Below are 41,253 nucleotides of genomic sequence, written 5' to 3' on the forward strand. Positions count from 1 at the left end.
ACGCGGGCCCCCCTTACCGGAGTGCGGTCAGACCGTGGCCTGTGCCGGTGCCGAGTCCTCGTCGGAGTCGTCGGAGTCCGGCAGCCCGGCCTTGCGGCGGCGGACGAACTCCAGGAAGGAGTTCAGCTCCCGCTTCACGACCGGTGCGAGCAGGTAGAGACCGATGATGTTGATGACGGCCAGCGAGAAGAGAACCGCGTCGGCCAGGTCGATCAGCGTCTGCAGGGTGAGCAGGGCGCCGGCGACGGCGAACAGCGTGTAGACCACCTTGAAGGTGAGCTCGCTGACCTTGCTGCGGCCGAAGAGGTAGCACCACGCCTTGAGGCAGTAGTAGCCCCACGTCAGCACGGTCGAGACGGCGAACAGCATCACCGCGATGGTGAGGATGTACGGGAACCAGGGCAGAACGGTCTCGAAGGCGTCCGAGGTGATGGTGACACCGCCGATGGACTCGTCCGTGCGGGCCTTGTGCCAGCTCGCGGGGCTGGCGATCACGATGGTCAGCGCCGTCATGGTGCAGACCACCACGGTGTCGATGAACGGCTCCAGCAGGGCGACCAGGCCCTCGCTCGCGGGGTGCTTGGTCTTCACCGCGGAGTGCGCGATCGGGGCCGAGCCCAGGCCGGCCTCGTTGGAGAAGGCGGCCCGCTTGAAGCCGATGATCAGGGCGCCGAGGATACCGCCGGCGACACCCTCCGGGTTGAACGCGCCCTCGAAGATCGAGCCGATAGCGTCCGGGATCGCCCCGGCGTTCACCACGATGACGATCAGACAGGCGGCGATGTAGATCGCGGCCATGGCGGGGACGAGCCGGCTGGTGACGTTCGCGATGGAGCGGATGCCGCCGAGCAGCACGATGCCGACGACCACGGCGACCACGAGGCCGAAGAACAGGGCGCCCGTCGAGGAGCCGAGAGCACCGTCCTCGCCGCCCGCGACGGAGACCAGCTGCGCGTAGCTCTGGTTGACCTGGAAGAGGTTGCCGCCGAAGAGGCCGAAGAAGAGCACCATGGCCGAGGCGAGGACCGCGAGCACCCTGCCGAGGACCTTGCCGTTCTTGCCGAAGCGGTCGGCGAGCCCCTTGGGCAGGTAGTGCATCGGGCCACCGGAGACGGTGCCGTCCGGGTGCACGTCGCGGTACTTCACGCCGAGGGTGACCTCGACGAACTTCGTGGCCATGCCCAGGAGACCGCAGAGGATCATCCAGAAGGTCGCACCGGGGCCACCGATGGAGACGGCCACGGCGACGCCCGCGATGTTGCCGAGTCCGACGGTGCCGGAGACGGCGGCGGTCAGGGCCTGGAAGTGGTTGACCTCACCGGACGACCCCTTTTCGTCGTATTTGCCTCTGACGACGTCCACCGCAAGCCGGAACTTACGTATCTGTACCAGTCCGAACCAGGCGGAGAAGACGAGGCCGGCCACGACGAGCCAGGTGACGATGAGGGGCATTTCCGTGCCGCCGATAGGAACGGCGTAGAAGACGACTTCTCCCATCTTGGTGGCGATGGGTTCGACGAAGTCGCTGACGGCCTTGTCAACGGAGTTCGTTATGGAGTCGAGTGACAATGTGGTTACCACCTGTGGGGCGGGTCGGCGCATGGGAGATTGCGCCGCGGTGAGCGGACATGAAGCAAACGCCGTCGTCCGATCGGCGAGAGAAGGGAATCGGTCCGCGAGAACGAACCATGATCGCCCTGGTAGTGAAGTTGGGTACCGGTGCTCCACAGCGCCGGCGAGGGGTGGTGCCGGTTGAGGAGTTGCGTTGTTCTAGCATGCACTCGGCTGTTTCATACGTGATGCAAATCACATAACGGCGAGTAGCTAGGTAAATTGCCAGCGGACGTGACGTGACCGTTATGCGGACACCTTCAGGCCGTTATCGGTCCGGCACCGTTTCGTCGCATGGAGCGTTGTCCGCGAAGAACGCTGCGGACCGCCGAACGCCCCGCCGCGCCCTCCGGACGGCCGCCCCCGGGCGAGCCGGAAGGGCGAGTCCGGGACCTGCGGCCCTCCCCCTGCGCCCCTTCCGTGCCGACCCTGGAAGAGACCCGAGACGAGAGGTGGACGCCATGTCCCGCAACGTGACCGTGGGCCTCGACGGCTCGCCCGAGAGCCGTGCCGCCGCCGAATGGGCAGCCCGCGAGGCCCAGCTGCGCGGTCTGCCACTGCGGCTGCTCCACGTCCGCGAACCCGCGCCCGCCCGGGGCGCCCAGCCCAGGCTGCCGGCCGGAGCCGAGCCGCAGCAGAGCTGGACGGACCGGATGGCCGACGAGGCGGCCGGCGGCATCCGGCTGCGCCACCCCGGGGTCGAGGTGGCCGTCGAGCAGGTCGAGGGGCCGCCCGCAGAGCGGCTGACCACCGCCGCGAAGGGCGCCGAACTGCTGGTCCTCGGCTCCCGCGGGCTGAGCGCGCTCGGCGGCTTCCTCGTCGGCTCCGTGGGGCTGGCCGTGGCGGCCGATGTCGAGCGGCCGGTCGTCTTCGTACGGGCACGGGAACAGGCGGCCGACGAGCACGCCATGGACCCGGCCGGTATCCCGTCCGCCGCGACCGCCTTCCGCCCGGTCGTCCTCGGGCTCGACGCCGACAGCCCCAACGACGCCGTACTCGCCTTCGCCTTCGAGGAGGCGGCACGGCGCGGCGCCGCCGTGCGGGCCGTCCACGCCTGGGACCTGCCGCCCTACTACGCCTACGGCGTGGCCCCGGTGCTCGGGCTGCACGAGGAGTTCGCCCGGCAGAAGTCGGCGGAGATCACCGAGGCGCTGCGGCCATGGCGGCTGAAGTACCCGGACGTGGAGGTCGTCGAGGAATCCCGCATCGGCAGCCCCGCGGGCCACCTGATCGACGCCTCGCACAACGGCTCGCTGCTCGTCGTGGGCCGCCGCACCCGGCGCGGCCGTACCGGTGCCCGTATCGGCTCCGTCACCCACGCCGTCCTGCACCACGCCGCCGTGCCGGTGGCCGTCGTCGCGCACGGCTGAGGCGCGTTCGGGGACGCCCGGCCGGGACGCCGCCAGGCAGCGCCCGGCCGGGCCGCCCCATCCCTCACAGGGCCCGGTTGACCGCCGCGAGTACGGCTCGTACGGACGCGGTCAGTACGGAGGTGCTACGGCCGGCGCCCCAGCGGTCCTCGTCGCCGGTCCTGCAGTACGCGTAGGCCATGGCGGGGCTGTGAGGACCGGCCGTGGTGGCATGCTGGACGAAGTCGAGCACGGTCACGGACAGCCCCGCGCCCTCCAGAGCGCGGGTGAGGGCGGACAGCGGACCGTTGCCGGTGCCCTCGTACCAGCCGGGCCGTACGCCGTGGCCGCTCAGCCAGCAGGTGAACCGGTGCTCGCCGGACGCCGTCTCCTCGGTGCTCCAGGACTCCAGCAGCAGCGGCCCCGCCTCGCCGGGCTCCAGATACGCCGCCGAGAACAGCTCCCACAGCTCCTTCGGCGTCGACTCCCGCCCGCTGTCGTCGGTGGCTTCCTGCACGATGCGGGAGAAGCCGGCGCGCAGCTCGGCCGGGAGCTCGACGCCGTGGTGGGTACGCAGCAAATGGCTGATTCCGCCCTTGCCCGACTGGCTGTTGACCCGGATGACCGCCTCGTAACTGCGCCCCAGATCCGCCGGGTCCACCGGCAGATACGGCACCTCCCACGGCGCCTGCGACTCCGGCACCCCCAACTCGGCGGCCCGGCGGGCATGGTGGGCGAAGCCCTTGCTGATGGCGTCCTGATGGGTGCCGGAGAACGCCGTGTGCACCAGTTCGCCGCCGTAGGGGTGGCGCGGGTGCACGGGGAGCTGGTTGCAGTGCTCGACGGTGGCGCGGACCGCGTCCAGCTCGGAGAAGTCGATCATCGGGTCGACGCCCTGCGCGTACAGATTGAGGGCGAGTGTCACCAGGTCGACGTTGCCGGTGCGTTCCCCGTTGCCGAACAGACAGCCCTCCACGCGCTGCGCACCGGCCAGCACGGCGAGCTCGGCGCAGGCGACCCCGGTGCCCCGGTCGTTGTGCGGGTGGACGGAGAGGATGACCGCGTCGCGGCGGGTCAGATTGCGGTGTGCGTACTCGATCTGGTCGGCGTAGACGTTGGGTGTGGCGATCTCGACGGTCGCGGGGAGATTGTGGATGACCGGCCGGTCCTGCGACGCGTCCCACAGCTCGGTCAGCTCGTTGCACAGCCCCAGCACATAGTCGGGCTCCGTCAGTACGAACACCTCGGGGGAGAACTCGAACCGGATGTGCTGCCACGGGCGCGCATCCGCCAGCCGCGCCACCTGCTCGGCCGCCTCCCGCACCAGCGCCCGTACTTCCTCCCTGCCCCGGCCGAGCACGACGTCCCGCCACACCGGCGCGGTCGGCGTATAGAGGTGGACGACGACGCGCGCCAGCCCCTCGATGGAGGCGAAGGTGCGCTCGATCAGATCCGGCCGCGCGGGAGTGAACACGACGACGGTCACATCGTCCGGCACGGCCCCGGAGGTGGCCAGATGGCGGACGAAGTCGAAGTCGGTGCGGCTCGCCGACGGATAGGCGACCTCGATCTCCTTGAAACCGAGCCGCACCAGCATGTCGAACATCAGCCGCTTGCGTTCCGTCCCCATCGGCTCGGCCAGCGCCTGGTTGCCGTCCCGCAGATCGACCGGCACCCACAGCGGGGCCCGTTCGGTGCGGGCGTTCGGCCAGTCGCGCTCCGTTCCGTTCGCGGCGGAGGGGAGCTGGACCCGCTCATGTGCGGGGCGGTAGCGGTGGAACGGCATACCACTGGGACGCTGCGGATTCCAGAAGGGTGCCCCGGCGGGGGCATCGGGAGCCTCGGCGGGGGAGGGAGTGCTGCTCATCGGTCTGTGGCCTTCCTCGGCGCGGTCGGTCATGGGGAGTGAGACCGGCAGCACGACACCCACGGCGGGGTGCCGGTCGGTCAGACCCCGCCGTGGCAGCCGAGAAGAAGCGCACGGACGATCATGCCGGGCATGCAACCACACGCCCGTCCGGCCGACAACACGTTTTTTCCGTACGGGATCCGGCACGTTTTCCGTACGGTCCGGCACCGGTTCCGCACGGCCGTCGAGGCCGCCGCTCCTCCGGTAGGGTCCGGCACCATGAGCGCGGTGCACCCCCACGCCTGGGCGGCGGAAGCGATCCGGCGGATCCGAGCGGACGGTCCGGGCCTCGCGCCCACGCCGCTGAAGGCGCTGACCATGCCGGCGGCGGAAGGCGTCGACATCCGCCTCAAGGACGAGTCCGCCCTCCCGTCCGGCAGCATGAAATACCGCCTGGTTCGCGCCATGTTCTGTCACGCGGTCACCAGCGGGGAGATCACCGCGGACACGCGCGTGTTCGCCGCGACGGGCGGGCCGGTCGCAGTCGCCGCGGCACGTTTCGCGCAGCTGCTGGAGTTGCCCTTCACCGCCGTCGTACCGGCGAAGACCCCGCAGGAACAGCTGGACCGGATCGTGCGCGAGGGCGGGCGGTGGCAGCCGGCGGAACAGCCGCCCGCGGCGGTGCAGGAGGAGACCCGTGCCGTGGCGGCGCGCAGTGGCGGCTACTTCCTGGACCACTTCGCCGACGCGGAACGGGCAGCGGCGGCCTGGGACGGGCCGTCGGTCGCGGACGAGATCTTCGCCCAGCTGCGGTCCGAGCGGCGGCCGGCCCCCGAGTGGATCGTGACCGGTGCCGGAACCGGAGCCACTTCGGCCACGATCGGCCGCCATCTGCGACGGCACGGCCGCCCCACCCGGCTGGCCGTGGTGGACCCGGAGAACTCCGCCTATTTCCCCGCGTGGGCGAGCGGCTGCGCCGACTACGCCACCGGAATGCCGTCACGGATACCCGGCATCGGCCGTCCCCGTGTCGAACCCGGCTTTCTGCCGGGGGTGATCGACCTGGTGATCCCGGTGCCGGACGCGGCGTCCGTCGCGGCGATGCGCTGGCTGCACGACGTCGCCGGTATCGAGGCCGGTCCCGCTGCCGGTACCACCTTGTGGGGCGTGTGCCATCTGGTGGCGCGCATGCGTGCGGCCGGCAGCGGCGGCAGCGTCGTCGCCCTCATCGGGGACAGTGCAGAGGGCTACCGCAACACCCACCTCAGCGCCGAGTGGCTGCGTGCACGGGACCTCGATCCGGCGCCCTACGAGGCCGAACTGGACCGGTTCGTCCGGACCGGGGACTGGCCGACGGCCGGGTAGCGGACCACACGGGGCTCCGGCCTGCCGAGTCCGCGGCGACGACATCGGCGACGACCTCACAGTACGAACGACTGACGGCAGGAGGGCGGATGAGCGGCAGCGGCAACCTCGCGGAGCTGACCGGGGCGCTGCGGCGGGTGATGCAGGGCCGGGACCCGGGGGAGGAGCACCGGACAGCAACCCCGCTGGAGCTGCTGTTCGATCTGACCTTCGTGGTCGCCGTCTCCCAGGCCGCAGCCCAGCTGCACCACGCGCTGGCCGAGGGGCACGTCGGGTCCGGGCTCACCGGCTATGCCGCCGTCTTTTTCGCGGTGTGGTGGGCCTGGATGAACTTCACCTGGTTCGCGTCCGCCTACGACACCGACGACGTGCCCTACCGACTGCTGACGCTGCTTCAGATGGCCGGTGTGCTGGTGCTGGCCGCAGGGGTGCCCGACGCCTTCCAGGAGAACGACTTCTCGGTGGTCGTGCTCGGCTACGTCATCATGCGCGTCGCGCTGATCGCCCAGTGGCTCCGGGCCGCGGCCGAGCACCCCGGAGGCCGCGGCACCGCGCTGCGGTACGCCGCGGGGATCGCCGTGGTGCAGTGCGGATGGATCGCCCGGCTGTGGGCCCCCGGCGTGTGGGCACCGGTCACCTTCGTGCTGCTGGTGGTGGCCGAGCTGGCCGTACCGGCGTGGGCCGAATCCCGTGGGCGCATCACCAGCTGGCACCCCGGCCATGTCGCCGAACGGTACGGGCTGTTCACCATCATCGTGCTCGGCGAGGTCATCCTCGCCAGCTTCACCGCCGTCCAGTCGGCCATGACCGACCACGGCCTGTCCGCCTCCGTGGTGCTGATCGCGCTCGGCGGGCTGGTGCTCGTCTTCGCCCTGTGGTGGACCTACTTCGCTGGCGGCAGCGCCGTGCTGGCCAACCTGCGTACCGCTCTGGTGTGGGGCTACGGGCACTACCTCGTCTTCGCGGCGCTGGCCGCGCTCGGCTCCGGACTGGAGGCGGCCCTCGACGCCGCCGAACACCACGCAGACCTGTCCGAGCAGGCCGCGGGATTCGCCGTGGCGCTGCCCGTGGTGACCGCGCTGCTCGTGCTGGGCGTACTGCAGCGGCTGACCGGCTCCGGAGCCGTGGGGCACAGCCTGCTGGTGGTGGCCGGAGCCCTCGTGGTGCCGGCCCTCGCTGCCGCCACCCCCGCACTGGGCCTGGGCGGCGCCGTACTCGGCATGGGGCTGGCCGTCGCCGCGACCCTGGCCGCCAACATCGTTGCCCTGCGCCGCCGTACGGGCGGGTGAGCCGGCGCCGTCCTGCTCCGGAGAAACCGGACGCCGCCCGCACGGCCGCCCGCCCCGCCCGGCTGCTGCCCTGCCACACGTGCGTCGGGCTCTCAGCCGCGCGGCGCTTCGGTCACCGCCTGGTCGCGTTCCGCCCGCAGATACGTGCACTGGCGCGCCGGGTCCTCGGTGGGGCAGGTCAGCAGATGCTTCAGCAGCTGCTGCGCGGCCCGCAGGCCCTCGAACCGCTCGCTGATCGTGTCGAGAGCGGAGCTGAGCTGAGCACCTCGCGCACCGTCGGCCGGCTTCCGCACCGCTGGGTGGCGGCGGACGACGGAAGCCGGGTGTCCACCCTCGACCTGGCCGCCGCCCGCTGGACCCTGCTCGCGGGGCGGGCTCCGCACCCGACGCCGAGGCCGGTGAGGTGGCATCGTCCCCGTGGCGGCGCCGTGCTGGTGCGTCCCGACGGGTTCGTGGCCTGGTCGCCGAGGCGCCCGTCCCGGCGCCGGAAGCGGCTGTTCGGCACGTGCTGGGGAGCATCCTGGGCCGGAGCAGCTGACGCGGAGGCGGAGGCTCAGCCGCGTTCCCTGCCGGTCGCGGCGTTGATCAGTGTGCGGGTCTGCGGGGCCCCGGCGAGTGTGCCCTTGCTGACGGTCACTTCCCAGATGTCCTCGCCCTTCTCGTCCTTGCGGAGGGCGACCGAGTGCAGGTCCTGGCCGGGATGGCGCGCGGCCGTCCGCCGTACGGCGTCGCCGAGGGTGGCGTGGAAGGTGTCGAGCTTTCCGGTGTCGTCGTCCGGCTTCCGGTCCTCGTGCCGGTCCGTGACCTTCCCGCCGTCCTCGGAGACGGTCACGGACCACTCGGAGCCGCCCTCGGCCGCGACCTTGATCTCCCACTCCGGCTCGCCTTCGTCGTCGTGCACGAGGTGGTAGGCGCTGCCACGCGGTACCGCCTGCTCCGCGGCGCGCACACCCTTCAGCGCGCTGCGTACGGACACCGACAAGCCGGACGGCGCGGCGCTCCGGGGCCCGGAGAAGGTGGGGGAGGCCGTTGACGACGCCTCGCCGGGGCCCGCGTACAGGCGGGAGTCGGAGGTGGTGCAGGCGGTCAGCATGCCGGCGCCCAACAGCAGCGCGGCTGCCCCGAGGAGGGCGGAGGCCGGTGTGCCCGGGGAGCGCGGGGAACGGGATCGGAAGTTCGGCATGCCGCCCTCTGTACCACCGTGCGGCCCACCCGGAACGTGTCGCAACGCGCGAACCGGGCGTGTGACCGGAGGCGGTCAGGTGGCGTCGGCCGGGTGGCTGCGGTCGGGTGATCGCGGCCGTCCGGACGAAGGACGCGCGTCGCGGGGCCCCACCCGGGCGGCGGGGGAGGGGAAGCGGAACTCCCATGACCCCGCACCGTGCCACAACTGGACCGCTCTCCGGCCCTCGTCGGCGGGGCAGCCCGGTGGCCCGGTGACGTGGCCGGGCCGGCTGGGCGGCCGCGCGGTGGCAGCCCTCGGCGGAAGGGAACGGGCGCGGGCGGCCGTGGTGCTGGCAGCCGTACTGGCCATGGACGGCGCGGACAAGGGCACCCTCTCCACGACGGCGGGCGGCCTGAAGCACGCCTTCGAGCTGGGGAACACCGAGATCGGGCTGCTGGTGAGCGTCGTGGCGCTCTCGGCAGCGGTCTTCACCGTTCCGGTCGGCCTGCTGACCGACCGGGTGCGCCGCACCCGGCTGCTCACCTTCAGCGCGGCGCTGTGGGTGCTGGCCACCTTCGCGGCCGGTCTGGCCCAGTCCTATCCGTGGCTGCTGGCGTCCCGCGCCGCGCTGGGCGCGGTGACCGCGACCGCGGGGCCCACGGTCGCCTCGCTGACGGGCGACTTCTTCCCGGCCGGCGACCGCGCCCGGATGTACGGGTTCGTGCTGGTCGGCGAGATGGTCGGCACCGGAGTGGGGTTCGCCGCCTCCAGCGTGGTGGCGGACGCGCTGGGCTGGCGGTTCGCCTACTGGTGGCTGGTCGTCCCGGGCGCCGCCCTGGTATGGGCCGTCGCCCGGCTCCCCGAGCCACGCCGCGCCGGCCAGGTGCCCGGGGGTGACCAGTCCGGGCGGGCTGTGGGGGAGGAGAAGGAGGTGAAGGGGCGGGCCGGATCGGTCGGTCTGGCCGCCGAACAGGCGGGGGCCGAGCCGGACCCCCGAACGGTGCTGCGGCACGATCCCCGCCGGGAGTCCCGCTGGTCGTCGATCCGCTACGTCCTCCGGGTACGGACGAACCTGGTGCTCATCGGCGCTTCCGCGCTCGGCTATTTCTACTTCACCGGGCTCCGTTCGTTCGCCACCCTCTTCGTCACCGACCACTACCACGTCAGCACCTCGGTCGCCGGCCTGCTGATCCTCATGGTGGGAGCCGGCGCCGTCGTCGGCGTCCTGACGGGCGGACGGGTTGCCGACGGCCTCTTGCGCCGCGGCGTCGTCAGCAGTCGCGTCCTCGTCCCCGCCGGATGTCTGCTGGGAGTGCCGCTGCTGGTCGCCCCGGCGTTGTACGCGAGCACCCTGCTGGTCGCCCTGCCGCTGCTGCTGTGCGGTGCGGCCCTGCTCGGCGCGATCAACCCGCCACTGGACGCGGCACGCCTGGACATCGTCCACCCCTACATGTGGGGCACAGCCGAGGGAGTACGGATCTTCCTGCGCACGCTCGGCGAGGCAGCCGCGCCCACGCTCTTCGGGTACGTCTCGGCGCACGCGTTCGGTGGCGGCGGGCCGGGGCTGACGTACACCCTGATGCTCTTTCTGGTCACCCTGCTAGCCGCCGCGCTGCTGGGCCTCGTCGCGCTGCGCACCTACCCCCGCGACGCCGTCACCGTCGTGGCCTCCCACCGGGCGATCACCCGAGAAGAGTCCTCCTCCCCCGCGCCGCGGTGAACGATCGCCGTTCCCGGGCGGCGCCGCTCACCGGGTGTGGATGGTGCGGCCGGTCACCTGAGCGGGCCTGACCCGGATCCACAGCTCGCGCTTCCCGCCGGCCCAGGGTTCGGCTCCCGGCCGGGCGGCGAGGGATTCGACGGTGCCGGGGTCGGTGACGTGGTGCGCCGTCCCGGTGACGAGGACGCTCCAGCCTCGGCTGTGGTGTTCGTCCATGTGGTCGGCTTCGAAGGCGACCTGCGCCCCGTCGGCTGCAGCTGCGGCGCCGCCCGCCTCGGTCCGGTAGACGATGGTGCGGCCGTCGACCAGGAAGTTGACCGGGAGGATCACCGGTCCGTCTTCGGTGGTCAGGCCGACCCTGCCGATGCCGTGGGTGCCGAGCCGCTGCCAGCACTCGTCCTCCGAGAGCCGGGCCAGCACAGGGTGGCCTGCGGCCGGTTCCTGGCCGGGCTCCGGCTCGCGGGGGCCTTCCAGCAGCTCGTCGTACGGCATCTCCAGGACGGCGGCGAGGCGCATCAGCGCTGCGGGGTCGAAGTCGTCGCTCAGCGTCTCCAGCCGGCTCAGATAGGCGACGGACATTCCCGCGCGGCGTGCCACCTCCTCCCGCGGCAGCCCCAGTTGCTCGCGGCGAACGGCGCAGCGGGTCGCGATCGTGTCCTCGCGCGGCTGCCCGGAGCCGGGGTCGCGGCCGTGAGCGCGGGGCCCGTCGTCGTGCATCGTCCCTGCCTCCACATGCCGCCTGGCGCCGGTGCTGCCGCGCTCGGTCCGCGACTGGTGAGCCGCCTGTTCCAGATGAGCAGAGCGCCGGGGCGGGGGCCAGCGCTGCTCCGCCGATCGGGGGCACAGCCCTGGCTCAGACGGCGGCCTCGGCGGCCCCGGCGGTCCCGGCGGCCTCGGCGGCCCCGGCGGTGTCCGCGGGCGCTTCGGCCGGCCGCCTCGGTGGCGGGTCCTCGGCCCGCGGCAGCAGGCCGACGAGCAGCACGGAGACGGCGGTGAACGCCGCCGCGGCCAGGAAGGCGGCGGCATAGCCGTCGGCGAGCCGGACCGGGGTGGGCCCGGCGCCGTGCGCGGGGGCCGCTGTGGCCGCGACGGCGCCGAGTACGGACAGGCCGAGTGCGCCGCCGATCTGCCGTGAGGTGTTGACCAGTCCGGCCACCACTCCGGCCTCGCGCGCTGCCGCGCCGGTCGTCGCCGCGTCGGTCAGCGGCGTCATCAGCAGGCCGATACCGGCGGCCATCAGGACGCCTGGCCCCAGGACCGTGCCGAGGAAGGTGCCGCCTGCCGTCAGTACGAGCCCCTGCCAGCCGAAGCCGGCCGTCGCCACCACGCCGCCGACCGCCACCATCGTGCGGGTGCCGAACCGGGTCATCAGCCTGGGCGCCACCTTGGAACCGACGATGACCCCCGCGGTGTGCGGCAGGAAGGACACCCCCGCCCGGACCGCGGACCAGCCGAGCACGTTCTGCATGTAGAGCGACAGGAAGTACCACATCGCGAAGGCACCGGTCATGGCCACGAACGTCACCACGTTCCCCGCGGCGACGGCGCGCAGCCTGAACAGCCGGAGCGGCACCAGCGGTTCGGCGGTCCGTGCCTCCACCACGACGAAGGCGCCCAGCGCCAGCAGCCCGCCGACCAGCGGCACCAGCACCTCGGCGGTGCCCCACCCATGCGACTCGGTCCTGCCGATGCCGTACGCGAGCGCCGCGACGCCGGCCGTCACCAGCGCCGCACCCGGCAGATCCAGCCCTCGGCGGGCGGTGCGCTCGTGCCGTTCCCGCAGCCCGAGCAGGACGACGGCGAAGACGAGCACCCCCACGGGCACGTTGATCAGCAGTACCCACCGCCAGGACAGCAGGTCCGTCAGCAGCCCGCCGACCAGCCCGCCCGCAGCTCCGCCCGCGGTGCCCACGGCGGCCCAGGTCGCGATCGCCCGGGTCCGCGCCGGCCCCTCCGGGAAGGTGGAGGTGAGCAGCGAGAGCGTGACGGGTGCGAGGACGGCGGCGCCGATCCCCTGTACGGCACGCGCGGCGATCAGCATCTCCGCGTCCTGAGCGAGCCCGCCGGCGAGGCTCGCGGCGGTGAACAGGCCCAGGCCCACGAGGTAGACCGGCTTGCGGCCGAACAGATCGGCGGCCCGCCCGCCCAGCAGCAGGAACCCCGCGAAGGTCAGCGCGTAGGCGTTGACGACCCATTGCAGCGCGGTACTGCTCAGCGACAGCCCGTCCCGGATGCCGGGCAGCGCGACGTTGACGACGGACACATCGAGGACGACGAGGAACTGGCCGATGCTGGAGGCGAGTACGACGGCCCAGGTCCGCACGGCGCGCCCGGACGCCGGGCCCTCCGGGGCGTGTGCGGAGGTGCCCGGGGGCGGTGACGTTCTGGATGACATGACAGCCATCCTGGGGACCGGCTCGCGCGCGGGCATCGGGAGAAGGTCCCACCCTGCGCCGCACCTTCGCCCTAGGTACCTGGCCCTCCGCCCTCTCGGGCGTCGGGCCCTCAGCGGGCAGCGTCCGAGGTGCGCCGCATCAGCTGGGCGAGGTGGTCGCGGATCTGGCGGGCCTGGGGGTGGCGGCGGTAGGGCGCCAGGCTCCTGCGGACGGTGGTCAGTGCCGTGACGGTGCGCCGGGAGGCGGTGTAGGGGTAGTGCGCGCACAGCTGCCGGCACTGCTCCAGAGCCCCATCCAGCTCGCCGAGCGCCAGCGAGGTCTCGGTCAGACGTGTGTGGGTGAGGACGAGGGCGATGTGGTGGGCAGACGGGCGTACGGCCAGCGATTCCTGAAAAGCGGTGGCGGCTTGCGCGTGGTCGCCCAGCGCCTGCAGGACCTCCCCGCGCACGTAGTGGAAGGCGGCGGGCGGATAGCGCGTGAAGGGGCCGAGAGCTCCGGCGCCGTCAGCGGTGTCCGGCCCGGTGCCGGCTGCCGTCTCGTGGGAGCGCTCCGCGGCCAGCAGTTCGGCGAGGGCCGCCCTGCGCTCCCCCTCGGCCGCCCGCACCGCCGCCCGCCCCGCATGGAGATAGCACCGCACGTCGGGGGTCGCGGTCGGAGCCGCCACCTCCAGGGCGGCCTGTGACCACTGCCGGGCGCGCGTCATGTCGTCCAGGCGCAGGGCGAGGACAGCCATAGTGCGCAGCGTGATCGCGTAGACGTTCCGGTCGCCGGCCCGGTGCGCCAGGTCGAGCGCCGACCGGTAGCAGTGGTAGCCGAGGTTCGGCAGCCCCGCGTCGGCGGCCATCGTGCCCAGCAGATGCAGCAGACAGGCGCTGCCGGTCAGTACCACGGGCTCCGGGGCTCCGCCGTCGGGCGCCGGCACCAGGCGCGGGGTGACGTCGTCGGCGATATAGGCCCCCAGTGCGGAACGCGCGTGTGCGCCGCCGTACTTCTCGGCCAGATCGGCGAAGACGGCGACCATGTCCGCGAGCCGTGCGTCGCGCCGGGGGGTCATCTGCTGCGCCATACCGACCGGTCGGTCAGCCTGCGGCCCGGCCACCTGCGGCCAGACGGGCAGCGGGATGTCGGCGGCGGTGAACATCTTCCGGTTGAGGGCCAGTCGCCGGCCGGGATCCGCGTCGGCGTGGCACAGCGCGATCAGCCGTTCCACCGGATCACCGGCGCTCAGCACCGCATCCGCCGAACCCCTGGCAGCCGCGGTGCTCTCCAGGCCCGTCTCGCCGACGTGCACCGCGCGGCCGAGGCGCCGGCCGAAAACCTGGGCCACCAGGCCGGGCACGGGCGGACGCGGCCGGGAGCCCTCCAGCCAGTGCGCGACAGCCGTCCTGTCGTAGCGCAGCCGCAGGCCGTACTTGGTCCCCAGGGCGTTGACCGCGCGCGCCAGTTCGCCTGCGCTCCACCCGGACTCGGCGAGCAGCGCGGCGAGTTGCCGGTTCGGCCTGCGACGGCCCATGGGAGTCTCCTGGCTCACCCCGCCCGGTTACGCAGCCCCGGGGCTTTCAACGCATTCACGCCTTGGTGACCGGAACCAGTCAGCTCCGCGCCCCTGCTTGTGCTTCGGTGGAGGCATACCCGGACGGAGCCCGTTCCGCGTGGACCAGGGGCATTTCCGGACTGTACGCAGCCATGGCCAGGCGTTGCCCGTGCGTCCGGTGATGCCGTTCCGTCGACGACCCCGGCACACACGCCGCCGAGGCGCACCGCTGCGCCGCACGTCACCGGGGATCCACCGGAACCGGCTGCCCAGTGTGGGCAGGAGGCGGGGTCCGCTCCGAAAAAAGTCCGAAAGAGTCCCGAAACAGTCCAGAACACGGTGTCGCCGGGCAGCGGCCACCGGCCGCGTGGACCCGCGCGGTGTGCCCTTCCGCGGAAGCCCCCTCGCCGCGCCAGGGAGGGCGCGCCCCGTCCCCCTCAGCAGCACACCAGCTCCCCGCAGACACCCTAGCTCCCCCCGCAAGAAGGCGAGAGACATATGCCCCCCGCATACGAGCGACCGGATCCTGAACCGCCGGCCCCCTGGGCGCCGTCACCCGAAACCGTCGTCCATCTCTTCCCCGGACAGGGGGACTTCGCCGTCTCCCCGCTGATCCGCGCCGCCCGGACCCACGCCGTGGTACGCGCGGCCGCCACGGAGGTGTTCGCGCAGATCGACGAGGTGAGCGACGCGTACGGGGTGCCGGCGCTGGGACCCGCGCTGCTGGGCGATACCCCGCCGAGCGGCCGGGAGCTGGCCGCCGGGCCCCTGGGCACCACACAAGTAGCGCTGTTCGGCGCCTCCATGGCGATCCACCGGGCGCTGTGCGCGATCGGTGCGGCGCCCCGGCGCATCGTCGCCGTCAGTTTCGGGGAGATCGCCGCGCTCACCGCGGCAGGGGTGTTCGGTCTGCGCGACGGTACGCACATCGCCTGCAGGCTCTCCCGGTTTCTCAGCCGCTGCCGCGGCGGCATGACGATGCTCGCGGCGGGAGCCGGTGAGGCGGAGCGGCTGGTCGCTGCCGCCGGGGTCAGCAGGGTGGCCGTAGCCTGCGTCAACGACCCGGCCGAAACCGTACTCAGCGGCCCGGTCCAGGAACTCGACCAGGTGGAGGAGCGGGCGGCGGACCTCGGGGTGACCGCCGTTCGGCTCCGGCTGCCTTTCTCCTCCCACCACCCGTCCCTCACCGAGCAGGCCGAGGGATTCGCCGCGGCGATCCGCACCCTGCCCGCCCAACCGGCCCACACCCCGGTCCACTCGGCGGTGCACGGCGGGCCGTACGGCAGGGGTGACGACGTGTACGCCGGACTGGCCGCCTGCCTGACCCACCCGGCCAGGCTGCCCGGCGTACTCGGCCGGGCCGCGGCCCCCGGGCCCGCGCTGCTCCTGGAGTCCGGTACGGGACAGGCCCTCACCCGCAGCGCCCAGCGGGTCCTCGCCCGGCACGGCAGCGCCGTACTGGCGCGCAGCCCGCTCGCCGAGCCGGACTTCCCCTGGGAGCGGCCGGACCGCCTGCACAGGCCCGGCGCCCCGGAGGAGGAGCCCCGCCCAGCGCACCGCCCAGCTCATCGGGAGCCCCAGGGAGAGAGCGCATGACGCCGACAGCCACCCGTCCGCCGACCGACCCTGCCAACCCGAGCACCCCGCACCGGCCCGGCACCGACCCGTTACGTACCCCCCAGGCACAGCGCATCGCCGAAGTGCTCGGTTCCGCCCGGCCGCCCGAACCGGGGGAGGGGACGAGCCGGAACCACCTGACCCACCACCAGCTGGCGCGGCTGGCCAGGGTGCTGCCGCCCGCCCGCGAACTGCTCGGCGACCGGGACTGGGCGGCAGCGCTGAGCGCCTGCACGGCACTTGCCGACCCGGCGCTGTACATGACCGTCGTCAACCACTACGTGCTGTGCCTGGGCTCCGTCGTCGCCTCGGCGGACGAGCGGCAGCTCGGCACAGCCGAACTCGCCCGCATGGTGGAGGATTTGGAGAGCGGCCACCGCAAAGGGGTCTTCCTGGTCACCGAGGTCGGTGACGCCAACAGCCACCTCGCGATCCGTACCACCGCCGAGTTCGACCCGCAGCGCCGCGAGTTCGTCCTGCGCACACCGGATCCCGGCGCTGCCAAGTTCTCCAGCGTCGGTGCGCCGGGCAGGCCGCAGTCGGCCGTGGTGTGTGCGCGTCTGGTGGTGGGCGGAGTCTGCCGCGGAGTCCACCCCTTCCTGGTCGACCTGTGCGACGAACGGCGTACGGTGCCCGGGGTCGCCGTCTCCAGCGCTCTGGGCGCCGAAGCGCTGCCGCTGGAGTACGCGCTGGTGCGGTTCGGGGGAGCGCGGCTGCCCTACGACCGCTGGCTGCGCGGCGGCGCCCGTATCGACGCCGACGGCGTCTTCCACGACCCGCTCGGTGACCCGGCCCGAGCCCTCCAGCGCACACTGGACGTCGGACGGCTGCTGTGGGCGACCGTGCCGTCGGCCGCCGCGGCAACGGCCCGCGCCTCGGCGGTGGCGGCGCTGCGCCACTCCCAGTACCGGCGCTCGCACGGCAAGCTGGCCCCCGAAGCCCCGGTGCTGGCCTACAGCACTCAACAGCGCGCCCTGCTCGGCGCGTTGGCGGAGGCGTACGCCCTCAGCTGCGCGGCAACCACCGCGCTGGACCTCTGGCAGCGGTCGCAGGACGCCCGTACGGACCCAGGGGAGCAGGACCCTGCAACAGCTGACACGGCCTTCTCGCCGTGGGCCGCGGTCGACCGCAGGCTGTCCGCCTTCAAGGCAGTGGCGGTGGATGGTGCAGCCCGGGTCACCGCGGAGTGCCGGCGCCGCTGCGGCCTGGCCGGTCACCTCACCGTCAACCGGCTGAGCGGATACGCCGGTTTCGCGGAAGCCTTCGGTGCGGCCGGCGGCGACAACCGGCTCATCCTGCTGGACACCGGGCGTGCCCTCGCAGAGGGGAGCGACACCCCCGCCGATACCGACGAGACCTCCCCGCCCGCCGACACCGACGACCCCTCCTGGTGGCTGTGGACCGTCAGCACGCTGGAACGGCGGCTGACCGCACACCTCCAGGCGGCGCTCGACGAACGCCGGCAGCAGGGGCTGGAGGGTATGGAGCTGTGGAACCCGCTGCTGGAACGGGCCCGGCAGCTGGGCGAGGTCCACACCCTCCGGCTCGCCGCGCAGTCCGTGGCCGACGCGGTGAGCACGGCGCGGGACCCGGATCCGGCCCGGAGCACCCTGGCAGCCCTCTACGGAACGACCCAGGCGCTGCGGCTGGCCGGGCCGCTGCAGTGGGCTGGAGTGCTCTCGCCCGGAACCGCTGCCTCGCTGGAAGCGGCGGCGGACCGGCAGTGCGCACGCCTCGCGCCCTGCCTGGACGAGCTGGCCGCAGGTCTCGGCCCGCCCGAATCGATGGCACCCACCCCGCTGGCCGCCCCCGACTACGCGGCCGCGCTCAACTCCACCCGCCAACGGCCCGCCGGAGGACGTCCGTGACCAGCAATTTCTCCCACTCTCCTGCCGCTGACGCACCTCAGAACCGTGACACGGCATCACCCATCGGCGTGCTCGGCATGGGCACCTATCTGCCCACCCGGCAGCGCTCCAACGAGGAGGTCGCCCGCGACGCCGGAGTCGCCGCCGACTGGATCGCCGAACGTACCGGAGTGCGAAAGCGCCATACCGCGGCCGAGGACGAGGCCGCCTCCGACATGGCGGCCGCTGCCGTACGCTCCGCCGTCGCGGCAGCCGGGCTCGACATGGAACAGCTGGACCTGCTGGTACTGGCCACCTCGACCCCCGACGAACTCGGCCCGGCCACGGCCTGCCGCGTACAGGCCCTCACCAAGGCACGCAACGCCGTGGCTCTCGATGTCAGCGCCGCCTGTTCGGGCTGGATGTTCGCCGCCCGCGTGGCGCACGACCATCTGCGGGGCGACGCAGGCTGCCGCTACGCGGCGGTCGTCGGCGTCGAGGCGTACTCGAAGTTCCTCGACCCGGCCGACCGGGGCACCGCCGTGCTGTTCGCCGACGGTGCAGCCGCCTCCGTGCTGGGACCCGTCCCGGCGACCGAGGGGTTCGCCGACTTCCACCTCGGCTCCGACGGGGCGCTGGCCGACCATGTACTGATCCCGGCGGGCGGCAGCCGGGCACCGGCCAGCGCGGAGACGGTCGCCACCGGCCGGCACACCATCCGTATGGACGGCCGGGCCGTGCGGGACTTCATTGCCGAGATGTTCCCCCTCGTCGTATCCGACAGCCTGACCCGCAACCGGCTGCGCATGGACGACATCGACGCCTTCGTCGCCCACCAGCCCAACCCCCGGCTGCTGCGCTCGGTCGGCACGGCACTGGGCATCCCGCCGGGCCGGCTGCCGGTCGTCGCGGACGAGGTGGGCAACATCGGCGCCGCCTCGACGCCGTACGCGCTGGCCACGGCAGCCGTGGACGGCCCGCTGCGGCGCGGCGACCGCATCCTGCTCGCCACCTTCGGAGCCGGCATGACGTGGGGCAGCGCCCTGCTCACCTGGAGCGGCGCCCCCGTCATCCGTACCGCACCGACCGCCGAACCCCTGGAAAGGAGCGCGCGTTGACCAGCCCATCCGCCTCATCTTCACCCACACTCACCCCGGCACCCGCACCGCTGCCCGGCACCACGGCAGAAGCCTTCCGGGTCGAAGGCGCCCGCGCGCTGGTGACCGGCGCTTCGCGCGGCATCGGACGTGCCGTCGCCCTCGCTCTCGCCGACGCCGGGGCCGACCTGGCGCTGTCGGCGCGGAGCGAGGAGGCGCTGAAGGACACCGCCGCCGAAGTCGCCCGCCGGGGACGCACCGCCGTTCCGGCACCCGGCGACTTCGCCCGTCCCGCCGCTGCCGGCGCGGTGGTCGACGAGGCGGCCGAGGCGCTCGGCGGACTCGACATCGTCGTCCACAACGCCGGCATCCTGCCCGGCGGACCCGACGGTGCACCACAGCTGACCCCGCACCAGTACGCCCGGCAGGACGACTGGGACGCCGTGGTGACGGTCAATCTGAATGCCTCGGCCGCGCTGTGCCGGCACGCCCATCCGCACCTGGCCGCCTCCTCGCGCGCGAGCCTGGTGCTGATGTCCTCCGTCGCCGGGGTGGTGGGCACTCCGATGATGGAGGCGTACGCCGCGACCAAGGCGGCGCAGATCTCCCTCGCCCGCAGCCTGGCCGTCGGCTGGGCCCGCGAGGGTATCCGGGTCAACGCGCTGTGCCCGGGCTGGACCCGCACCGACATGACGACCTTCGCCTCCGGCACCGCTCCGCTGTCCGACTGGCTGATGGCGCACGTCCCGCTGGGCCGGTGGGCGGAGCCGGAAGAGGCAGCGTGGGCCGCGCTGTACCTGGCCTCGCCCGCGGCGGCGTTCCTGACCGGCCAGGCGCTGCTGCTGGACGGCGGCCTGTCGGTGCCCGACGGCGGACTCGCCGGCATCCCCAAGCCCGCCTCCCCCTTCGGCGAGGCGTGAGCCGGCGATGACTCCGACCAACCCGGCCAGCCTTGCCATCCCGCCCGACCCGGGCAGCCCGGACGTTCAGCGTGACGGGCGCGCCGCCGTGGTGTGCGGCATCGGCGCCTCGCTCCCGCCGCAGGTGCGGAGCAACGCGGACGTGGCGCAGGACGGCGCCCTCGCCACCAGCGACTCCTGGATCCGCTCGCGTACGGGCATTGCCCACCGCCGCCGGGCAGCGCCCGGCATCGCCACCGGCGACCTGGCAACGGCGGCGGCGCGCGCCGCGCTGGAGTCCCCGGCGGGAGCCCGCCCCGACATGCTGCTCCTGGCCACCACGACACCGGACCGGCGCTGTCCCGCCACCGCACCCGAGGTGGCACACCGCCTGGGTCTTGGCACCATCGCCGCCTTCGACCTGGGCGCCGTCTGCTCGGGCTTCTTGTACGCCATGACGGTTGCCGCCGGACTGGTCGGCTCCGGGGTGTGCGCTCGCCCGCTGGTCGTCGGCGCCGAGACCTACTCGCGCATCGTCGACCCGCGGGACCGGGACACCGCCGTGGTCTTCGGTGACGGTGCGGGGGCCGTGCTGCTGCGCGCCGGGGACCACGGGGAGCCCGGCGAGGTGCTCGCCTGGGACCTCGGCGCGGACGGCTCGGGAAGCGACCTGATCGCCATCGCCGCAGGCGGTGCCGGCACACCCGTTGCGGAAGCGCCGCCGCCACGCGACGAGCGGTTCCTGCGGATGCGCGGACGCGAGGTCTACGCCCACGCGGTGCGCCGGATGACGGAGTCGTCACGTACGGCGCTGCGCCGGGCCGGCTGGGAGCCTTCGGAGCTCGGCGCGTTCATCGGTCACCAGGCCAACCAGCGCATCCTGGACACGGTCGGCGACCGGCTCGGCGTCGAGCCCCGGCACCGGTACGGCAACATCCGCGACGTCGGCAACACCGCTGCCGCCTCCGTACCCCTGGCCCTGGCCGACACCGCGGCCCGCGATCTGGTGCCCCCGGGCACCCCCACCGTGCTGACCGCCTTCGGCGGCGGACTCACCTGGGGGTCGGTCGCCCTGACCTGGCCGGCGGCGCGGCCCCGCGCCAATTCCCCGAGCCCGGACCGACAGCAACGGCAACAGCGAAAGCAACAGCCACAGCAACAGCAACAGCAACGAGAGGCAGACCCATGGACCCTGTCCAGGACTACGTGAACACCGTGCTCACCGACAAGTTCGAAGTGCCCTCCGACGACCTCCGGCCCGGGGTGACCCTCACCGAACTGGGCCTGGACTCGCTGGCCGTCACCGAACTCCTCGTCACCGTCCAGGAGCACTACGGCACCGGCGCACCGGACGACGCGGTCACCGGCGAGGCCACACCGGAGGATGTCGTCGCGCTGGTGCATCAGCTGCTGGGCGGCACACAGCACGTGGGACAGATGGGGGAGGAGTGACCGGCGTCCGCACCGGCCGGACGGTGGCCGTCACCGGCGTCGGCCTGGTGACACCGGCGGGCGTGGGCACCGAGGAGACCTGGCAGCGGGTGTGCTCCGGCCGGCCGACGGCCGCCGACGACCCGGAACTGGCCGGGGCGCCGGTCAGCACGTCCTGCCGGGTGACCGGGTTCGGCCCGCGCCGGGATGGGGGAGGGGGGCAGCCGTGGCGCTACGACAGGTTCACCCAGTTCGCCCTGGCGGCGGCCCGCGAAGCGGTGCGGGACGCCGCCCTGGATCCGCACAGCTGGAACGGTGCGCGCGTCGCGGTGGTGCTGGGCTCCGCCGCGGGCGGGGTCGGCAGCTACGAGGGACAGCACCACAGGCTGCTCACCACCGGGCACCGCGCGGTCTCCCCGCTCGCGCTGCCCGCCTTCCTGCCCAACATGGCCGCGGGCCGGCTCGCCATCGACCTGGGCGTACACGGACCGGTGCTGCACACCGCGACTGCCTGCGCCTCCGGGGCGACCGCGCTGGCCACCGCCGCCATGCTGCTGGACGGTGACGGGTGCGACATCGCCGTGGCCGGCGGCAGCGACGCGATGGTGACGCCGTTGTGCGCGACGGCGTTCGCCCGCGCTGGAGCACTCTCCCGGTGCGGCGGCGATCCGGCCGGTGCCTCCCGCCCCTTCGACGCCGCGCGGGACGGCTTCGTACTCGGAGAAGGCGCCGGTGTGCTGGTGCTGGAGCGGGCGGCGGACGCGACGGCGCGGCACGCCCCCGTGCGGGCGCTGCTCGCGGGGCACGGCTCGACGAACGACGCCCATCACCCCGTTGCGCCGCGGCCGGACGGCCGCTGCCTGCGGGACGCGACCGGGCAGGCCCTGGAGCAGGCCGGTGCCGTTCCCGGCGACGTCGACCACGTCAACGCGCACGGCACCGGCACCCCGCTCAACGACCGCACCGAAGCAGCCGTGCTGCGCGAGCTCTTCGGCAGCGACGGCCCGGCCGTCACCTCCGCCAAGGGCGTCATCGGCCATACGATGGGCGCGGCGGGCGCCGTGGAGGCCGCGCTGACCGTGCTGACCGTGCAGCGGCAGACGGTGCCGCCGACCGCCAACTTCCATGCAGCCGACGCCGGTACGGAGGACGTGGACATCGTGCACGGGGCCGCACGGCCGCAGTCCGTCCGGCTGGCGGTCAGCAACTCCTGCGGATTCGGAGGGCACAACGTGGTGCTCGCGTTCGCCCCCGGACCTACGTCTCGCGTGGGCTGACGGGGCCGGAGGTGGCGGAGGGCGCTGGGGCGGTCTCGTCGCGCGGCGCGGCAGTCGGGTGAGCCACGGCGTGAGCGCTCTCCGGCCGTGGCGCGTGGAGCGGGTGCGGCGCGGATCCGCCCGTCATGGCCAGAGCGTAGTGCTCGGGATCGGTCATGACGGACGGATACCTCCGCCGGCCCGCGGCGTGGCAGGCACCTTACGAAGATCACCCGGGCTGCGGTACGCCGCCCCCAGCGGTACCGCCCCCTGCCGGGTGTGGGCAGGGGGCGGGCGGCCTCAGCCGCAGTGCTGGGCCTTCTCGTCCTCGGTCATCGCACGGGTGTGCTGCGTCTTGGTGCTCGGCGCGTCCGGCTTGGGGCCGGTGGCCTCGAACGGCACGTACCAGATGTAGTGGCCGTGGAACTTGTCGGGGAAGTGCAGCTCGTACTTCCCGCTGACGGTCTGCAACTGCGCCTCGCGCGTCACCCAGCCGACCTCTCCGGGCCGTACGTCCACGTTGGTCTGGTCCGTCTCGGTGTGTGAACTCTCCCAGGTGTGCTGGTAGTTGGTCTCGATGCTGACCTTGAAGACTTCGGAGAAGCCGTACTCGGCGCTCAGCGAGACCCCCAGGCTGTTGGACTCGCCGGTGGTGTCGGACCAGCCGACGGTGGAGCGCTGCGTGTCCTGCGTGCAGTTGTAGGCGCTGTCGCCGACCTGGTGCGCCTCGCCCATCGAGTCACGGGGCGGTCCGTCGGGGTGGAAGACGCAGACATCGGTGCCGTTGTCGCACTTGTCGAGCAGTTCCCTGGAGGTGGGCGGGTCGTCGTCGGCCTGTGCCACGCCGGGGGTGAGGGCGGCGCTGCTCGCGGTCACTAGGGCGGCCAGCAGTACGGACCACCTGAGGCGTTGGTTCATGGGGGGTTGCTCCTCACAGAGGTGTGATGTTCACAGACGTGGGGATCAGCTGAAGCCGATGGACTGGGTGCGGTCGTTCATGAGGGAACCGATGTCGGAGGTGTTCTCCTTGAACGGGCCGTCCCTGTCCCCGCCGAGATTGGGCTCCGGGTAGAGCCAGATCCAGCAGTCGCCCCACGGCTGTACCGAGGAGATGCGGTTCTTCCAGGCGTCTTCCAGGTCGTACTGGTAATCCACCCAGCCGTCCTTCTCGCACAGCCCCTCGCCGGTGACGGTCAGCGAGTCACCGCCGAAGCCGGGATCGTCGAAGAAGGTGCCCTGGATGACACCGTCCGCCTGCGAGCCGCCGTCCGCCGCCAACGACCGTGCCTCCGCGCGGAACCCGCTGTCGTGCGCCGCTGCGCGGGCCGAGGCCGGAGCGTCGTCGATGCGTCCGCCGCTGGCGTGTTCGACGGCCTCGGTGAAGCTGGCGTAGCAGCGCTCGGCCCCAGTGGCCAGGTCGAGGGTGCAGTGCCGCGGCTGCCCTCCCTCGCCCTTCGGGGCCGCCTGCACCGCGGGCGCGGTGACCGCACCCGCCAGCACAACGGATGCGGCCAGGGTGACCGCACGACTGGTGCGGTATCTGGACCGGGAGATCATGTGGTCCTCCAAGTGTTCGTGGGGCACGCCCAATTGGACGTGGAACAGCAGTACGCGTGCTCACCCGGCGCCCGCTGAAACGGCAGGCCCGCAAATGCCCGGAAGTAACCTCGGGTAACAGCCGTAACGCGCCGGACGTGCCCGGAAATGTGGGAGCACCCGTGGGGAGGGGGCGCCCCTGCCCGACGGGTGCGGGGGATCCGTCGGGTAAGGCATGGCCGCCCGCATGCGGGTCGCTGTGCCGTCACCCTGGCCGTCCGTCGGTGTGCCGCCGCCGCGTAAGCGGGTCTGTGCCGGAACATGGCCAGCGGCGGCCGTGGGCGGGCGGCACACCGCGCGCGGCCGCCGGCCGCCGGCTGCCGGGCTGCCGACAGCCGGCGGCCCACCTGGATCCGGCTTCGGGAGCGGCGTGAACGGTGTGAGCGGTACGGCGCGGTCTGCCGGCCCGGACGACCCCGGCTGGGGGCAGCTCGACGCGGTGCTGACCGACGTCATTGCGGCCACCGGCGCCTCGATGGGGCTGGTGTATCTGCTGCCGCCCGGCGAACAGGTGCTCCGCCTCGCGGTGGTGTCCGGGGTCTCCCGCAGCATCGCGGCGCCATGGGCCCGTATCCCGCTGGACGCCCCCATTCCGGTCGCGGTCGCGATACGGCACCAGCGGATCGTGTGGCTGGCCAGCCAGGAGGAGATGGCCCGTCAGTACCCGCGGGTCGGCCTGGTGCTGCCGTACGACTTCCGGCTGGCCGCGGCCCCCGTGGTCATCGGCGCCGCGGCGCGGGGCGGCATCGTCCTGCTGTGGTCGACCGAACATCCGCCGGAGCTGAGCCCCCGCGAACGCCACGTACTGGGGGCGAGCTGCCGCAACGTCGGCCGTCTCCTCCGGCAGGCCGCCGACAGCGGCCGGCCGCTGCTGCCGCGGGACGAGCCGCGCCTGCTGCGCCCACCGGGCCCGGGTGTGCCCGGCCCCGCCGTGGCGAGGGCCGCCTTCGAGTTCGCCGAACGCTTTCCGGAGGGGTGCTGCTCGCTGAATCTCGAGGGCCGGATCGACTTCCTCAACTCGGCCGCTGCCGACCTGGTGGGAGCGGACGCGGCGACGCTGCTGGGCACCCGCCCGTGGGAGTCGCTGCCCTGGCTGCACGACCCGGTGTTCGAGGACCGGTACCGGGCAGCCATGATCGCCCGGCAGCCGACGACGTTCACCGCCCGGCGACCGCCCGACACCTGGCTGTCCTTCCGGCTCTTCCCCGGCGCGGGCGGGGTGAGCGTCCACATCACCCTCGCCGCGACCGAGGGCCGGCCCGAGACAGCGCAGGGGGCCCCGGAGGGCGCTGAGCGGCCGGCAGGTGCGACAGCCCTCTACCACCTCACGCATCTGGCGGCCGTCCTCAGCGAGGCGGCGGGCGCGGACGAGGTGGTAGAGCTGGTGGCCGATCAGCTCGTCCCCGCGTTCGGCCCCGGCGCGCTGGCCCTGATGACGGTGGAAGACGGCCGCCTCCGCGTCGCGGGACACCGCGGCTACCCGGCCGAACTGCTGGGCCGCTACGACGCGGTCCCCCTCTCCTCCGGCCACCCGGCCGCGCGGGTCCTGGCAACGGGCGTCCCGGCCTTCTTCGCGAACCCCGTGGACCTCGAACGGGCCTATGAGCCCGCTCTGCGTCACGACCAAATGGCCGCCTGGGCGTATCTGCCGCTGACCGTGTCCGGCAACGCCGTCGGCACCCTGGTGCTCGCCTACGACCAGCCACACGCCTTCACCTCCCCCGAAAGGGCCCTGCTCACCTCGCTGGCCGGGCTGATCGCGCAGGCCCTGGACCGGGCCAGGCTCTTCGACACCCAGCGGAAGCTGGCCCACAGCCTGCAGACCGGTCTGCTCCCGCACCGCCTGGCCGCCGTCCCCGGCCTGGAAGTGGCAGCCCGCTATCTGCCCGCGGGGCGGGGGCTGGACATCGGCGGCGACTTCTACGACCTGATCCGCTGCGACCGCGCCGACGCCGCCGCGGCCATCGGCGACGTCCAGGGACACAACACCACGGCGGCCGCACTCATGGGGCAGGTGCGTACCGCCGTCCACACCCATGCGACTGCCGGCGCGGCACCCGGCGAGATCCTTTCCCGGACCAACCGGCTCCTCATCGACCTGGACACCGACCTGTTCACCAGCTGCCTGTACGCACACCTCGACCTGTCACGCCAGGAGGTGCGGATCGCCTCAGCAGGGCACCCTCCGCCACTGCTGCGCCGTCCCGACGGCCGCACCGAGATCCTCGGCCTGCCGCCCGGGCTGCTGCTCGGTATCGAGCCCGACACCGACTACGCGACCACCGTCGTCCCCCTCGAACCAGGCTGTGTGCTGGCCCTCTACACCGACGGGCTCGTGGAGGCCCCCGGAGCCGACATCGGCCTGGCCACCGCGGCGCTGGCCCGCAGGCTCGCCGACGCCACCGACGAGAACCTCGAAGACCTCGCCGACACCCTCACAGCGCCCACCGCGCAGCCGTCCCCGCCCACCGACGACATCGCCCTGCTCCTGCTGCGCCCCACGGGCAACGGTCCGACCAACCGGGCGGAACGCGCGGCCGGTTCCGGCTGACCGGCCTCAGCGTGCCGCCGCGCCCGTCGGCGTCCAGCGGATCCGGGTGCTGCACAGGGACACCACGGCCGCCGAAGCGGCGACGGCTGCCATCCCCCAGGCCAGACTGCTCGCATCCGCGACGAAGCCGATGAGCGGCGGACCGGCGAGCAGGCCCGTCGTCCCCATGGCGGCGACGAGCGTCAGCGTGTCCGAGCCCTGCTTGGCCGCGGCGGCGTAGACGCAAGGGGTGACGGCGGCGATGCCCAGCCCAACGCAGGCGAAGCCGACAAGTGCCGTCACCACACCGCCGCCCACCAGGGCGAAGGCGAGCCCCGCGGCGGCGAGCGCGCTTCCCAGCAGGACGACCCGGCCATCGCCCCAGCGGGCGCGCCGGCCGTCTGCGAAGAGCCGGGCGAGGACCATCGTGCCGGAGACGACGGCGATACCCAGCGGCGCTGTCCGGGCCGACGCCTGGGCGATCTCCCGCAGATAGAGGGTGGACCAGTCGTTCATGGCGCCCTCGGCGATGGTGCCGAACACCATGGCGCAGCACATCCACAGCGTCACCCGGGAGGGGAGGGTCCACCGGCCGCGGGCCTGCTTCCGGGGTCCTTCGCCCGGATCGTCGTCCGGGAGCAGCCCGGTGCGCGCGTAGCCGCCCAGCAGCACGAGCACGCAGGCCGCCACCGCGAAGTGGCTCCCGACCGAAGGGGTCAGCGTACGCACACCGGAAGCGAGCAGCGCCGCTAGGAGCGAGCCGCCGCTGAAGGTCGCGTGCAGCCTGGCCATGGCGTTCCGCGCGTATCCGGCTTCCAGCGCCGCCGCTCCTTGTGCGTTCATCGCGACGTTCAGACAGCCGACGAGAACCCCGTCCACGCACATCACCAGCAGGGCGACGGGGTAGTTGGGTGCCGCGGCCAGCGCGAGGAGCAGCAGCGTCAGACCCAGCTGCGACGCCGGCGCGAGCCGCCGTGAGCCCAGCCTTCTCATCGCCACCGCCACCAGGGGGAACGACACCGCTGAGCCGACCCCCGCCGCCATCAGCAGCATCCCCACCTCCCCGGCGGTCAGGCCCAGGTCCTTCTTGATGGCCGGGATCTGTGCGGCCCAGGTGGCGTACTGGAACCCGAGGGAGCAGAACAGCGCGGCGATGGCCGACCGGGCCCGGACGAAGCGGGCGGGGGCGGCGAGATCGCGGACTACAGGAGACACGGGGATCAGCTCACTTCGTGCGGCAAGGGCGGGGCGTACAGCGGGGCGCTTCCCGGACCGGACAGTGCGCCCGGCACGCCGCGCACCGGCTTGGACATGTACACCGCGTCCGTGCCGTAGCCGCTGTCTGCCGGAAGCACGTGCGGGTACGGCATGAAGCCGCGGGCCGACCAGAACCTCGCACTGCCGCCGACGGCCACCAGCGAGATCCGCTCGTCCCCGCGCGCCCGGGCGGTACGGACGAGGCGGTGCAGCAGAATCCGCGCCAGACCCCTCCGCCGTAGGGGCCGGGCGATCACGATGTCGTGCAGATGGAGATTGCCCGCGCTCTGCGGGGGGCCGGTGAGAGCGGGGAGGGCGGCGGCGCTCTCAGCGCGCTCCAGGTCCGGGTAGCGGAACGCCGGGTAGGGCAGCGCGAGCACATAGCCCGCCGTCCGGAAGCCGACATCCAGCGCGAAGCACGTCCCCGGCGAGGTGCACGCCCGGGACTGCAGCGCCGCCCGCCCCTCCGAGAGGCCCAGCCCGGCGTAGGCGTCGCGCTCCAGCTCGACGATGGCGTCCCAGTCGCCGTCGGCGATACGGCGAACGCGAACGGCTCCCTCGGCGTCAACGGCGCCTTCGGTACGAACGGCACCTTCGGTACGGACGCCGTCACCCATCGCGGCCGTCCCTCCCGTCCGTCGGCACGCAGGGTCGCCCGTGCGATCCCGTGCAGGTGTACGGCAGCGGGGTGAAGCCGTTGAACCCGCGCGCCGTATAGCTGACCGCGTACGCGCCGCAGGACAGCACCCACACCGGGTCGCCTGACGCCAGCGCCCTGGGCACCGGGACCAGAGCGTGCTCGGAAGAGTAGGCGTCGTCGCTGTCGCACGTGGGGCCCGCGAGGACGGCCGGGACGTACGGGCCCTCGGTGTGGCCCGGAAACACCAGCCGGTACTGCAGCGCGTCCATCTCGTACAGGCCGTTGAACTTGCCGCAACTCAGATACAGCCAGTGCTGCAGCTGGCCGTCCGGCCTCCGCCGCTCCGCGAGCCGGACGACGTGCGCCCGGATTGCCCCGTGGTCGGCGACGAGGTGCCGTCCCGGTTCCATGACGAACTCCAGAGGGCCGCCGTGGATCCGGCGCAGGCTCGCCATCCCCTTCCGGATCACCGCGAACATCTGCTCGAGGGGCGGACGGAGGGGATGTCCGCGCCGGTCGAGATAGCCGAGCGCGGGCAGGCCGCCGCCGAGGTTGATCTGGTCCGGGCGTATCCCGCGGCGCACCAGGGCCCGCAGCACACCGCCCAGCCGCTCCAGCGCGCTGTGCCATGCCTCGGGTGTCAGCTGCTGGGAGCCGACGTGTACGGACAGGCCCGAGGGGACCAGCCCACCCTCCCGGGCCCGCTCCAGCACCCGTGGCGCCTCAGCCGGCCGGCACCCGAACTTGTCGCGCAGACCCCACACGGCGCCCTCGCCGCTGGTCGCCACCCGGCAGAAGACGCGGGCCCCGGGCGCGTGCGCTGCGAGGGCCGCCACGTCCTCCAGACTGTCGGTCGCGAAGTCCCGGATGCCCAGCCGGTATGCGGCCGCGATGTCCCGGTCGGACTTGACGGTGTTGCCGTAGTGCATACGGGAAACCGGTATCCCCGCCCCCAGCGCCTGCTCCGCCTCACCCGGACTCGCCGCATCGATCCCGGCACCCCTGCGCCCCAGCGCGGCCAGCACTTCGCCCACCGGACACGCCTTCATGGCGAACCGCACCCGGACCCCGGGCAGTTCCCGGCACAGCGCCTCGTAGCGCTGCTCGATGCCCGCCAGGTCGAGGACGATCCGGTCCCCGCCCACCGCGGCCAGCCCCTCGGCAAGTGACGTACTGAGCCCCGGTCCTGCGTCCTCGGCCCCGGGGCTGCCGCCCTCGGCCCCCATGCCGCCCGCCGTTTCGCCCCTGCCCCGCCCGCGCGGCCCGGTACGTACGCCGCCTGCGCTCATCATCGGCTCACCCCGCAGGGTGGCGGGTTCAGAGGTGTGGTCCGGGCCGCGGCCATCAGCTCCTCCCATGCCTCGGCCAGCAGCGCGAAGTCCGCGATGTCGCTGCGGGCCTCGTCCAGCAGGCGCTCCCGGCGGGCGGCCAGTTGGTCGGCGAAGGCGGTGTAGCGGCCGCCCAGCCGTCGGTAGGCGGCATCCAGCGTGTCCAGCCGCTCGACGTTCTCCCGCTGGTCGAGCCGGGTGGCTTCGCCCGCGTACGCGGCGACGGTGGAAGCGCGGGGCAGCCCTTGGTCGTCCAGCAGGGTCTCGCCGGCCCGGGCCAGCTCGTCGTAGAGGAAGTGGAAGTAGCGCATCGACAGCAGGAACTTGGCGAAGCGCGTCTGGTAGGCCATGAAGCCCGGGTCGGTTCTGCGGTCCGGGGTGTAGTAGTTGACGATGTTCCGGTTGTGCACCACGCCGGGGAGTGCGGCGTGGTGGATCAGGTGGAAGAGGAAGTAGTCGCTGCCGATGGTGTCCCGCGCGGGCGGCAGCGGCACCCGTTCGTGTACGCCGTGGAAGCTGATGTTGCACATGTCCACCCACATCGGGTCGACCAGCGTCAGCAGCGAGTGGTCGCGCGTGAACGGCTGCGTGCCCGCGCCACGGAACGACTCGTCCGCCAGCTTCCGCTTCGCTTCGGGGGACCAGGCCGCAGGCGCCCAGAGGCCGACGACGTCCCGATAGACCTCGGGGTCGGTGTCCAGGATCTCGCCGATGTCCACGGAGAGTTCGCCTATGAACGAGCTGCCCACCATCGCGACCCGCCGTCCCAGGTGCCGCTCGGCCAGCGCGGTCTCACTGACGACGGGTACGGCGTCGGCGGCGCGCCTGCCGAGCGACCTCAACTCGTGGTGTACGGGGAAGACCGGGCGGCCGTCCACGGTCTGATAGCGGCTGTCGGAGTCCCTGCGGTGGACGGACTCGCAGCCGAGCGCTGCCGCGATCAGGAAGGCCCGGTTGGTGCAGGCCCCGTAGGAGAGGCCGTCCGGCAGCAGTAGGTCGCGCAGCAGTCCGGGCTTGGCGCAGGCGGTGCGTTCGGTCACCCGCCGGAGGAAGTCGCGCTGCTGTGCCTCGTCGAGATGGCGCACCGTGACGCGGGGAGAGGAAGGCAGTCGCCGGACCGTCTCGGCGTGCTCGGCGAACACCGATGGCGTACAGGAGTCCAGGATCAGCAGCTCGACATCGTTGTCGAAATGCTCGACGGCGTAGACCGCTTCCTCGCCGACGGCCGATATCGTCGCCGCACAGGGCCGGTTGGTGGGAAGCGTCAGGCAGATACGGCGCATGTCTCTTCCCCGGTGGCCTCGGCCCGTTCCACTGTGGTGCCTTCCCGGCACCCGGATTCGGCGTGCGCGGACTCCTCGTGCCAGGACTCCAGTCCCAGCAGCCTGGCGCCGAGTCCGGTGAGTTCGGCGGGCCCGTACCGCAGCGACTCGTGCCTGTCGGCGTCACCGACCAGCGTCGCGTTCCAGTTGGGGGTGCTGAGGTGGCGCCAGGAGTCGATCCGCGACTGCCGCAGCGTCCGGTGTGTCTCCAGCGCGGGCATCATGGACAGGTACTGCACCGAACGCACGCCATCCGCCGAGGCGTTCGGCGCCACCCCGTGCGCCAGCAGACCGTTCCAGATGAGCAGGTCACCGGCTTCCAGCTCGGGCCGTACGACGGGCATCGCCTCCCGGTCGACCGCGGGCCTGATCGGGTCGCGGTCGGCGGGCTGGAGCGCCTTCCAGTGGTCGAACTGCCGGAAGAGCTCGGGACAGCACTGGAAGCCGCCCAACTCCGGCTCGCTGTCGTTGAGCGCGATGATGCCCTGCACGCGCTGCGGCGGCGCGCTGAGCGAGGTGTCGATGTCCCAGTGCAGTTCGATGTCGAAGCCGCGCTCCCGGTGTTCGATCAGAGAGCGGTCGCGGGTGCGGATGTTGGGCGGGTTGAGGTTGAGCCGGTCGAGGGTGACCCACAGTTCTTCGCAGTCCCATACGTCCACGAAGGCGTCGTAGACCCGCCGGGTCTGGCGGCTGTCCCAGATGAGCTGGTGGTGGTACGCCTCGACGAACCCGTAGATGTGCAGCTCCCGTTCGAGGTCGGAGCGGAACTCCCGCGCCTCGTACCAGCTCTCCGGGTGGCCGGGGTCGAGCCCCTGGAACTCCCAGGCGAAGTCCAGCAGCCGCCGGGCGGCGGAGGCGCTGATCGCCTCCTTGACGACGACGTATCCGTAGCTCTGCCAGAAGGAGAACTGCTCCTGGGACAGCACGCGCAGCGGGCGGGTCTTGCGGAGGTCACGCAGTGGCGTCGGGGCCAGATACGTGTCGCCGTCCGCACTGAAGTAGGGAATGTGCGAGGCGGCTCGGTGGAGAGAGCGGTCGGACGTCGCCATGTGCTGCTCCAGGTGCTCACTGCGCCCCGGGCCAGGGAGCGGCAGTCGGTAACGAACGGTGGATGTGGGGGTGGGGGTGTGGGCGGTGCTGTACCGGGGGTGGCTGTGTGGGCGCGGGCGTTCGGTCGCGCACGGAGGGCGGGGCGCTGCTCGCGTCCGGGGCGGGGCGCGGAATCCGCGTCCGGGTCGCGGCGCGGGGTCGCGGGCCGGCCCTCGTGGTGAGGGCTGCGGAGGAAGCGTGGCGCGGCGCTGTGCACTCGCGCCCGCCAAGAACGGAACGCGTGCCACACACGCCCCTCCGTTGACTCGCGTCCCACCATATTTGGACTAGACCAAAGAGAATGTCAACTCCCCGCAATCCAGGTCCGGGTGGGGGATGCGGGGGTTACGCTGGGCCCGTACGCTCGCTGGTCTGTACCAAGTTCGGTGCTGCGGAGGCTCGCAATCAAGGCTCCGCGATTGCCGTCACCGACGTACCGGTCCCACCGAAAGGCGCGGTCGATGCCCCTCAAGCCGAGGTCAGCCACGAAGCACAGCGGCGAGCTGCGACGGCTCGCGCTCTCCGTACTCCAGCCGGGCTTCGTGGGCACCGAGGCACCCGACTGGGTGCTGCGCGACATCGGCGAAGGGCTGGCGTCCGTCGTGCTCTTCTCCCGCAACATCGTCTCGCCCGGCCAGGTAGCCCGGCTGACGGCGCAGCTCCGCGCGGAGAACCCCGCGCTCGTCATCGCGATCGACGAGGAGGCGGGAGACGTCACCAGGATCGAGTCGGCCACCGGTTCGACCCGGCCAGGCAACTTCGCCCTGGGTGCGGTCGACGACCCGGAGCTGACCGAGGCCGTCGCCGCCGACCTCGGCGGTCAACTGCGCGCCTGCGGAATCGGCCTCGACTACGCGCCCAGCGCCGACGTCAACTCCAACCCCGGCAACCCGGTCATCGGGGTCCGGTCCTTCGGCGCCACACCTGAACTGGTCTCCCGGCACACCGCCGCCTGGATCCGTGGGCTCCAGTCGTCCGGAGTCGCCGCCTGCGCCAAGCACTTCCCCGGGCACGGCGACGTGGCCGTCGACTCGCACCACGATCTGCCCGCCTACGGCGCCGGCAGGGAGGAGATCGCCGCGCAGGCCCTCCCGCCGTTCCGGGCCGCGGTGGCGGCGGGCGTCCGCGCGGTCATGAGCGGGCACCTGCTGGTTCCGGCCCTCGACCCCGGGCTCCCCGCCACGCTCAGCCGGACCGTGCTCCAGGGAGTGCTCCGTGAGGAGCTGGGCTTCGACGGCCTGATCGTCAGCGACGCCATCGAAATGGGCGCCGTCTCCCGGCCGTACGGGATCGGCGGCGCCACCGTGAGGGCCGTCGCCGCCGGGGTGGACGCGGTCTGCGTCGGCGGGGAGAGCGCCGGGGAGGACACCGTCGACGCGCTGGTCACCGCACTCGCCGATGCCGTGGCCGGCGGGCAGCTCGCCATGGAACGGCTGGCTGAAGCCGCCGGGCGGGTGGGGGAGTTCGCCGACTGGTCGGCGGCGCTGCGGGCGGCCGTTCCCGCGCGCGAAGCCGGCCGGGACATCGGTTACGTCGCCGCTCGCCGTGCGCTGCGGCTCACCGGCGCCGTACGGGACGCGCTGCCGCTGGCCGCGGCGCCGCACGTGGTGGAGCTGGCGGCGGCCACGAACCCGGCCGTCGGCGACGAGACGCCGTGGGGGCTCGCCGCTCCGCTGCGGGAGCGGATGCCGGAGGTGACCTCCGTCCGGCTGCACGGCGACGAACTGCGCACAGGGGCCGCGACGTTGGACAGCTGCGCTCTGGCGCCCGCAGCGGGGCGCCCGCTCGTCGTGGTCGTGCGGGACGCCGCCCGGCACGCGTGGATGAGCAGCGCCGTGGCAGGGCTCACCGCAGCGCGGCCGGACGCCATCGTCGTGGAGATGGGACTGCCGGGCGCCGTCACCGCCGGTGCGCCGCAGATCTTCACCCACGGCGCGAGTGCCGCATCCGGAGTGGCCGCAGCGGAACTGCTGGCCGGCGATGGCCGGGCGGCCGAGGCGGGGCGGCGCCAGGCGTCGTAGCGGTGGCGGCGCGGGGCGCCGTAGTGGTGGCGGAGCCGCGATCCCGCCGCCGCGGCGCCGGGTCCGGGTGCGCACGCCGCTGACCGTCAGGCGGAGCTACGGCTGCGGCGCCGTCAGATACCGCTGCAGCGTCGGACCCAGCCACGCGACGATCTCCTCCCTGCTCAGTTCGACGGCCGGCGGGAAGCGCAGTACGTAGCGGGTCAGGGCGAGTCCCAGCAGCTGACCGGCGGCCAGTCCTGCCCGGACGGGAGCCTCCGCCGGGTCGGGGGCCACCTTCCGGAGGACGGGGAGCAGCTGTCCCTGGAAGACGCTCTGCATGCGCCGGGCCCCGGCCTCGTTGGTCGCACCGACCCGGAGCAGGGCCGTGAGCACCCCGTTCCCCTCCCACATGCGGAGGAAGTGCGTCACCACGGCCCGGCCGATCTCCTCCGGCGGCAGATCCCCGAATTCCGGCAGTTCGAGGTCGACGGTCACGGCCGCGGCGAAGAGTCCCTCCTTGTTGCCGTAGTAGCGCATCACCATGGACGGGTCGATACCGGCGTCCTTGGCGATGGCGCGGATGGTCGCCCGCTCGTAGCCATCGGCGGCGAAGCGCTCGCGGGCGGCGTCGAGGATGGCGGCGCGGGATGCGTCCGAGCGGCGCGGGGGCGGGGTGGAGTCGTTGCTTTCGGTCACGCCCATGAGCGTAAGTCAACAAGTGTTGGCCAACAAGTGTTGACGCCGGATTCCGGTGAGCTCTACCGTTGCTGATGCGCGGTCAACATCCGTTGGCCAACGACTGTTGGCAGCCCCAGGAGGCCCTGATGAGCGGCACCACCGGCACCCCGAACACACCTGACACCCCCGGCTCCACCCCCTCCGTGATCGTCGTCGGCGCAGGCCCCGCCGGTCTCCTCCTCGCCGGTGACCTCGCCGCCGCCGGTGTCCCGGTCACCCTGCTCGAAAAGCGCCGGGAGCAGATCAGCAACCTCTCCCGCGCCTTCACGCTGCACGCCCGCACCCTCGAACTGCTCGACGCCCGCTCCCTCGCCGACGACCTGGAGGCGCTCGGCCGGCCGCTGGACCGGCTGCGGCTGTTCGGCCGGCTGACCGTCGCACTCGACACGCTCCCCAGCCGCTTCAACCACCTCCTCGTCATCCCGCAGTACGAGGTCGAAAAGGCGCTCCGCCGGCGCGCCGTGGACGCCGGCGTCGACTTCCGGTACGAGACGGAGCTGACCGCGCTGCACCAGGAAGCGGACGGCGTCACCGTCGAGGTCCGCGACCCCGCCGGAGCATCCGCAACCCTGCGGGCCGGCTACGTGGTCGGCACCGACGGCATGCGCAGCGCCGTACGCGAGGCCGTCGGACTGCCCTTCCCCGGGCGCTCCGTCATCCGGTCCGTCGTCCTCGCCGACGTCCTGCTCGCCGAGAAGCCCGAGTCACTGCTGACCGTCAACGCCGTCGGCGACGCCTTCGCCTTCATCGCACCCTTCGGCGACGGCTACTACCGCGTCATCGGCTGGCACCGCGGCCGCGACGTCCCCGACCACGAACCGCTCGACCTCGACGAGGTCAGGGAGATCACCCGGCTCGCCCTCGGCCGCGACTTCGGTATGCACGAAGCGCGCTGGATGTCCCGCTTCCACAGCGACGAACGCCAGGCTCCCGCCTACCGCGTGGGCCGGGTCTTCCTCGCCGGCGACGCCGCCCACGTGCACACCCCGGCCGGCGGCCAGGGCATGAACACCGGGCTGCAGGACGCGGCGAACCTCAGCTGGAAGCTGGCCCAGGTCATCGGCGGCCACGCGGGGGACGAACTCCTCGACACGTACCAGGCCGAACGCCACCCCATCGGCAAGTCCGTGCTGCGCAGCAGCGGCGGCATCGTCCGGCTCGCCATGGCGAAGACCCCCTGGACGCGTGCGCTGCGCGCGGCGCTCACCACGTTCCTCAACACCGTCGGCCCTGCCCGGCGCGCGGCTGCGGGGCAGATCACCGGGATCGGGTACCGCTACCCGGCTCCGCGCGGCGCCCACCGCCTCACCGGCGAGCGGGTTCCGGACGTCCGGCTGGCCGGTGACGGCAGGCTCTACGAAGCGCTGCGGGGCGGCGGCTTCGTGCTGGTCACGCCCAAGGCGGGTCCAGCGGTGCCTGTGGAGGGCTTCGGCGACCGGCTGGCCGTCGAGCACTGGGCGAGCGAGCGGCGGACCACTCTTCTGGTGCGGCCCGACGGTTATGTCGCCTGGGCTGCCGAATCGCCCGACCCCGCCGCCCTTCGTGAGGCTCTGGCCGCCCATCTCGGGTGATCCCTCTCGGGGTGCTAGTGCGGTACCCGGCCCTCCTCGCTCAGGGTTCGCCAGAGGAAGGTGTGGACCAGGGCTTCGACGTATGCGGCCTGTTCGTGATCGGCGGCACCGGCGTGGCCGCCGCCGGTGTTCTCGAAGTAGCGGACAGGAAGCCCCAGTTCGCGCATCCGGGCGGCCATCTTCCGGGCATGGCCCGGATGGACGCGGTCGTCCCGGGTGGAGGTCGTCAGCAGCAGCGGCGGGCAGCCGTGCCCGGCCCTCACGTTGTGGTAGGGCGACAGGCGGAGCAGATGCGCACGGTCCGCGGGGTTCTCCGGATCGCCGTACTCGGCCATCCAGGACGAACCCGCGAGCAGCCGGTGGAAGCGGAGCATGTCCAGCAGCGGTACCTCCGCGACCACCGCCCCGAAGAGTCCGGGGCAGCGGGTGAGCATGACGCCCATCAGCAGACCGCCGTTGCTGCCGCCGGAGATGCCGAGCCGGTCCGGAGCGGTGATGCCCCGCGCGGCCAGATCGCGGGCGACGGCGGCGAAGTCCTCGAAGGCGCGGTCCCGGTCGGCGCCGAGCGCCGCCCGGTGCCATGCCGGACCGTACTCCCCGCCGCCCCGGATGTTCGCCACCACATAGGTGCCGCCGCGCTGCAGCCACGCCCTGCCGGTCACCGCCGAGTAGGACGGGGTGAGGGACACCTCGAACCCCCCGTAGCCGTACAGCAGCGTAGGCGCGGGCCCCTCCGGCCGCTCCGGGCCGACGACGAAGTACGGGACGCGGGTTCCGTCCGCCGAGACGGCGAAGTGCTGCCGCACCGCCAGCCCCTCGGCGGCGAACCGGTCCGGCGCCTGCTTCAGCGTCTCCGGGTCGCCCGGCGCGTCGGCCACCGCGCGGCGCAGAGTGGCGGGCTGGAGGAATCCGCTGACGTCGAACAGCACCTCCTCCGCGTTCTCGTCCTCCTCGTCCTCGTCCGGTGCGGTCGCGGCCACCGTGGCCGTGGACAGCGGCGGAACCTCACCCAGCGGGCTGCGCGCCCAGCCGCCGCCGGTGGTCGGGGTGAGCAGATGCAGCCGGGAGGAGACATCGGTGAGGGTCTCCAGGACCACGCGGCGGCGCGTAGTGGCCCAGCTCTCGAGGACGGTGCGCTCATCGGGGACGAACAGCACCTCGTGCGCCCGCTCCCCGCGCAGGAAGTCCTCGAAGACGAACGCCAGCAGCGCTCCCGCGGGCCTGCCCAGCCAGGGGGAGCGCAGCTGGACCAGCAGCCACTCCCGGTGCACCGTCGCCTCCGCGTCGTCCGGCACCTCGATCCGTACCGGCGGTGCTCCGGGCGGGAGCAGAAAGTACTCGCTGTGCCAGAAGTCCCGGTGCCGGACGGCAAGGTCCCGCTCGAACCCGGGCGCTGGATCGTGCCAGGTGGCGACGGACACATCCGCTTCCCGCCCCTCGAAGACGACCGGCGCCTCGGCGAGCGGCGTACCGCGCCGCCAGCGCCGCACCGTGCGGGGATAGCCGGAGGCGGTCAGCGAGCCCGGCCCGGTGTCGGTACCCACGAAGAGCTGGTCCTTGTCGATCCAGCTGACCGAGCTCTTGGCCTCGGGCAGCCGGAAGGCGCCCTCGTCGTCCGGCACGAAAGCGCGCTCTTCCACGTCGAACTCCCGCACGACCGTGGCATCGGCCCCGTCCCGCGACAGCTTCACCAGCGCCCGCCTGTGGCCGGGCCGCAGCACCGAAGCGCCCGACCACACCCAGGGCACGTCCTCCGCGGCGGCCAGCGCGTCCACGTCGAGCACCGTCTCCCAGCGCGGGTCCGGGCGGCGGTACTCGTCCAGGGTGGTCCGCCGCCATACGCCCCTGAGGTGGGCGGCATCGCGCCAGAAGTTGTACAGGTGCGGTCCGCGTCGTACGACGTACGGAATGCGTGCGGGGTCGCTCAGGACTTCCCGTGTCTCCTTCCGCAGCTCCTCGAACCCGGGATCGGCGGTCAGCTCCGCCTCGGTCTCCGCGTTCCGCTCCGCCACCCAGGCGAGCGCGGCTTCGCCCTCGATCTCTTCCAGCCACAGATACGGGTCGTCCTCGATCACACCTCATTGTCCCCCGCGGCCGTTGACCCGCGCGGCCGGGACCGTCGGGAGCCGTCGGCCTCGGCATCGTGCCATCGTGGAGGCCGGGGAAGCAGTGGATTCGGACACCGGGGAGTCGCGCGTGGAGGCGGAACTGGTCGTCGTCGGCGGAGGGCCCGCGGGTGTCGCGGCGGTGCTGATGGCCGGGAGCCTCGGCCTGCGCACCGTCCTGGTCGAGGCCGACCGGGTCGGCGGCAAGGTGTGGGAGATCGGCGCGCTGGAGAACGTCCCCGGAGGCAGGACCGAGGGCGTCGCTCTGGCCGAGGCGCTGGTCACGGATGTCGCGCGGCTGCAGGAGGCCGGCCGGTGCTCGGTTGTCGGTGCGCGCGCCGTACGGGTGCGTGGTCACGAGGACCGCGCTGAGACGGTGCTGGACGACGGCCGTACGCTCGCTGCGAGCGCGGTGGTGGTGGCCACCGGCGTCACGGCGCTGACCCCCGGCGACGTGCCGTGGATCGACGCACCGGAGGCACTGCGCCCACCGCCGCTGTGGCGCGCGAGCCCCGAGGACGTCGGGCGGGGGAGCCCGGCCGTGGTGCTCGGCGCCGACCGCCCGCTCGGCACCTGGCTGCGGGCCCACCCGGACGCCGCCGTACGCCTCGACGTGCTGCATCCACCCGGCGACGCCTACAAGACGGCGGAGGTGGCCGCCGACGCCAGGGTGCGGCTGCACGAAGTCGACCACGTCACCCTGAGCCCGCACGAAGGCGGTTGGCGCGTGGTGGCCCGGCGTACCGACGGTGCGACCCATGAGGTCACCGCGCACGCGCTGTTCGGCAACATCGGCTCGGCGCCCGCCCCCCTCGACGGCGATCTCGTCCCGGGCCCCGACGGCTACTGCCCACCCGCCGCCCAGCATCCCCGTGTCCTCGTCGCCGGCGACCTCCGCTCGGCCCGCCACCAGCGCATCGTCACCGCCGAAGGCTCCGGCGCCGAGGCCGTGCTGACCCACTACTACGCGGCGCGGGGGCTGGCCGGCTCACTGCACCGGCAAGGGAGCCAGGAGCAATAGGGGCCAGGGACAACGGGGGCCAGGAGCAACGCGGCCCAGGGGCCCGGAAATTCCGTTCGCGGTGCGCTCCGGGCCGTCCCTAGGGTGGTGCCGTGGACGACGACGTGAACCGGCAAGCCGCGGCACCGACCATCGCCGAGCGCACCGACCTGCTCCTGGGTGCCCCGCTCGGGCGGGACTTCCTGGGCACGTTCGTCGACTTCGCCCTGGAGCACACCCTGTTCGCCGAGCTCGGCCTGGGAGACGTGCCGGGGACGTCGACGATCGTGATCGAGGACGACGGACCCGGCTCCAAGCCGCGCACCCGCACCGTTCGCCGACGCAAGCGCCGGGGCTGGCGCGATGTGCCGGCCGGGGAGGCACGGGCCGCGCTGCGGGCGGTGGTCGGCCGGGGCGAGTGGTGTGGCCTGGGGGAGACGTCCGAGGCCGCGCTGATGGAGCAGCTGTCCGGCGTCGCCGAGGGGTTCGGCTTCGGCGGTGGCGATCCGGCGTTGTGGGGGCTCACCGCGCTCGCGGCCGAGGAGCTGCGGCCGGTCGCCGCCGCGCTCGCCGCCGCACCCGCGGCCGCCTGGTGGTGGGACCCGGTCGACCGCTCGGACCAGCGGCAGCTGATCTGGACGGGCACGGACCGGGATGCGGACAGCACCGGCGCCTGGGGAGGGCTGGCCGACGTCGAGGAGGCCATGCGGCGCGACATGGCACGTGAGCGCTCCGCCAATGAGCGGGGCAGGCGTCGCCGCCCGCGCCCGGGCGAGCGCGATCTGGGCGCGATCTGGTGGTCGGCGCCCGACTTCGCGGAAGGCACCTGGACGACCGGTACACGGGGCGGGCTGCCCGCACTCGAACTGGGCCACTTCATCGACACGTTCACCCCCTTCGAGGAGGCCACGGGGACGGTCGGCAGCCTCACGATCGACCCCCGCGCCCGGGTGGCGGAGATCCGCAGCCCCCACGACTGGCTGGAACTGGTGACCCGCTTCCCCCGCGACGTGTCGGGGACCCACGACGGCGAGTGGCGCAACTGGGGCGACGTGGACGGCCCCTGGTATCTGCCCGACTGGGAGGCCGTGGCCGAGCGGTACGACGGGGTGCACGTCACCGTCGGCGGCTGCCTGGCGTCCTGCGGCCTGGCCCAGCCCGTCCACGACGGCTACACCATGCTCGCCGGCTGGGTGCCCGACGCGACGGTGTGGCTGCGGGACGTCGCCACGGCACACCGGCGGCTCGGCGTATGGCGCGGCGACCCCCAGGAGTGCGGCGAGTGGGAGGACGTCCTTGCCTGCTGGGATCCGAACGCTCGCGAGTGACACCCCCGCGCGCAGTTCCTGCGCAGCGCCCCGCCACGCGCCCCCGGCGGCATGAGTGCCAAGGCTCGGCCGGCGGAACAGTACCGGCGCCGCTTCGGGGCCCGTCGGTCCTCGGTCGCGGGGTGCGCAGGCCGCATGGGCTTTGCGGCTGTCGGGCGCCTGTAGGCGGGGTGTTGGCGGGTTGCAGGGGGACGTCGGCGCCTTGTCGGCGGTCTGTCGGCGGCCGGCCGGAGGCTCGTGGATGCCGCCGATGCCGGGGCGGAGGAGCTCCGGCGCAGGCACCCGAGCAGCAGGAAAGGGGAACACCATGGCACCCGACAC

At 73.1% G+C, this 41,253-nt stretch carries 32 protein-coding genes; 16 read left to right on the forward strand and 16 right to left on the reverse strand.

What is annotated here, in order from left to right; translation table 11 throughout:
• Window positions 1–27 precede the first annotated feature (27 nt).
• Window positions 28–1,569 (reverse strand): alanine/glycine:cation symporter family protein, encoded by a 1,542-nt coding sequence (locus tag ITI46_RS11010; protein ID WP_209239288.1) that lies wholly within the window; start codon window positions 1,567–1,569, stop codon window positions 28–30.
• A 503-nt stretch (window positions 1,570–2,072) separates the two neighbouring features.
• Between ITI46_RS11010 and ITI46_RS11015 the strand changes: the two genes are divergently transcribed.
• On the forward strand, window positions 2,073–2,981 hold the full coding sequence (locus tag ITI46_RS11015) for a universal stress protein (RefSeq protein WP_209239289.1): 909 nt from the start codon (window positions 2,073–2,075) through the stop codon (window positions 2,979–2,981).
• A 64-nt stretch (window positions 2,982–3,045) separates the two neighbouring features.
• On the opposite strand, the gene ITI46_RS11020 is transcribed toward ITI46_RS11015, so the two are convergent.
• On the reverse strand, window positions 3,046–4,827 hold the full coding sequence (locus ITI46_RS11020; RefSeq protein WP_209239290.1) for a 2-isopropylmalate synthase: 1,782 nt from the start codon (window positions 4,825–4,827) through the stop codon (window positions 3,046–3,048).
• A 261-nt stretch (window positions 4,828–5,088) separates the two neighbouring features.
• Here ITI46_RS11020 and ITI46_RS11025 point away from each other — a divergent pair, with 261 nt between their 5' ends.
• Both ITI46_RS11025 and ITI46_RS11030 read left to right on the forward strand, forming a co-directional pair.
• On the forward strand, window positions 5,089–6,174 hold the full coding sequence (locus tag ITI46_RS11025) for a pyridoxal-phosphate dependent enzyme (protein WP_209239291.1): 1,086 nt from the start codon (window positions 5,089–5,091) through the stop codon (window positions 6,172–6,174).
• Window positions 6,175–6,263: 89 nt separating this feature from the next.
• Entirely contained in the window at window positions 6,264–7,463 is a 1,200-nt protein-coding gene (locus ITI46_RS11030) for a low temperature requirement protein A (protein WP_247745801.1), read from the forward strand.
• A 92-nt stretch (window positions 7,464–7,555) separates the two neighbouring features.
• Here the strand turns inward: ITI46_RS11030 and ITI46_RS11035 are convergent, their stop codons facing one another.
• Both ITI46_RS11035 and ITI46_RS11040 read right to left on the reverse strand, forming a co-directional pair.
• Window positions 7,556–7,756, reverse strand: a complete 201-nt coding sequence (locus tag ITI46_RS11035; protein WP_209239292.1) for a hypothetical protein — start codon at window positions 7,754–7,756, stop codon at window positions 7,556–7,558.
• Window positions 7,757–8,016: 260 nt separating this feature from the next.
• On the reverse strand, window positions 8,017–8,646 hold the full coding sequence (locus tag ITI46_RS11040; RefSeq protein ID WP_209239293.1) for a hypothetical protein: 630 nt from the start codon (window positions 8,644–8,646) through the stop codon (window positions 8,017–8,019).
• 253 nt (window positions 8,647–8,899) lie between these two features.
• Between ITI46_RS11040 and ITI46_RS11045 the strand changes: the two genes are divergently transcribed.
• Window positions 8,900–10,348 (forward strand): MFS transporter, encoded by a 1,449-nt coding sequence (locus ITI46_RS11045; protein WP_209239294.1) that lies wholly within the window; start codon window positions 8,900–8,902, stop codon window positions 10,346–10,348.
• A 27-nt stretch (window positions 10,349–10,375) separates the two neighbouring features.
• Here the strand turns inward: ITI46_RS11045 and ITI46_RS11050 are convergent, their stop codons facing one another.
• The 3 genes from ITI46_RS11050 to ITI46_RS11060 form a co-directional block, all read right to left on the reverse strand.
• A complete protein-coding gene (locus ITI46_RS11050; protein WP_209239295.1) occupies window positions 10,376–11,065 on the reverse strand; it encodes a helix-turn-helix domain-containing protein in 690 nt (229 codons plus the stop codon).
• 136 nt (window positions 11,066–11,201) lie between these two features.
• The gene (locus ITI46_RS11055; protein WP_209239296.1) at window positions 11,202–12,743 is read right to left on the reverse strand and encodes a DHA2 family efflux MFS transporter permease subunit; all 1,542 of its coding nucleotides are present in this window, start codon (window positions 12,741–12,743) and stop codon (window positions 11,202–11,204) included.
• A gap of 110 nt (window positions 12,744–12,853) precedes the next feature.
• The gene (locus tag ITI46_RS11060) at window positions 12,854–14,257 is read right to left on the reverse strand and encodes a tetratricopeptide repeat protein (protein ID WP_209239297.1); all 1,404 of its coding nucleotides are present in this window, start codon (window positions 14,255–14,257) and stop codon (window positions 12,854–12,856) included.
• Between the two features lie 519 nt (window positions 14,258–14,776).
• Between ITI46_RS11060 and ITI46_RS11065 the strand changes: the two genes are divergently transcribed.
• The 7 genes from ITI46_RS11065 to ITI46_RS11095 are packed head-to-tail and all read left to right on the forward strand — an operon-like array spanning window position 14,777 to window position 22,446.
• Entirely contained in the window at window positions 14,777–15,874 is a 1,098-nt protein-coding gene (locus tag ITI46_RS11065; protein WP_209239298.1) for an acyltransferase domain-containing protein, read from the forward strand.
• Complete coding sequence (locus tag ITI46_RS11070) at window positions 15,871–17,763, forward strand: acyl-CoA dehydrogenase family protein (protein ID WP_209239299.1); 1,893 nt, start codon at window positions 15,871–15,873, stop codon at window positions 17,761–17,763. The genes ITI46_RS11065 and ITI46_RS11070 overlap by 4 nt, the downstream gene beginning before the upstream one ends.
• The gene (locus tag ITI46_RS11075) at window positions 17,760–18,860 is read left to right on the forward strand and encodes a 3-oxoacyl-ACP synthase III family protein (RefSeq protein ID WP_372451904.1); all 1,101 of its coding nucleotides are present in this window, start codon (window positions 17,760–17,762) and stop codon (window positions 18,858–18,860) included. Before ITI46_RS11070 ends, ITI46_RS11075 begins: the two co-directional genes overlap by 4 nt.
• Window positions 18,861–18,910: 50 nt before the next feature.
• Window positions 18,911–19,759, forward strand: coding sequence for an SDR family NAD(P)-dependent oxidoreductase (locus tag ITI46_RS11080; RefSeq protein WP_209239316.1), 849 nt, complete (start codon window positions 18,911–18,913; stop codon window positions 19,757–19,759).
• A gap of 7 nt (window positions 19,760–19,766) precedes the next feature.
• Window positions 19,767–20,948 carry a beta-ketoacyl-ACP synthase III gene (locus ITI46_RS11085; RefSeq protein WP_209239300.1) on the forward strand — a complete coding sequence of 394 codons (1,182 nt, stop codon included), beginning with the start codon at window positions 19,767–19,769 and terminating at the stop codon, window positions 20,946–20,948.
• On the forward strand, window positions 20,924–21,190 hold the full coding sequence (locus ITI46_RS11090) for an acyl carrier protein (RefSeq protein WP_209239301.1): 267 nt from the start codon (window positions 20,924–20,926) through the stop codon (window positions 21,188–21,190). The genes ITI46_RS11085 and ITI46_RS11090 overlap by 25 nt, the downstream gene beginning before the upstream one ends.
• Window positions 21,187–22,446 (forward strand): beta-ketoacyl-[acyl-carrier-protein] synthase family protein, encoded by a 1,260-nt coding sequence (locus ITI46_RS11095; protein WP_209239302.1) that lies wholly within the window; start codon window positions 21,187–21,189, stop codon window positions 22,444–22,446. Before ITI46_RS11090 ends, ITI46_RS11095 begins: the two co-directional genes overlap by 4 nt.
• Before the next feature lie 279 nt (window positions 22,447–22,725).
• Here the strand turns inward: ITI46_RS11095 and ITI46_RS11100 are convergent, their stop codons facing one another.
• On the reverse strand, window positions 22,726–23,343 hold the full coding sequence (locus tag ITI46_RS11100) for a hypothetical protein (protein WP_209239303.1): 618 nt from the start codon (window positions 23,341–23,343) through the stop codon (window positions 22,726–22,728).
• 45 nt (window positions 23,344–23,388) lie between these two features.
• The gene (locus ITI46_RS11105) at window positions 23,389–23,982 is read right to left on the reverse strand and encodes a hypothetical protein (RefSeq protein ID WP_209239304.1); all 594 of its coding nucleotides are present in this window, start codon (window positions 23,980–23,982) and stop codon (window positions 23,389–23,391) included.
• Between the two features lie 418 nt (window positions 23,983–24,400).
• Here ITI46_RS11105 and ITI46_RS11110 point away from each other — a divergent pair, with 418 nt between their 5' ends.
• The gene (locus ITI46_RS11110) at window positions 24,401–26,572 is read left to right on the forward strand and encodes a SpoIIE family protein phosphatase (RefSeq protein WP_372451905.1); all 2,172 of its coding nucleotides are present in this window, start codon (window positions 24,401–24,403) and stop codon (window positions 26,570–26,572) included.
• Window positions 26,573–26,578: 6 nt separating this feature from the next.
• Here the strand turns inward: ITI46_RS11110 and ITI46_RS11115 are convergent, their stop codons facing one another.
• From ITI46_RS11115 to ITI46_RS11135, 5 genes are all read right to left on the reverse strand, one after another.
• A complete protein-coding gene (locus tag ITI46_RS11115) occupies window positions 26,579–27,766 on the reverse strand; it encodes an MFS transporter (RefSeq protein ID WP_209239305.1) in 1,188 nt (395 codons plus the stop codon).
• Window positions 27,767–27,771: 5 nt separating this feature from the next.
• Window positions 27,772–28,425, reverse strand: coding sequence for a GNAT family N-acetyltransferase (locus ITI46_RS11120; RefSeq protein ID WP_209239306.1), 654 nt, complete (start codon window positions 28,423–28,425; stop codon window positions 27,772–27,774).
• Window positions 28,418–29,674, reverse strand: a complete 1,257-nt coding sequence (locus ITI46_RS11125) for a type III PLP-dependent enzyme (protein ID WP_209239318.1) — start codon at window positions 29,672–29,674, stop codon at window positions 28,418–28,420. The genes ITI46_RS11120 and ITI46_RS11125 overlap by 8 nt, the downstream gene beginning before the upstream one ends.
• A gap of 62 nt (window positions 29,675–29,736) precedes the next feature.
• On the reverse strand, window positions 29,737–31,059 hold the full coding sequence (locus tag ITI46_RS11130) for a DUF6271 family protein (RefSeq protein WP_209239307.1): 1,323 nt from the start codon (window positions 31,057–31,059) through the stop codon (window positions 29,737–29,739).
• Window positions 31,041–32,147 (reverse strand): phytanoyl-CoA dioxygenase family protein, encoded by a 1,107-nt coding sequence (locus ITI46_RS11135; RefSeq protein ID WP_209239308.1) that lies wholly within the window; start codon window positions 32,145–32,147, stop codon window positions 31,041–31,043. The genes ITI46_RS11130 and ITI46_RS11135 overlap by 19 nt, the downstream gene beginning before the upstream one ends.
• A 501-nt stretch (window positions 32,148–32,648) precedes the next feature.
• Between ITI46_RS11135 and ITI46_RS11140 the strand changes: the two genes are divergently transcribed.
• Complete coding sequence (locus tag ITI46_RS11140; protein WP_209239309.1) at window positions 32,649–34,208, forward strand: glycoside hydrolase family 3 protein; 1,560 nt, start codon at window positions 32,649–32,651, stop codon at window positions 34,206–34,208.
• A gap of 96 nt (window positions 34,209–34,304) precedes the next feature.
• Here ITI46_RS11140 and ITI46_RS11145 read toward each other — a convergent pair whose 3' ends face one another.
• Window positions 34,305–34,892, reverse strand: coding sequence for a TetR/AcrR family transcriptional regulator (locus ITI46_RS11145; RefSeq protein WP_209239310.1), 588 nt, complete (start codon window positions 34,890–34,892; stop codon window positions 34,305–34,307).
• Between the two features lie 122 nt (window positions 34,893–35,014).
• Here ITI46_RS11145 and ITI46_RS11150 point away from each other — a divergent pair, with 122 nt between their 5' ends.
• A complete protein-coding gene (locus ITI46_RS11150) occupies window positions 35,015–36,499 on the forward strand; it encodes an FAD-dependent monooxygenase (RefSeq protein WP_209239311.1) in 1,485 nt (494 codons plus the stop codon).
• 14 nt (window positions 36,500–36,513) lie between these two features.
• On the opposite strand, the gene ITI46_RS11155 is transcribed toward ITI46_RS11150, so the two are convergent.
• A complete protein-coding gene (locus tag ITI46_RS11155; RefSeq protein ID WP_209239312.1) occupies window positions 36,514–38,574 on the reverse strand; it encodes a prolyl oligopeptidase family serine peptidase in 2,061 nt (686 codons plus the stop codon).
• A 121-nt stretch (window positions 38,575–38,695) separates the two neighbouring features.
• Here ITI46_RS11155 and ITI46_RS11160 point away from each other — a divergent pair, with 121 nt between their 5' ends.
• Both ITI46_RS11160 and ITI46_RS11165 read left to right on the forward strand, forming a co-directional pair.
• Entirely contained in the window at window positions 38,696–39,625 is a 930-nt protein-coding gene (locus ITI46_RS11160; RefSeq protein ID WP_209239319.1) for an FAD-dependent oxidoreductase, read from the forward strand.
• A gap of 92 nt (window positions 39,626–39,717) precedes the next feature.
• Complete coding sequence (locus tag ITI46_RS11165; RefSeq protein WP_209239313.1) at window positions 39,718–40,932, forward strand: hypothetical protein; 1,215 nt, start codon at window positions 39,718–39,720, stop codon at window positions 40,930–40,932.
• Window positions 40,933–41,253: the final 321 nt, after the last annotated feature.

Origin of the sequence: Streptomyces oryzae, assembly GCF_017676365.1 — a bacterium.
In the GTDB taxonomy this organism is placed as follows: domain Bacteria; phylum Actinomycetota; class Actinomycetes; order Streptomycetales; family Streptomycetaceae; genus Streptomyces; species Streptomyces oryzae.

Excerpts from the sequence above, each read along its gene's own strand:
- ITI46_RS11130 (WP_209239307.1), bottom strand. The coding sequence starts at position 31,059 with ATGCGCCGTATCTGCCTGACGCTTCCCACCAACCGGCCCTGTGCGGCG.
- ITI46_RS11150 (WP_209239311.1), top strand. The coding sequence starts at position 35,015 with ATGAGCGGCACCACCGGCACCCCGAACACACCTGACACCCCCGGCTCC.
- ITI46_RS11050 (WP_209239295.1), bottom strand. The coding sequence starts at position 11,065 with ATGCACGACGACGGGCCCCGCGCTCACGGCCGCGACCCCGGCTCCGGG.
- ITI46_RS11015 (WP_209239289.1), top strand. The coding sequence starts at position 2,073 with ATGTCCCGCAACGTGACCGTGGGCCTCGACGGCTCGCCCGAGAGCCGT.
- ITI46_RS11085 (WP_209239300.1), top strand. The coding sequence starts at position 19,767 with ATGACTCCGACCAACCCGGCCAGCCTTGCCATCCCGCCCGACCCGGGC.
- ITI46_RS11070 (WP_209239299.1), top strand. The coding sequence starts at position 15,871 with ATGACGCCGACAGCCACCCGTCCGCCGACCGACCCTGCCAACCCGAGC.
- ITI46_RS11125 (WP_209239318.1), bottom strand. The coding sequence starts at position 29,674 with ATGGGGGCCGAGGGCGGCAGCCCCGGGGCCGAGGACGCAGGACCGGGG.
- ITI46_RS11020 (WP_209239290.1), bottom strand. The coding sequence starts at position 4,827 with ATGAGCAGCACTCCCTCCCCCGCCGAGGCTCCCGATGCCCCCGCCGGG.
- ITI46_RS11055 (WP_209239296.1), bottom strand. The coding sequence starts at position 12,743 with ATGTCATCCAGAACGTCACCGCCCCCGGGCACCTCCGCACACGCCCCG.
- ITI46_RS11065 (WP_209239298.1), top strand. The coding sequence starts at position 14,777 with ATGCCCCCCGCATACGAGCGACCGGATCCTGAACCGCCGGCCCCCTGG.
- ITI46_RS11090 (WP_209239301.1), top strand. The coding sequence starts at position 20,924 with ATGGACCCTGTCCAGGACTACGTGAACACCGTGCTCACCGACAAGTTC.
- ITI46_RS11025 (WP_209239291.1), top strand. The coding sequence starts at position 5,089 with ATGAGCGCGGTGCACCCCCACGCCTGGGCGGCGGAAGCGATCCGGCGG.
- ITI46_RS11060 (WP_209239297.1), bottom strand. The coding sequence starts at position 14,257 with ATGGGCCGTCGCAGGCCGAACCGGCAACTCGCCGCGCTGCTCGCCGAG.
- ITI46_RS11140 (WP_209239309.1), top strand. The coding sequence starts at position 32,649 with ATGCCCCTCAAGCCGAGGTCAGCCACGAAGCACAGCGGCGAGCTGCGA.
- ITI46_RS11105 (WP_209239304.1), bottom strand. The coding sequence starts at position 23,982 with ATGATCTCCCGGTCCAGATACCGCACCAGTCGTGCGGTCACCCTGGCC.
- ITI46_RS11145 (WP_209239310.1), bottom strand. The coding sequence starts at position 34,892 with ATGGGCGTGACCGAAAGCAACGACTCCACCCCGCCCCCGCGCCGCTCG.
- ITI46_RS11100 (WP_209239303.1), bottom strand. The coding sequence starts at position 23,343 with ATGAACCAACGCCTCAGGTGGTCCGTACTGCTGGCCGCCCTAGTGACC.
- ITI46_RS11120 (WP_209239306.1), bottom strand. The coding sequence starts at position 28,425 with ATGGGTGACGGCGTCCGTACCGAAGGTGCCGTTCGTACCGAAGGCGCC.
- ITI46_RS11040 (WP_209239293.1), bottom strand. The coding sequence starts at position 8,646 with ATGCCGAACTTCCGATCCCGTTCCCCGCGCTCCCCGGGCACACCGGCC.
- ITI46_RS11135 (WP_209239308.1), bottom strand. The coding sequence starts at position 32,147 with ATGGCGACGTCCGACCGCTCTCTCCACCGAGCCGCCTCGCACATTCCC.
- ITI46_RS11030 (WP_247745801.1), top strand. The coding sequence starts at position 6,264 with ATGAGCGGCAGCGGCAACCTCGCGGAGCTGACCGGGGCGCTGCGGCGG.